General features: G+C 74.5%; 53 protein-coding genes and 2 pseudogenes (2 of these 55 only partly in view). 32 read left to right on the forward strand and 23 right to left on the reverse strand.

Annotated elements, in window-relative coordinates:
- From PH191_RS17830 to PH191_RS17845, 4 genes are all read right to left on the reverse strand, one after another.
- Positions 1–560, reverse strand: partial view of an NAD(P)-dependent oxidoreductase gene (locus PH191_RS17830; protein ID WP_274195966.1) — the 5' portion only. It extends 124 nt beyond the left edge of the window; the window shows 560 of its 684 coding nt (coding positions 1–560); its start codon is at positions 558–560; the stop codon falls past the left edge of the window.
- 4 nt (positions 561–564) lie between these two features.
- Positions 565–1,629, reverse strand: coding sequence for an acyl-CoA dehydrogenase family protein (locus PH191_RS17835; RefSeq protein ID WP_274195967.1), 1,065 nt, complete (start codon positions 1,627–1,629; stop codon positions 565–567).
- A complete protein-coding gene (locus PH191_RS17840; protein WP_274195968.1) occupies positions 1,626–2,765 on the reverse strand; it encodes an acyl-CoA dehydrogenase family protein in 1,140 nt (379 codons plus the stop codon). The genes PH191_RS17835 and PH191_RS17840 overlap by 4 nt, the downstream gene beginning before the upstream one ends.
- Before the next feature lie 77 nt (positions 2,766–2,842).
- Positions 2,843–4,381, reverse strand: a complete 1,539-nt coding sequence (locus tag PH191_RS17845) for an alkaline phosphatase D family protein (RefSeq protein WP_274195969.1) — start codon at positions 4,379–4,381, stop codon at positions 2,843–2,845.
- Positions 4,382–4,578: 197 nt separating this feature from the next.
- On the opposite strand from PH191_RS17845, the pseudogene PH191_RS29970 reads away from it, so the two are divergent.
- From PH191_RS29970 to PH191_RS17855, 3 genes and pseudogenes are all read left to right on the forward strand, one after another.
- Positions 4,579–5,151 (forward strand): annotated as a pseudogene (locus PH191_RS29970) (response regulator); the annotation flags it as partial.
- Entirely contained in the window at positions 5,131–6,276 is a 1,146-nt protein-coding gene (locus PH191_RS17850; protein ID WP_337994076.1) for a sensor histidine kinase, read from the forward strand. The pseudogene PH191_RS29970 and the gene PH191_RS17850, both read left to right, overlap by 21 nt.
- On the forward strand, positions 6,273–7,052 hold the full coding sequence (locus PH191_RS17855; protein WP_274195971.1) for a DUF1707 SHOCT-like domain-containing protein: 780 nt from the start codon (positions 6,273–6,275) through the stop codon (positions 7,050–7,052). Before PH191_RS17850 ends, PH191_RS17855 begins: the two co-directional genes overlap by 4 nt.
- A 99-nt stretch (positions 7,053–7,151) precedes the next feature.
- Here the strand turns inward: PH191_RS17855 and PH191_RS17860 are convergent, their stop codons facing one another.
- Both PH191_RS17860 and PH191_RS17865 read right to left on the reverse strand, forming a co-directional pair.
- Entirely contained in the window at positions 7,152–7,487 is a 336-nt protein-coding gene (locus PH191_RS17860) for a DUF1918 domain-containing protein (RefSeq protein WP_274195972.1), read from the reverse strand.
- A gap of 115 nt (positions 7,488–7,602) precedes the next feature.
- Positions 7,603–10,164, reverse strand: a complete 2,562-nt coding sequence (locus PH191_RS17865; protein WP_274195973.1) for an ATP-dependent Clp protease ATP-binding subunit — start codon at positions 10,162–10,164, stop codon at positions 7,603–7,605.
- Between the two features lie 188 nt (positions 10,165–10,352).
- Here PH191_RS17865 and PH191_RS17870 point away from each other — a divergent pair, with 188 nt between their 5' ends.
- Complete coding sequence (locus tag PH191_RS17870) at positions 10,353–11,387, forward strand: NADP-dependent oxidoreductase (protein ID WP_274195974.1); 1,035 nt, start codon at positions 10,353–10,355, stop codon at positions 11,385–11,387.
- A gap of 52 nt (positions 11,388–11,439) precedes the next feature.
- Here PH191_RS17870 and PH191_RS17875 read toward each other — a convergent pair whose 3' ends face one another.
- The gene (locus tag PH191_RS17875) at positions 11,440–13,458 is read right to left on the reverse strand and encodes a PhoX family protein (RefSeq protein WP_274195975.1); all 2,019 of its coding nucleotides are present in this window, start codon (positions 13,456–13,458) and stop codon (positions 11,440–11,442) included.
- A gap of 149 nt (positions 13,459–13,607) precedes the next feature.
- On the opposite strand from PH191_RS17875, the gene PH191_RS17880 reads away from it, so the two are divergent.
- Together PH191_RS17880 and PH191_RS17885 are read left to right on the forward strand one after the other, a co-directional pair.
- Positions 13,608–14,789 (forward strand): zinc-dependent alcohol dehydrogenase, encoded by a 1,182-nt coding sequence (locus PH191_RS17880; RefSeq protein ID WP_274195976.1) that lies wholly within the window; start codon positions 13,608–13,610, stop codon positions 14,787–14,789.
- On the forward strand, positions 14,786–15,592 hold the full coding sequence (locus PH191_RS17885) for an MBL fold metallo-hydrolase (protein WP_274195977.1): 807 nt from the start codon (positions 14,786–14,788) through the stop codon (positions 15,590–15,592). The genes PH191_RS17880 and PH191_RS17885 overlap by 4 nt, the downstream gene beginning before the upstream one ends.
- Here PH191_RS17885 and PH191_RS17890 read toward each other — a convergent pair.
- A complete protein-coding gene (locus PH191_RS17890; protein WP_274195978.1) occupies positions 15,559–16,041 on the reverse strand; it encodes a winged helix-turn-helix transcriptional regulator in 483 nt (160 codons plus the stop codon). The genes PH191_RS17885 and PH191_RS17890 overlap by 34 nt on opposite strands.
- A gap of 60 nt (positions 16,042–16,101) precedes the next feature.
- Between PH191_RS17890 and PH191_RS17895 the strand changes: the two genes are divergently transcribed.
- Entirely contained in the window at positions 16,102–16,605 is a 504-nt protein-coding gene (locus tag PH191_RS17895) for an SRPBCC family protein (RefSeq protein ID WP_274195979.1), read from the forward strand.
- Positions 16,606–16,769: 164 nt separating this feature from the next.
- On the opposite strand, the gene PH191_RS17900 is transcribed toward PH191_RS17895, so the two are convergent.
- The 3 genes from PH191_RS17900 to PH191_RS17910 are packed head-to-tail and all read right to left on the reverse strand — an operon-like array spanning position 16,770 to position 20,331.
- Positions 16,770–17,624: a MaoC family dehydratase gene (locus PH191_RS17900; RefSeq protein WP_274195980.1), complete on the reverse strand. Its 855-nt coding sequence runs from the start codon at positions 17,622–17,624 to the stop codon at positions 16,770–16,772.
- Positions 17,624–19,000 carry a 3-oxoacyl-ACP reductase gene (locus tag PH191_RS17905; protein ID WP_274195981.1) on the reverse strand — a complete coding sequence of 459 codons (1,377 nt, stop codon included), beginning with the start codon at positions 18,998–19,000 and terminating at the stop codon, positions 17,624–17,626. The genes PH191_RS17900 and PH191_RS17905 overlap by 1 nt, the downstream gene beginning before the upstream one ends.
- 5 nt (positions 19,001–19,005) lie before the next feature.
- Positions 19,006–20,331 carry an acetyl-CoA C-acetyltransferase gene (locus tag PH191_RS17910; protein ID WP_274195982.1) on the reverse strand — a complete coding sequence of 442 codons (1,326 nt, stop codon included), beginning with the start codon at positions 20,329–20,331 and terminating at the stop codon, positions 19,006–19,008.
- A 101-nt stretch (positions 20,332–20,432) separates the two neighbouring features.
- Between PH191_RS17910 and PH191_RS17915 the strand changes: the two genes are divergently transcribed.
- The 3 genes from PH191_RS17915 (at position 20,433) to PH191_RS17925 (ending at position 23,936) form a co-directional block, all read left to right on the forward strand.
- A complete protein-coding gene (locus PH191_RS17915; protein ID WP_274195983.1) occupies positions 20,433–21,152 on the forward strand; it encodes a TetR/AcrR family transcriptional regulator in 720 nt (239 codons plus the stop codon).
- 45 nt (positions 21,153–21,197) lie between these two features.
- A complete protein-coding gene (locus PH191_RS17920) occupies positions 21,198–23,225 on the forward strand; it encodes an acyl-CoA dehydrogenase family protein (protein WP_420791820.1) in 2,028 nt (675 codons plus the stop codon).
- Between the two features lie 168 nt (positions 23,226–23,393).
- A complete protein-coding gene (locus PH191_RS17925; RefSeq protein WP_274195984.1) occupies positions 23,394–23,936 on the forward strand; it encodes a DUF4190 domain-containing protein in 543 nt (180 codons plus the stop codon).
- Positions 23,937–24,289: 353 nt separating this feature from the next.
- On the opposite strand, the gene PH191_RS17930 is transcribed toward PH191_RS17925, so the two are convergent.
- On the reverse strand, positions 24,290–25,501 hold the full coding sequence (locus PH191_RS17930; protein WP_274195985.1) for a phosphodiester glycosidase family protein: 1,212 nt from the start codon (positions 25,499–25,501) through the stop codon (positions 24,290–24,292).
- Positions 25,502–25,740: 239 nt separating this feature from the next.
- On the opposite strand from PH191_RS17930, the gene PH191_RS17935 reads away from it, so the two are divergent.
- The 7 genes and pseudogenes from PH191_RS17935 to PH191_RS17965 form a co-directional block, all read left to right on the forward strand.
- A complete protein-coding gene (locus PH191_RS17935) occupies positions 25,741–26,853 on the forward strand; it encodes a TerC family protein (RefSeq protein ID WP_274195986.1) in 1,113 nt (370 codons plus the stop codon).
- A gap of 10 nt (positions 26,854–26,863) precedes the next feature.
- Positions 26,864–27,325 (forward strand): DUF309 domain-containing protein, encoded by a 462-nt coding sequence (locus PH191_RS17940; protein WP_337994072.1) that lies wholly within the window; start codon positions 26,864–26,866, stop codon positions 27,323–27,325.
- A 75-nt stretch (positions 27,326–27,400) separates the two neighbouring features.
- Complete coding sequence (locus tag PH191_RS17945; RefSeq protein WP_274195987.1) at positions 27,401–27,985, forward strand: type 1 glutamine amidotransferase domain-containing protein; 585 nt, start codon at positions 27,401–27,403, stop codon at positions 27,983–27,985.
- A 7-nt stretch (positions 27,986–27,992) separates the two neighbouring features.
- Positions 27,993–29,390, forward strand: a complete 1,398-nt coding sequence (locus PH191_RS17950; RefSeq protein ID WP_274195988.1) for a lyase family protein — start codon at positions 27,993–27,995, stop codon at positions 29,388–29,390.
- Positions 29,387–29,785, forward strand: coding sequence for a 4-carboxymuconolactone decarboxylase (gene pcaC / locus PH191_RS17955; protein ID WP_274195989.1), 399 nt, complete (start codon positions 29,387–29,389; stop codon positions 29,783–29,785). The genes PH191_RS17950 and pcaC overlap by 4 nt, the downstream gene beginning before the upstream one ends.
- Positions 29,786–29,890: 105 nt before the next feature.
- Positions 29,891–30,598 (forward strand): hypothetical protein, encoded by a 708-nt coding sequence (locus PH191_RS17960; protein ID WP_274195990.1) that lies wholly within the window; start codon positions 29,891–29,893, stop codon positions 30,596–30,598.
- A gap of 16 nt (positions 30,599–30,614) precedes the next feature.
- Positions 30,615–30,716 (forward strand): annotated as a pseudogene (locus tag PH191_RS17965) (TetR family transcriptional regulator); the annotation flags it as partial.
- A 10-nt stretch (positions 30,717–30,726) separates the two neighbouring features.
- Here PH191_RS17965 and PH191_RS17970 read toward each other — a convergent pair.
- On the reverse strand, positions 30,727–31,230 hold the full coding sequence (locus PH191_RS17970; RefSeq protein ID WP_274195991.1) for an FBP domain-containing protein: 504 nt from the start codon (positions 31,228–31,230) through the stop codon (positions 30,727–30,729).
- Positions 31,231–31,351: 121 nt separating this feature from the next.
- Here PH191_RS17970 and PH191_RS17975 point away from each other — a divergent pair, with 121 nt between their 5' ends.
- A complete protein-coding gene (locus PH191_RS17975) occupies positions 31,352–33,397 on the forward strand; it encodes an MFS transporter (RefSeq protein ID WP_274195992.1) in 2,046 nt (681 codons plus the stop codon).
- 147 nt (positions 33,398–33,544) lie between these two features.
- The gene (locus tag PH191_RS17980; RefSeq protein ID WP_274196186.1) at positions 33,545–34,585 is read left to right on the forward strand and encodes a YoaK family protein; all 1,041 of its coding nucleotides are present in this window, start codon (positions 33,545–33,547) and stop codon (positions 34,583–34,585) included.
- 33 nt (positions 34,586–34,618) lie between these two features.
- Here PH191_RS17980 and PH191_RS17985 read toward each other — a convergent pair whose 3' ends face one another.
- Positions 34,619–35,461, reverse strand: coding sequence for a YceI family protein (locus PH191_RS17985; RefSeq protein WP_274195993.1), 843 nt, complete (start codon positions 35,459–35,461; stop codon positions 34,619–34,621).
- Complete coding sequence (locus PH191_RS17990) at positions 35,458–36,420, reverse strand: MSCRAMM family protein (RefSeq protein WP_274195994.1); 963 nt, start codon at positions 36,418–36,420, stop codon at positions 35,458–35,460. Before PH191_RS17990 ends, PH191_RS17985 begins: the two co-directional genes overlap by 4 nt.
- 179 nt (positions 36,421–36,599) lie before the next feature.
- Here PH191_RS17990 and PH191_RS17995 point away from each other — a divergent pair, with 179 nt between their 5' ends.
- Both PH191_RS17995 and PH191_RS18000 read left to right on the forward strand, forming a co-directional pair.
- Positions 36,600–37,844 carry an acyl-CoA dehydrogenase family protein gene (locus PH191_RS17995; RefSeq protein ID WP_274195995.1) on the forward strand — a complete coding sequence of 415 codons (1,245 nt, stop codon included), beginning with the start codon at positions 36,600–36,602 and terminating at the stop codon, positions 37,842–37,844.
- Positions 37,845–37,926: 82 nt separating this feature from the next.
- Positions 37,927–38,835: a DMT family transporter gene (locus PH191_RS18000; protein WP_274195996.1), complete on the forward strand. Its 909-nt coding sequence runs from the start codon at positions 37,927–37,929 to the stop codon at positions 38,833–38,835.
- Here the strand turns inward: PH191_RS18000 and PH191_RS18005 are convergent.
- The 4 genes from PH191_RS18005 to PH191_RS18020 form a co-directional block, all read right to left on the reverse strand.
- Positions 38,807–39,127, reverse strand: coding sequence for a DUF202 domain-containing protein (locus PH191_RS18005; protein WP_274195997.1), 321 nt, complete (start codon positions 39,125–39,127; stop codon positions 38,807–38,809). The genes PH191_RS18000 and PH191_RS18005 overlap by 29 nt on opposite strands.
- Entirely contained in the window at positions 39,124–39,501 is a 378-nt protein-coding gene (locus PH191_RS18010; protein WP_274195998.1) for a YidH family protein, read from the reverse strand. The genes PH191_RS18005 and PH191_RS18010 overlap by 4 nt, the downstream gene beginning before the upstream one ends.
- A 67-nt stretch (positions 39,502–39,568) precedes the next feature.
- Positions 39,569–39,751: a hypothetical protein gene (locus PH191_RS18015; protein ID WP_274195999.1), complete on the reverse strand. Its 183-nt coding sequence runs from the start codon at positions 39,749–39,751 to the stop codon at positions 39,569–39,571.
- Between the two features lie 79 nt (positions 39,752–39,830).
- Positions 39,831–40,907, reverse strand: coding sequence for a sulfite oxidase (locus PH191_RS18020; RefSeq protein WP_274196000.1), 1,077 nt, complete (start codon positions 40,905–40,907; stop codon positions 39,831–39,833).
- A 229-nt stretch (positions 40,908–41,136) separates the two neighbouring features.
- On the opposite strand from PH191_RS18020, the gene PH191_RS18025 reads away from it, so the two are divergent.
- From PH191_RS18025 to PH191_RS18035, 3 genes are all read left to right on the forward strand, one after another.
- Positions 41,137–41,307, forward strand: a complete 171-nt coding sequence (locus tag PH191_RS18025; RefSeq protein ID WP_274196001.1) for a hypothetical protein — start codon at positions 41,137–41,139, stop codon at positions 41,305–41,307.
- A gap of 123 nt (positions 41,308–41,430) precedes the next feature.
- Entirely contained in the window at positions 41,431–42,921 is a 1,491-nt protein-coding gene (locus tag PH191_RS18030) for a hypothetical protein (RefSeq protein WP_274196002.1), read from the forward strand.
- 5 nt (positions 42,922–42,926) lie between these two features.
- Entirely contained in the window at positions 42,927–43,568 is a 642-nt protein-coding gene (locus tag PH191_RS18035; protein ID WP_274196003.1) for a flavin reductase family protein, read from the forward strand.
- Here the strand turns inward: PH191_RS18035 and PH191_RS18040 are convergent.
- Complete coding sequence (locus PH191_RS18040; RefSeq protein ID WP_274196004.1) at positions 43,526–43,969, reverse strand: acyl-CoA thioesterase; 444 nt, start codon at positions 43,967–43,969, stop codon at positions 43,526–43,528. The genes PH191_RS18035 and PH191_RS18040 overlap by 43 nt on opposite strands.
- Before the next feature lie 99 nt (positions 43,970–44,068).
- Between PH191_RS18040 and PH191_RS18045 the strand changes: the two genes are divergently transcribed.
- Genes PH191_RS18045 through PH191_RS18055 form a run of 3 tightly spaced genes read left to right on the forward strand, consistent with a single transcriptional unit; the run spans position 44,069 to position 46,823 of the window.
- Entirely contained in the window at positions 44,069–45,124 is a 1,056-nt protein-coding gene (locus PH191_RS18045; protein ID WP_274196005.1) for an LLM class F420-dependent oxidoreductase, read from the forward strand.
- 23 nt (positions 45,125–45,147) lie between these two features.
- Positions 45,148–45,600: a MaoC family dehydratase gene (locus tag PH191_RS18050; RefSeq protein WP_274196006.1), complete on the forward strand. Its 453-nt coding sequence runs from the start codon at positions 45,148–45,150 to the stop codon at positions 45,598–45,600.
- Between the two features lie 11 nt (positions 45,601–45,611).
- Positions 45,612–46,823 (forward strand): acetyl-CoA C-acetyltransferase, encoded by a 1,212-nt coding sequence (locus tag PH191_RS18055; protein WP_274196007.1) that lies wholly within the window; start codon positions 45,612–45,614, stop codon positions 46,821–46,823.
- 43 nt (positions 46,824–46,866) lie between these two features.
- Here PH191_RS18055 and PH191_RS18060 read toward each other — a convergent pair whose 3' ends face one another.
- Positions 46,867–47,814: a hypothetical protein gene (locus PH191_RS18060; RefSeq protein ID WP_274196008.1), complete on the reverse strand. Its 948-nt coding sequence runs from the start codon at positions 47,812–47,814 to the stop codon at positions 46,867–46,869.
- 110 nt (positions 47,815–47,924) lie between these two features.
- The gene (locus PH191_RS18065) at positions 47,925–48,704 is read right to left on the reverse strand and encodes an enoyl-CoA hydratase/isomerase family protein (protein ID WP_274196009.1); all 780 of its coding nucleotides are present in this window, start codon (positions 48,702–48,704) and stop codon (positions 47,925–47,927) included.
- 195 nt (positions 48,705–48,899) lie between these two features.
- Here PH191_RS18065 and PH191_RS18070 point away from each other — a divergent pair, with 195 nt between their 5' ends.
- Together PH191_RS18070 and PH191_RS18075 are read left to right on the forward strand one after the other, a co-directional pair.
- Positions 48,900–49,421, forward strand: a complete 522-nt coding sequence (locus PH191_RS18070; RefSeq protein WP_274196010.1) for a MarR family winged helix-turn-helix transcriptional regulator — start codon at positions 48,900–48,902, stop codon at positions 49,419–49,421.
- A complete protein-coding gene (locus PH191_RS18075; protein ID WP_274196011.1) occupies positions 49,418–52,129 on the forward strand; it encodes an MFS transporter in 2,712 nt (903 codons plus the stop codon). Before PH191_RS18070 ends, PH191_RS18075 begins: the two co-directional genes overlap by 4 nt.
- 45 nt (positions 52,130–52,174) lie before the next feature.
- On the opposite strand, the gene PH191_RS18080 is transcribed toward PH191_RS18075, so the two are convergent.
- Positions 52,175–52,666: an inorganic diphosphatase gene (locus PH191_RS18080; RefSeq protein ID WP_274196187.1), complete on the reverse strand. Its 492-nt coding sequence runs from the start codon at positions 52,664–52,666 to the stop codon at positions 52,175–52,177.
- A 177-nt stretch (positions 52,667–52,843) separates the two neighbouring features.
- On the opposite strand from PH191_RS18080, the gene dacB reads away from it, so the two are divergent.
- The 3 genes in view from dacB to tilS are tightly spaced (at most 41 nt apart) and all read left to right on the forward strand, a layout consistent with a single transcriptional unit that may run on beyond the window.
- Complete coding sequence (dacB, locus tag PH191_RS18085) at positions 52,844–54,310, forward strand: D-alanyl-D-alanine carboxypeptidase/D-alanyl-D-alanine endopeptidase (RefSeq protein WP_274196012.1); 1,467 nt, start codon at positions 52,844–52,846, stop codon at positions 54,308–54,310.
- A gap of 41 nt (positions 54,311–54,351) precedes the next feature.
- The gene (locus PH191_RS18090) at positions 54,352–55,425 is read left to right on the forward strand and encodes a zinc-dependent metalloprotease (protein ID WP_274196013.1); all 1,074 of its coding nucleotides are present in this window, start codon (positions 54,352–54,354) and stop codon (positions 55,423–55,425) included.
- Positions 55,426–55,435: 10 nt separating this feature from the next.
- A protein-coding gene (gene tilS / locus PH191_RS18095) for a tRNA lysidine(34) synthetase TilS (RefSeq protein ID WP_420791821.1) crosses the window boundary here: on the forward strand, positions 55,436–56,393 show its 5' portion. 80 nt of this gene lie beyond the right edge of the window; 958 of the gene's 1,038 nt are visible here — the first part of the coding sequence; the start codon lies at positions 55,436–55,438; its stop codon lies off the right edge, out of view.

Here is a 56,393-nt window from a genome sequence, read left to right on the forward strand (position 1 = left end):
AGGGTGCCGTTGGTCGGGATGTCGATCGGCGCGGTGATCCGGGCGAGCGTCCAGTCCAGCTCGGAGGTGGTGACGACCTCGCTGATCCCCTGGATCTCGCGCAGCGCGCCGGGGATGAGCAGGCCGATCCCGACGGGTACGAGCCGGTCGATCAGGCCCGGACGGTCGCGGGGGTCGGGGACGCTGACGGTCGCGAGGGCGATGAGGCGCCGGACGCCGCTCTCGTGCATCGCGGCCACGATCGTCCGCGTCGCCTCGGTGAGCGGGCCACTGCGCAGGAAGGGGTCGATGGCCGGGCCGAGGGCGCTGATCACCGCGTCGGCGCCGTCGACGGCCTTGCGGATCGCGGGGGCGTCGTCCAGCTCGGCGACGATCACCTCGAGGTGCTCGTCCTCCACCGTGAGTTTCCCGGGCGAGCGCACCAGCGCACGGACGTGGTGACCGGCCTCGAGCAGCTGCTCCACGACGAGGTGGCCGATCTTGCCGGTCGCGCCGAACACCGTGACGTCCATGCCGGCGGGTACCCGCGCTCCGCCGGCCCGGGCCGTGGGCGCGCTCACACGATCAGCCGGAGGTGCCGACCCCGCGCGAGAGCGTCGGCCACAGCGCGTCCGGGCCCCCGGCCGCCAGCGTGCGGCCCAGGCGGGTCGCCCAGGCCCGCTCGCCACCCCACTCGTCGCGCCACGACCACAGCCGCCGGGTGAGGACGCCGAGGGCGAACTCGCGGGTCACGCCCATGGCGCCGGTCGCCTGGTGGGCCGCGGCGGCCACGAGCCCGGCGGCCTCCGACGCGACGGCGGACGCGGCGGCCGCGTCCAGCGCGGCGGGCTCCCCGTGCTCGCCGGCGCCCACCGCGGCCGCGCGGGCGGCCATCGCCGCCATCTCGGCCTGCTCGGCGAGGCGGACGAGGTGGTCGGCGACGGCCGGGAACCGCGACACCGGGCGCCCGAACTGCACGCGCTCGCCGGTGTAGGCGACGGTCAGGTCGCGGACGCGGTGCGCCGCGCCGGCGATCAGGGCCGCGCGCGCCAGCGCCCCGCGGCGGGCGAGCGCCTCACGGGCGTCGGGCGGGGCCGGCGCGAGGGTCTCGGGGACGACGCCGTCGAGACCCACGGCGTCGCGGGGCTCGCCCGCGAGGTTGCGTCCCGGCGTGATCGACGCCCCGGCCGGGTCGACGACGGCGACGACGAGACCGCTGCCGGGGTCGTCGGCGAGCAGGACGATCCGGCGGGCCCGCCGCGCCCACGCCACCCGCTCCAGGCGCCCCACCAGCGCCCCGTGCCGCAGGGCGACGGGGCCGGCGCCCGTGGTCAGCGGCCCGTCGGGCAGCGCGAGGTCCGCGTGCGCGAGCAGGCGGCCGGCGAGCAGGCCGGTCTCGGCCAGCGGCACGGGGGCGGCGGCCGCGCCGACCTCCTCGAGGATCGCGCACGCCTCGGCCACCGACCCGCCGGCGCCGCCCGCGTCCTCGGGCACGCCGACGGTGGTGAAGCCGCCGGCGTGCAGGGGGTCCCACACCCCGGGGGCCCAGCCGTCGCGCTCGGCGTCCTCGAGCACGGCAGGGGTGCACCGGTCGGCGAGCACGTCGGCGACGGCCTCGCGCACGGCCGTGACGTCGGGCAGCGCCGTCATCGCGTGAGCGCCTTGGCCGCGATCCCGCGCAGCACCTCGGTGGTGCCGCCGCGCAGCGTCCACGTCGGGGCGTTGAGCACGCACTCGGCCAGCAGGCGCTCGAACATCGTCGGGCCCTCCGGATCGATCTCCCCGCCCGCGGCGTCGCGCAGGGTCTCGACCACCTGCTGCTCAAACGTGGTGCCGACGTCCTTGACCAGCGCGGCCTCCACCGCCGGCGCCTCGCCCTGCTCGAGCGAGCGGGCGACGGCGAGTGAGAGCTGGCGGATCGTCCACATCTGCGCGCCGATCCGCCCGATCGCGGCGGCCCTCGTGTCGTCGACGTCCTCGCCGTGGGTCTCGAGGAACGCCCGGTACAGGCCCAGCACCGACAGGTAGCGATCGGGGCCGGAGCGCTCGTGGGCGAGCTCGGCGGTCACCTGGGCCCAGCCCTTCCCGACCTCGCCGAGGACGCGCTCGTCGGGGACGAACACGCCGTCGAGCACCACCTCGTTGACGTGCTCCTCGCCGTCGATCAGCGGGATCGGCGAGACGCGGACGCCGTCGGCGCCGAGGTCGACGATCAGCTGCGAGAGGCCCGCGTGGCGGTCGCCGGCCTCCGCCTCCGGGGTCGTGCGGCAGAGCACCACCGCGAAGTGGTTGAGGTGCGCGTTGGTGGTCCAGACCTTGGTGCCCGTGACCCGCCAGCCTCCCTCGACGCGCGTCGCCGTCGTGCGCACCGACGCGAGGTCCGAGCCCGCGTCGGGCTCGCTCATGCCGAGGGAGAACCAGCACTCGCCGGCGGCGATGCGGGGGAGGAACCAGCGGCGCTGCTCCTCGGTGCCGAAGCGCAGCAGGGCGGGCGCGGTCTGGCGCTCGGCGATCCAGTGCGCGGCGATCGGCGCGCCCGCCGCCAGCAGCTCCTCGACCACCACGAAGCGCCGCACGGTGCTCGCGCCGGCGCCGCCGTACTCGACGGGGATGGACATGCCGACCCATCCCCGCTCCGCCAGCGCCCGCGTGAACTCCGGGTCGTGGCGGCCGCCGAGACCCAGACCGGGGCGGAAGTCGGCGGGCAGGATCCCGGCGAGGAAGCCGCGCACCTCCTCGCGCAGCCCCTCCTCCTCCGGCGACAGCGCGGACGGAGCGAAGATCATCGTTCGGCCTCCCGGGGTGGCGCGCGGTCGCGCTGTCACCGTGCCGCACCGGGCGACCCGGGGCCAGCCGCAGGTGATCAGGCCCGGGCGCCGGGGTCGCCGTCGGGGATGACGACGCTCGTCGCCGTGCGGGCCGGGGCGCCACGGGTGGACACGGTGTCGACCACCTGGAAGTCGGCCCGCCACTCGCGGGGCGTGACGACGTTGCGCACGTAGCCCCGCCGGCGGTCGACGAAGCGGATGTGGGGGTTCTCGGCGAGCAGCGGGGCGTCGCCCGCCCCGCGCGCGCTGCCGTTCCCGCCGGAGCTGATCGAGGTGGTGACGAGCTCGGTGGCCACGACGCGCGACGACGGGTCGGTGAAGTCCGCCCGCACGTCGCAGGCGAGGGCGGCGTGGACGTCGCCGGTGAGGATCACGGGGTTGGGCGTGCGGGCAGCGACGAGGTGGTCGCGCAGGGCGTCGCGCTCGGCGGCGCAGTCGTCCCAGGAGTCCTCGTCGAGCCCGGTCGCCGGGCCGGCGGTGAGGTCGCGCGGGGAGAAGAAGACCTGCTGGCCCAGCGCGTTCCAGCGCGCGGTCGGGCCGGCGAGGGCCGTCGTCAGCCACGCGCGCTGGTCGGTGCCGAGCATCGTGCGGGCCCGGTCGCGGGGCCGCTCCGGGTCCTGGTCGCTGCGGTAGCGGCGGGTGTCGAGCAGGTGCAGGTCGAGGAGGTCGCCGAAGGTCAGCCGCCGGTGCATCCGCATGTCCGGGCCCTGCGGGCGCTGGGCCCGGCGCAACGGCATGTGCTCCCAGAAGGCCCGGTAGGCGTCGGCGCGCCGGGCCCGGAACACCGCCGGGTCGTCGTCGGGCTCGTCGTCGACCTGCGAGGCGTCGCCGGCCCAGTTGTTCTCCACGTCGTGGTCGTCGATCGTCACGGCCCACGCGGCGGCGGCGTGGGCGGCCTGCAGGTCGGGGTCGGTCCGGTACTGCCCGTGGCGCAGGCGGTAGTCGGCGAGGGAGACGGCCTCGCGGGCCGGGAGGTGGGCGCGGCCGGGGACGCCGGCCGCGGCGCTCTCGTAGATGTAGTCGCCGAGCCAGGCGACGAGGTCGAGGTCGTCGCGCGCGATCGCCGCGTGGGCGTTGTAGTAGCCGTCGGGGCGGCTCTGGCAGCTCGCGATCGCGAACGCGAAGCGGTCGACCCGTGCGCCGGGCGCGGGAGCGGTCCGCGCCCGTCCGGCCGGGCTGACCTCGGTACCGACCCGGAACCGGTAGAAGTGCTCGGCGGCAGGGCGCAGCCCGGCGACCTCGACGTGCACGGCGTGGGCGTCCTCCGCGCGCGCCACCGTACTGCCGCGGGCGAGCGGCGCCCGGAAGCCCGCGTCCGCCGCGACCTCCCACTCCACGAGCACCGGCCGCGACGGCATGCCGCCGAGGCCGTCGGGGGCGAGCGGGTCGGGGGCGAGGCGCGTCCAGAGCACGACCCCGTCGGGCGTCGGGTCACCGGACGCCACACCGAGCGCGAAGGGGGACGCGGTGGCCGCCGGTGCCGTCGCGTCGGCGACCCACGGGGCGCGGAGCGCGACCGCCGCGCCCGTGAGCGCGACCGCGCCGCCGAGCAGTGTCCGGCGCGACACCCCCATGCCGCGTCCCCCTGCAGCTCGACCGTCCGGACGGACCGGGGGAGCGCCGATGGGTCAGGCCCGTCCCCTGCCCACACCAACGGATGACCACCACCGAGCGGTTCGGACGTTCCGTCACCGGACTTTCGCGCTGTGTGACGCCTCGCACAGCTCGCGCACAGGAAGCACCCAGCCGGGGCCGACGGCCGGCTGACCGGGTGCGTGTCGTGAACGCCGCGACCCGTGCCGACCTGCGCCGACCCGACGGCACGCCGGTCCGGGCGCTCGTCGTCGACGACGAGCCGACGCTGGCCGAGCTGCTGTCGATGGCCCTGCGCTACGAGGGCTGGGACGTCCGCAGCGCCGGCGACGGGCTGGGCGCCGTGCGGCAGGGACGGGAGTTCCGTCCCGACGTCGTCGTCCTCGACGTGATGCTCCCCGACATCGACGGCTTCGAGGTGCTGCGCCGCCTGCGTGCCGACAGCCCCGACGTGCCGGTGCTCTTCCTGACCGCCCGCGACGCGGTGGAGGACCGGGTCGCGGGCCTCACCGCCGGCGGCGACGACTACGTGACCAAGCCGTTCAGCCTCGAGGAGGTCGTCGCCCGGCTGCGCGGCCTGCTGCGCCGCGCGGCGGTCGCGACCGCCGTCCGCGGCGACGCGACGCTGGCCGTCGGCGACCTGACCCTCGACGAGGACAGCCACGAGGTCACCCGCAGCGGCGAGCCGGTCGAGCTCACGGCCACCGAGTTCGAGCTCCTGCGCTTCCTGATGCGCAACCCGCGCCGCGTCCGGCTGGCCGCCGCCGCGGGCGAGGACGGCACCGTCACCGTCGTCGGCCTGTCCACCGACGCGCTGGAGGACACCGTCGGCGAGCTGGTGGTCCGCGAGGCGATCATCTTCGGGATCGGCGTCGTGGTCGCCGGCGTGGCCGCCGCCGTCGCCACCCGGCTGACCCTGCGCCCGCTGCACCGCGTCTCGGCCACCGCACGCCGGGTCTCGGAGCTGCCGCTGTCCTCGGGCGAGGTCGAGCTCGCCGACCGGGTGCCCGACGTCGACGCCGACCCCCGCTCCGAGGTCGGCCAAGTCGGCGCGGCGCTCAACCGGATGCTCGGCCACGTGGGCGCCGCCCTCGCCGCCCGGCAGGAGAGCGAGACCCGGCTGCGGCGCTTCGTCGCCGACGCCGGCCACGAGCTGCGCACCCCGCTGGCCGCGATCCGCGGGTACAACGAGCTCGCCGCGCGCCACGCCGACGAGCTGCCGGGCGAGGTCGCGGGCCTGCTCGAGCGGATGGGGTCGCAGACGGTGCGGATGACCGCGCTGGTCGAGGACCTGCTGCTGCTCGCCCGCCTCGACGCCGGCCGGCCCCTGGCGCGCGAGCGCGTCGACCTCGCGCGGGTCGTCGTCGAGGCCGTCACCGACGCCCACGCCGCGGCCCGCGAGCACCGCTGGGCGCTGGACCTCGGCGGCGGGGACGAGGACGAGGACGCCGTCCTGCCCGAGGTCGTCGGCGACCCCGAGCGGCTGCACCAGGTCGTCGCCAACCTGCTCGCCAACGCCCGCACGCACACCCCGCCGGGCACGCACGTCACCGTCGGCTTGCACCCCTCGATCGGCGACGACGGGCGCGCCGTGGTGCGGCTCTCGGTCGCCGACGACGGGCCCGGCATCCCGGCCGACCTGGTGCCCCACGTCGCCGAGCGCTTCGCCCGCGGCGAGTCGGGACGGGCGCGCACCACCGGCAGCACGGGCCTCGGCCTGTCGATCGTCGCCGCCGTGGTGGCCGAGCACGGCGGCACCCTGCGGATCACCAGCCGCCCGGGCGAGACGCGGTTCGTCGTCGACCTGCCCGCGGCAGACGGGACGCCGGACGGTGCTCCCGCCGACCCCGGCGCCCGCCTATCCTCCCGGCCATGACCGAGCCGGCGTCCGACGACCAGACGCCCGACGAGCAGGGCGCGAACGCACCCTCCCGTCCCCCGGCCGTGCCCGCGGAGCCGCCGCCGATCCGCGCGTCCGACGCCGAGCGGGAGCAGGTCGCGGAGGTCGTGCGGACCGCGGTCGCCGACGGGCGGCTGACGATGGTCGAGGGCGACGAGCGCCTGCGCGACACCTACGCCGCGACCTTCCGGCGGGACCTCGCGCCGATCACGGCCGACCTCCGGCCCGTCGACCGCCCGGCCGATCCGGTGCCGGGCACCGACACCTCGATGCGGCGGCCGCTCGGGCGGCTCGACCGGCCCTCGTCGACGACCTCGGTGGGCGTGCTCTCGGGCGCGCAGAAGCGCGGCGAGTGGACCCCGGGTCTCACCCACCGGGTGTTCGCGTTCTGGGGCGGCGCCGAGCTGTCCTTCCGCGACGCGCGCCTCGACGACGCCGGGCTCGCCATCGGCGCCATCGCGATCATGGGCGGCATCACCCTCGACCTGCGCGGCGTCCCGGCCGGCGTCGAGGTGACGATCCAGGCCGTCGCGATCATGGGCGGCATCGACGTCACCGTCGACCCGGACACCACGGTGATCGAGGACGGCGTCGGCTTCCTCGGCGGGTTCGAGGACGGCTCGGGCGTATCGCGACGCCCGGACGGCCCCCGCGTGCGCGTGTCCGGCCTCGCGCTGATGGGCGGGGTGTCGGTGACCCGCAAGCCGCCGTCCCTCGAGGGCGGCAGCGACCGGTCCGCGCTCGAGCGCTGAGCCGCGCTACTCGTCCGGCACTGCCGTGCCAGCCCTGCGTCCACGCTTGCGTTGGACGTCAGGATCGCCACATCCTCGCCGGCGCGACACGCCGAGCACCTAGCGCTGGAAGCGCTGGGCGACCTGGTCGGCGACGTCGGCCACGGCGCGCGCCGCGGTCCCGGTGGCGTCGCTCGCGGCCTGGCCCGCCTTCCCGGCGAGCTCCCCGGCCTTCTCCTCCGCCTTCTCGGCGGCCAGGCCCGCCTTGTCCGCGAGGGACCCGGCCTCGAACGTCGCGTCCGGACCCGGGGTCACGATCGTCTCCTCCCCGGAGTCGAACCGGACGCGGTAGGGCGGGCCGTCCTCACCGAGCACCCCGACCACGGTGCCGACCCTGTCGGGGACGTCGGTGTGGTTGGAGTGCATGCGGATGCGGTCGCCCACGGACGCGCTCACGGGGTCCTCCTCGTCAGGTCGCTGTCTCCCCGCCGGGTACCCCGTGACACGCGAAGGGCACCTCCAGCCGCCTGGAGCGGCCGAAGGTGCCCTTCGCGCAGGACTACTACGAGCGTCAGCCGGCGGTCACCGGGGAGGCGGCGACCGGGTCGTCCGACACCGCGAACGTCAGCTCGCCGTCGGCCACGTCTACCGTGACCGTCTGCCCGCCGTGCAGCTCCTCGGAGAGCAGCATCGCCGAGAGCCGGTTGCCGACCTGGCGCTGGATGGTCCGGCGCAGCGGCCGGGCCCCGAACTCGGGCTGGAAGCCCAGCTCGGCCAGGCGGTCGACGGCGGCCTCGGTGACCGCGATGCCGATGTCCATGGCGGACAGGCGCTCGCGGGTCTCGTCGAGCAGCAGGTCGGTGATCCGGCGCAGCTGCGCGGCGTCGAGGCGCTTGAAGACGATGACCTCGTCGATCCGGTTGAGGAACTCGGGCCGGAACGACTCCCGCAGCCGCGGCATGAGCCGCTCCTGCAGGGACTGGTCCGGGTTCACCGAGGACGGGGCGAACCCGAGCGCCTGCGTGTTCGTGGTGATCAGCTCCGAGCCCACGTTGCTGGTCATGATCAGCACCGTGTTCCGGAAGTCGACCGTACGGCCCTGCGAGTCGGTCAGCCGCCCGTCGTCCAGCACCTGCAGCAGCGTGTTGAAGACGTCGGGGTGGGCCTTCTCCATCTCGTCGAGCAGCACCACCGAGTACGGCCGACGGCGGACCTCCTCGGTGAGCTGGCCGGCCTCGCCGTACCCGACGTAGCCGGGGGGCGATCCGACGAGCCGCGAGACGGTGTGCCGCTCGGAGAACTCGCTCATGTCGACGCGGACCATGCGGTCCTCGTCGCCGAACATCTGCGCGGCCAGGGCCTTGGCCAGCTCGGTCTTGCCGACGCCGGTCGGGCCGAGGAACAGGAAGCTGCCGATCGGACGGTCCGGGTCACCCAGACCCGCCCGCGAGCGGCGCACGGCCTCGGCGATCGCCGCGACGGCGTCGTCCTGGCCGACCACACGCTCGTGTAGCTGCTCCTCGAGCGCGAGCAGGCGGTCCCGCTCGGTCTCGGTGAGCTGGCTGACCGGGATGCCGGTCGAGCGCGAGACGACCTCGGCGATGTCCTCGACGGTCACCTCGAGCACGCCGGTCTGACCGGAACGACGGTCGGAACGGGCCTCTTCGAGCTGCGACTGGGCCTGCGCGATCTCGTCGCGCAGGGCGCCGGCCCGCTCGTAGTCCTCGTCCGCGACGGCCTGGTCCTTGTCGCGCTGCAGCGACTCGAGCTTGCGCTCGAGCTCGCGGGAGTCGGTGTGCGGACCCTTGGCCCGCAGCCGCTTCCGCGCGCCGGACTGGTCGACGAGGTCGATCGCCTTGTCGGGCAGGAACCGGTCGGTGACGTAGCGCTCGGACAGCTCGGCGGCCGCCGTGAGCGCCTCGTCGGTGAACCGCACCTGGTGGTGCGCCTCGTACCGGTCGCGCAGCCCGTGCAGGATCGCGATCGTGTCCGCGACCGAGGGCTCGGGGACCATCACCGGCTGGAAACGACGCTCGAGCGCCGCGTCCTTCTCGATGGACTGGCGGTACTCGTCGAGCGTGGTGGCGCCGACGATGTGGAGCTCGCCGCGGGCCAGGGCCGGCTTGAGGATGTTGCCGGCGTCCATGCCGCCCTCGGACGAGCCGCCCGCGCCGACGACCCCGTGGATCTCGTCGATGAAGACGATCAGCTCGTCGGAGTGCTCGCGGATCTCGGTGACCACCTTGGTCATCCGCTCCTCGAAATCACCGCGGTAGCGCGTCCCGGCGACCATGCCCGACAGGTCGAGCTGGACGATCCGCTTGCCCTCGAGCTGCTCGGGGACGGCGCCGGCGACGATGCGCTGGGCGATGCCCTCGACCACCGCGGTCTTGCCGACGCCCGCCTCGCCGATGAGCACGGGGTTGTTCTTGGTGCGGCGCGACAGCACCTCGAGGGTCTGGTCGACCTCGTCCTCGCGGCCCACCACCGGGTCCAGCTCGCCAGCGCGCGCCTTCGCGGTCAGGTCGACGCCGAACTGGTCGAGGGTCGGGGTGCTGGAGTCGGCGTTGTCGCCGCCACCGGGGCCACCCTGGCCGGCGCTCGGGCGCTGACCACCGGACGCGGCGGAGCGCTGCAGCGACTGCGGGGTGACGCCCTGGGCGCCGAGCGCGCGGCCCACGGGGCTGTCGTTGTTCGCGGCCAGCGCGAGCACGATGTGCTCGGGGCCGATGTAGCTGGAGCCGAGCGCGCGGGAGATCTGGTGCGCGTCGAGCAGGGTGCGCTTGGCCGTCGGCGTCAGCGACGGCGGCTCGGTGCGTGCCTCGCCGCGCGGCAGCTGCTCGTCGGCGGTGCGGGCCAGGGCCTCGGGGTCGGCGCCCGCGCCCGAGAGCAGCTGGCGCAGCGGCGGCACCTGGGTGACGACGAGCAGCAGGTGCCACGCGTCGAGGTCGGTGTTGCCCCGCTCGGCGGCCTGCTGCGCGGCCGCGCCGACGAGCTGGCGAGCCGGCTCGGTCATGAGCTGGGTGATGTCGATGCGCTGGACGCCTCGGGGGGACGACCCGCCCAGGAAGGAGGCGAGGAAGTCGTCGAACGGGCCGGACCCGGCGCCACCGGGCCCGAAGGCGCTGGTCATGAAGCTCCTCAGTGGGGGTCCACGCCGGCTGGGGCGCCGGCACTGTCCCTGTCAGCGATCGCAGGGATCGATTCATTCCTGAGTCGGGTCGACTCATGTCACACCCTGGAGGGTGAGCGGACTCGGCTCAAGCCCGGGGCTACCCGCGTCACGGCATCGACACGCGTCGGACGGGCACCCTGACCTTCATGAGCCGCTCGACCACTGCAGGGACCGTGACCGCCCGCGAGGTCCACCTCGTCCGCCGCCCCTCCGGGTTCCCCGAGCCCGACGACTTCGCCTTCGTCGACCGCGAGCTCCCCGAGCCGGGCGAGGGCGAGGTCCTCGTCGCCAACCACGACTTCTCCGTCGACCCCTACATGCGCGGTCGCATGAACGACGTCCCCTCGTACGTGGCGCCGTTCCGGCTGGACGAGGCGATGGACGGGCGCTCCGTGGGCGAGGTCGTCGCGAGCCGCAGCGACGACGTCGTGGTCGGCGACCTCGTGACGGCCAACCTCGCGTGGCGCACGCACGGCGTGGTGCCGGCGAAGCAGGTGCAGAAGGTGTCGGCGCCCGAGGGCGTGAGCCCGTCGGCGTTCCTCGGCGTGCTCGGGGCGCCCGGCCTCACCGCCTGGGTCGGCCTCCTGGACAAGGCCGCGTTCCGCGAGGGCGACGCGGTGTTCGTCTCCGGCGCCGCCGGCGCGGTCGGCAGCCTCGTCGGGCAGTTGGCGAAGCTCAAGGGCGCCTCGCGCGTCGTGGGCAGCGCCGGCAGCGCCGACAAGGTGGCCTGGCTCACCGGCGAGCTGGGCTACGACGCGGCGTTCAACTACAAGGACGGCTCGGTCACCGACCAGCTCCGGGAGGCCATGCCCGACGGCGTCGACGTGTACTTCGACAACGTGGGCGCCGACCACCTCGAGGCCGCCATCGCGTGCGCCAACGACTTCGCCCGCGTCGCCGCCTGCGGCGCGATCGCGCACTACAACGACACGGAGGAGAACCCGACCCCCGGGCCGGCCAACCTCTTCCAGATCGTCAAGAAGCGCCTGTCGATCCAGGGCTTCATCGTCACCGACTCGATCGACCGCATGCGCCCGTTCCTCGAGGAGGTCACCCCGTGGGTGGCCGAGGGCCGCGTGAAGTTCGCGGAGACCACCGTCGAGGGCATCGACCGGGCCGTCGAGGCCTTCCGCGGCATGCTCCGCGGCGAGAACACCGGGAAGATGATCGTCAAGGTGTGAGGGGCCGGAGGCCCACGTGAGGGATCTGGGTCGTCGGGACGACCCGGATCCCTCACGTGCGCGTCAGCGCCTCCCCGTCGGCGCGCCACACGGTGACGACGGCGGGGCGGGCGATGCTCGTCCCGCCGTCGGGCCAGTGCGACGTCGGGTTGGCGAGGCTGCCGTCGTCGGACTCGCCGGGGTGCTGCACCGACACCATCGCGAGCCGCTCCTCGAGCACCGGCCCGCAGGTCTCGGCGCCGCGCGGCACGGTGAGGAACTGCTGGACCCGCCCGCGCTGCGGGCCCTCGAGCGGCACCGCGAACAGCCCGTCGTTGGACCCCAGCGCGTTGCCGTCGGTGGCGATCCAGAGGTTGCCGGCCGCGTCGAACGCGATGTTGTCGGGGCACGAGATCGGGCTGACCTGCTCCTTCGGGAACCCGCCGAAGTAGGTGTCCGCCGCCGCGGGGTCGCCGCACACCAATAGCAGTGACCAGGAGAAGGTCCGCGCACCCGCGTCGTCGCCGGTCTCGACGAGCTCGAGGACCTGGCCGTTCGTGTTCTCGTTCCGCGGGTTCACGGCGTCGACGCCGAGCTTGCCGGGCGTGCCGCGCTCGTCGTTGTTGGTCAGCGCGGCGTAGACGCGCCCGGTCGTCGGGTGCGGCTGGACGTCCTCGGGCCGGTCCATCGGCGTCGGGCCGACGGTGTCGGCGGCGAGGCGGGTGTGGACGAGCACCTGCGCCGCGGTCATACCCGGGACGAACGAGCGCCCGGTGCCGTCGGCGAGCGACTCCACCAGCGGCAACCACTCGCCGCCGCCGTCGGGACCCGGCGCCGGCGCGTCGGCGCCGAACCGTGCGACGTAGAGCGTGCCCTCGTCGAGCAGGCGGGCGTTCGACTCCCGGTCGGCCGCGGTGGCGCCCGGGCGGTGGGTGCGGGACGAGACGAACTTGTAGAGGTACTCGAACCGCTCGTCGTCACCCATGTACACCGCGACGGTGCCGGTGGGCCCGACCCGCACGTTGGCGCCCTCGTGCTTGAAGCGGCCGAGCGCGGTGTGCTTGCGCGGTGTCGACGCCGGGTCGAACGGGTCGACCTCGACGATCCAGCCGAAGCGGTTGGGCTCGGTGGGCTCGCGGGTCAGGTCGAAGCGGGGGTCGACGCGCTCCCACTTGCGGTCGGTGGCGCCCCCGTCCATGCCGTAGCGCGCGAGGGCCGGATCCCCGACGACCTCGCCGTTCGCGAAGTACTGGTCGATGTTCTCCTCGCCGGTGAGCACCGTGCGCCACGGCGTGACCCCGCCCGCGCAGTTGTTGAGCGTGCCGAGCACCGTGCGGCCCTCGGGGTCGGCGCTCGTGCGGACGAGGGCGTCGCCGGCCGCGGGGCCGGTGAGGGTCATCGGGGTGGTCGCCGTGATCCGCCGGTTCGCGGCGCCCATCACCGGGGTGAGCCGGCCCGACGCGGGATCGCGCTCCACCGTCACCACCGACATGCCGTGGGCCGCCATGCCGATGGCGACCTGCTCCGGGGTGGGCGCCTCCGGGTCGTACCCCGGGATCATGAACGGCTCGGTCGAGTACTCGTGGTTGGCGACGAGCAGGGCCCGCCCCGGGCTGCCCGGCACGTCGAGCAGGGCGAGGAAGTCGTTGTTGAACCCGAACTGCCGGGCCTGCGCCGCCGCGGTCTGCGCGTCCGGGTCGAAGGCGGGCGCGCCGGGCAGCACCGGGTCGCCCCAGCGGATGACGACCTGCTGCGCGAACCCGTCCGGCACCACGACCGCGTCCTGCGTGTTCGGCGCCACCGCGGCGAAGCCGAACGGGGAGGGGAGCGGGGCCGGTGCGCGGCCCGCCGCGGGTGCCGGCGAGGCGGAGCCGCCGACGCCGCACGCGGCCAGCGTCCCGGTCATCCCCGCGACCAGGCCCGCCTGCAGGATGCGGCGGCGGCTCAGTGCCGCGCCCGCGACCTCGCGGAACGGCGTGTGGTCCGTCGGGTTGGGCGCCGGTCGCGAGCAGGCGTCGCCGCACCGGTACCGGCAGGCGAGGGCCGGCCTGCCGTGCGGGCGGCGGTGCACGTGGAGGGGGAGCAGGCCCACGGAATCTCCCGTGTGTCCGGATGTGGTGGCCGCGACGACGCTAGGTCCGCGGTGCGTCCGCGCGGGACCGGGAGGGTGAACGGCGGCCGAACAGGTCCGCGACCGGCGCCCCGTTTCGAGCCGGAACGTCGTCGGGCAGCCCCGGTCCCATGCGTGCATTGACATGGCAGGGTCAGGGCGACGTGCGGGTCGAGACGGTCCCCGACCCCACGATCCAGGCACCGACGGACGCGATCATCAAGGTCACGAGCACCGCGATCTGTGGCTCGGACCTGCACCTCTACGAGGTCCTCGGACCGTTCCTCGATCCCGGTGACATCCTCGGCCACGAGCCGATGGGTGTCGTCGAGGAGGTCGGCTCCGAGACCGGCGACCTGAAGGTCGGCGACCGCGTCGTCGTCCCCTTCAACATCTCCTGCGGGCACTGCTGGATGTGCGAGCGCCAGTGGTTCGCCGCCTGCGAGACCACCCAGAACCGCGACCAGGGCATGGGCGCCTCGCTCTTCGGCTACACGAAGCTCTACGGGCAGGTCCCGGGCGGCCAGGCCGAGTACCTGCGCGTGCCGCAGGCGCAGTTCGGTCCCATCAAGGTCCCGGACGGCCCGGCCGACGAGCGCTTCCTCTACCTCTCCGACGTGCTGCCCACCGCGTGGCAGGCCGTCGAGTACGCGCGCATCCCCGAGGGCGGGAGCGTCGCGGTGTTCGGCCTCGGCCCGATCGGGCAGATGTCGGCGCGGATCGCCCGCCACCGGGGCGCCCGGGTCATCGCCGTCGACAGCGTCCCGGAGCGCAACGCCATGGCGCGCCGGCACGGCATCGAGGTGGTCGACTCGAGCGTCGTCGACGACGTCACCACCGCGATCCGTGACCTCACCGACGGCCGGGGCACCGACTCCGCGATCGACGCGGTGGGCATGGAGGCCCACGGCGGCTCGGCGATCCCGCAGCTGGCGCAGAAGATGGTGAACAAGCTCCCGGACGCCATCTCCGCGCCGCTGATGCAGGTCGCGGGCGTGGACCGCACCGCCGCGCTCGTCGGGTGCGTCGACGCCGTGCGCCGGGCCGGTGTCGTGTCGCTCTCGGGCGTCTACGGCGGCACCGCCGACCCGATCAACATGCTGAAGATCTTCGACAAGGGCATCAGCCTGCAGATGGGCCAGGCCCACGTGAAGCGCTGGACCCCCGAGATCCTGCCGCTGCTGACCGACGACGACCCGCTCGGCGTCCACGACCTCGAGACCCACCGGCTGCCGCTCGAGTCGGCCGCCCACGGGTACGAGATCTTCCAGAAGAAGCAGGACGAGTGCATCAAGGTCGTCCTGGCGCCGTGACCGACTCCGAGGAGCCGTCCCTGTACTTCATCGGGACGGCCACCACGCTGCTGCGGTGCGGGGGGTTCACGATCCTCACGGATCCGAACTTCCTGCACCGCGGCCAGCGGGCCTACCTGGGCAAGGGGCTCACGTCGAAGCGCCTGACCGAGCCCGCCTGCACCCCGGCCGAGCTGCCCGCGCTCGACGGCATCGTCCTGTCGCACCTGCACGGCGACCACTGGGACCGTGTGGCCCGGCGGTCGCTCGACCGGTCGCTGCCGGTGGTGACGACGCCCGCCGCGTCCCGCACGCTGCAGTCGCGCCAGGGCTTCCGGCGGGCGCTCGGGCTGCGGACGTGGGAGTCGCACACGCTCGTCCGGCCCGACGGGGCGACGCTCGAGGTGACCGCCCTGCCCGGCCAGCACGCGCCGGGCCCGCTCCAGCGGGTGCTCCCGCCGGTGATGGGGAGCCTGCTGGAGTTCCGGTCGCCGGCGGGCGAGACCCTGCGCCGCGTCTACCTCTCGGGCGACACGCTGCCCTTCGACGGCATCCGGCAGATCCGCGAGCACATCGGTGAGGTCGACCGCGCCGTCCTGCACCTCGGCGGGACGACGCTGCCCGGCGGCATCGTCGTCACGATGGACGGGCGGATGGGCGCCGACGTCCTGGAGACGGTCGCACCGCGACGGGCGACCCCGATCCACGTCGACGACTACGACCGCTTCCGCTCGCCGCTCTCGGCGTTCACCGCCGAGGTCGAGCGGCGCGGCTGGGGCGACCGCGTCGACTACGTGGCGCGCGGCGGGACGATCTCGCTCTGAGCCATGCGCGCCGCGATCTCGGCGGGCATGCCCGGTCCGGGACGCGCGTGCACCTCGCCGGCGTCGTGGAGGACGCCGCAGGTGTCGCAGACCAGGCGCGGGGCGACGTCGCCGCCGCACCCGGTGTGCGTGTAGTGGACGGGCGGTCCGTCGGGGGCGAGCCAGCGATCGCCCCACGCGGTGAGGGCGACGACGACGGTGGCGAGCTCACGGCCCTGCTCGGTGAGCACGTACTCCGGGCCGTCGGTCTCCATGATCCCCGCCTCGACGAACCCCTCGAGCCGGCTGGCGAGGACGTTCGTCGCGATCCCCAGCGAGCGGAAGTCGCCGAAGCGCCGGGCGCCGGCGTAGAGCGCCTTGCGCACGATCAGCAGGCTCCAGCGCTCGCCGACGAGCTCCAGCGCCCGCGCGGCCGAGCACACCTCGCGGTCGTACGTCTTCCCGAGCACGGCAGGAGCCTACGGATTCGCGCTTGCTTCACGCAACCGCAGTCCTCTAGCGTCGCTTGCATGACACAAGCTGCTCAGGACTTCAGCACCACGATCCGGGTGGACCGCCCCCCGCAGGAGGTCTTCGACGCCGTCGCCGACGTGCGTGGGTGGTGGTCCGAGGGCGTGCAGGGGCCCACGCGCGAGCTCGGGGACGTGTTCCTGTTCGAGGTCGAGGGGATCCACCGCAGCACGATGCGGCTGACCGAGGTCGTGCCCGGCGAGAAGATCGTGTGGCACGTCGACGAGGCCTGGATGTCGTTCGTCGCCGACACGGACGAGTGGACGGGCACCGACGTCCGCTTCGAGATCGCGCCGGCCGACGGCGGCGCCGAGCTGCGCTTCACCCACGCCGGCCTGACCCCGGACGTCGAGTGCTACGAGGTGTGCGCCGGCGCGTGGGGCATGTACGTCGCCGAGAGCCTGCGCCGACGCATCGAGACCGGCCGGGGGACGCCGCACGTGCCGGACGCCGGGATCACGGAGTTCGAGGAGGACCTCCTCACGGAGCACGCGGCCGGCTGAGGTCGCCGCCCGGCTGAGGTCGCCGCCCGGTGCAGCGAACGGGTATCTCGCTGCTTCTAGGCGCCGGAACTCCCCGCTCGCGGCGACCTCGCAGTCGGAGGTCCCGGCGCGAACGGGGAGTTCGTGCGCGTAGAAGCAGCGAACAGCGCGTTCGCTGCAGGACCTCAGGCGTCGCGCAGCGTCAGCAGCAGGTGGTCCTTGCCCTTCGGGCTCACGAGCTTCGCGTCCCAGCCCCCGTCGGCCTCCGCGGTGTGGAGGTAGACCTTCGAGGGCGCACGCACCGGTGCCTTGAACACCACGTCGACCGTGAACGCCGGGCCGTGGCGGCCGGCGAGCGCGGCGAGGACGCGGGCCTTGGTCCACATCCCGTGGGCGATGGTGCCGGGCATCCCGAACGCCTTGGCCGCGAGGCCGTTGACGTGGATCGGGTTCACGTCGCCCGAGACGGCGGCGTAGCGCCGCCCGATGTCGCCGGGGATCCGCCAGACCGCGTGCGGGAGCCGGCCCACCTGCGGGTCGGGCTCCGGAGCCGCGGAGGGCTCGTCGTCGGGCGCGGGCGCCCCGCGCACGAAGTACGTGCTCCGCGAGCCCCAGATCTCGACGTCGTCGGCGTCGGTGACCGCGGTGACGAGGTCGACCTGCGCGCCCTTGGGGTGCGCGGCCAGGTGGTCGGCGTGCACGGCGACGCGCAGGGGCTCGCCGACCTCCGGCGGACGCTGCTGGGTGATCACGTTGCGCAGGTGCACCATGCCCGGGGCGGGCAGGGGGAACTCGCGGTCGGTCATCAGCCGCATCTGCAGCGGGAACGCCAGCATGTGCGGGTAGGTCGGCGGCACGACGCCGCCGACGGAGAACCCGCAGACGTGGTCGTAGTCGGCGACCAGCGAGGCGTCGATGCGCACCCCGGGCAGGTCCAGGCGACGGTCGGGCAGCGTGGAGCCGCCCGAGCGCGCCGTCAGCAGCGCCCGCCCGTAGAGCACGCCCAGGGTCGGCGGCCCGTCCAGTGTCTCGACGGTCATCAGGCCCCCAGGAAGTTCTGGCCGTCGACGCGCAGGACCTGCCCGTTGACGGCGTACGAGGCGCCCTGGGCGAACCAGGCGATCGTCTCGGCGACGTCCACCGGCAGCCCGCCCTGGGTCATCGACGACAGGCGCCGCCCGGCCTCGCGCGTGCCGACGGGCATGGCCTTGGTCATCGCGGTCTCGATGAACCCGGGCGCGACGGCGTTGATGGTCGCGTCCTTCTCGACGAGCAGCGGGGCGGTCGCGTCGACCATCCCGATGACGCCGGCCTTCGAGGCGCCGTAGCTGGTCTGGCCGCGGTTGCCGGCGATCCCCGCCATCGACGAGACCGTGACGATGCGCCCGCCGCGGTGGAACACCTCGGAGCCGAGCAGCGCGTCGTTGATCGCGAGCTGCGCGTTGAGGTTGACGTCGATGACCGAGTTCCAGCGGTCGCGGTCCTGGTTGGCCAGCAGCTTGTCGCGGGTGATGCCGGCGTTGTGCACGACGATGTCCAGCCCGCCGTGGCGCTGGGCGTGATCGAGCAGTGTGGCCGGGGCGTGGTCCGCGGTGATGTCGAGCTGCAGCGCGCTCCCGCCGATGTCGTTGGCCGTGCGCGCCAGGGCGTCGCCGGCCGACGGCACGTCGACGCAGATGACGGTGGCGCCGTCGCGGCGCAGGGTCGACGCGACGGTGGCGCCGATGCCGCGGGCCGCCCCGGTGACCACCGCCGTCCGCCCGGCGAGGGGCCTGTCCCAGTCGACGCCCTGACTCGAGCCCGAGAAGCCCGGGACCGTGCCGACGTCGAGGCGCTGCCCGTGCACGAACGCCGAGCGCGACGACAGGAAGAAGCGCAGCGTCGACTCGAGGTCCGCACCGACAGCGTCATCAGCGACGTGCACGAGGTTCACCGTCGCGCCGTAGCGGGCCTCCTTGCCGGCCGAGCGTACGAGGCCCTCGAGCGCGCGGCGCGCGGCCCGGACCGCAGGCGACGTGGCCTCGGCGGGCACGTCACCGATCACGAGGATGCGACCCGAGGGGCCGATCCGGCGCATGACCGGGGTGAGGAAGGCCTGGACCTCGGCGAGGTCGGCGGGCCCGGACAGGCCGGTCGCGTCGATGATGCCGGCCGCGACCTTCGACGACGACGAGCCGCCGCCGACCGCGGCGTTCGGGTCGTCGTGGACCTCGATGCCCAGGTCGGTCAGCAGCGAGCGCACGACCTTCGCGACGCGGCCGTCGGCCGTCGCGGTGCCCAGCAGCGCCGGGCCCGACAGCAGCGGCTGCCCGGGCTCGTAGCGGCGCAGCTGCGGCACCGGCGGCAGGCCGACCTGGCCGGCGATCGCCTTGCCGAAGCCGGAGTTGACGAAGTCGGAGTACCAGTCGTTGCTCATCTTCCTCAGGCCTCCAGGATCGCGACGACACCCTGACCGCCGGCCGCGCAGATCGAGATCAGGCCCCGGCCCGACCCCTTCTCGTGCAGCAGCTTCGCCAGGGTCGGGACGATGCGGGCGCCGGTGGCCGCGAACGGGTGTCCGGTCGCCAGCGACGAGCCCACGACGTTGAGCTTGGCGCGGTCGAAGCTGCCCAGCGGCTCGTCGAGCCCCAGGCGCTCCTTGCAGAAGATCGGGTCCTCCCACGCGGCGAACGTGGCGAGGATCGTCGAGGCGAACGCCTCGTGGAACTCGTAGAAGTCGAAGTCCTGCAGCGTGAGGCCGTTGCGCTCGAGCATCCGCGGCACCGCGTAGGCCGGGGCCATGAGCAGGCCCTCGTCGCCGTGCACGTAGTCGACCGCGGCGGTCTCGGCGTCGACGACGTGCGCGAGCACCGGCAGGTTGCGCTCGGCGGCCCACTCGTCGCTGGCCAGCAGCACCGTGGCGGCGCCGTCGGTGAGCGGGGTGGAGTTGGCCGCGGTCATCGTGGCCTCGGTGTCCGGGTAGCCCGCGGGCTTGAACACCGGCTTGAGCTTGGCGAGGCCCTCGAGCGTCGAGTCGGCGCGCAGGTTGTTGTCGCGCGTGAGCCCGAGGTAGGGGGTCATGAGGTCGTCGAAGAACCCGCGCTCGTAGGCGGCGGCCAGGTTCTGGTGGCTCGCGACCGTGATCTCGTCCTGCGCCGTGCGGCTGATGCCCCACGCGGCGGCGGTCTGGGCGGCGTGCTCGCCCATGGCCATGCCGGTGCGCGGCTCACGGTTCGCCGGGATCTCGGGGACGATCTGGCCGGGACGCAGCCCGGCGAGCGCCTTGAGCACACCCGCGGTCGACTTCGCGCGGTTCGCGGCCAGCAGGACGCGGCGCAGCTCGTCGTTGACCTCGATCGGGGCGTCGCTCGTGGTGTCGACGCCCGCGGCGATGCCGCTCTCGATCTGCCCGAGGGCGATCTTGTTGGCGACGAGCACCGCCGTCTGCAGGCTCGTGCCGCAGGCCTGCTGGACGTCGTAGGTCGGCGTGGCGGCCGAGAGGCGGCTGCCGAGCACGGACTCGCGGGTGAGGTTGAAGTCCCGGCTGTGCTTCAGGACGGCACCGGCGGCGACCTCGCCGAGGCGCTCGCCGGCGAGACCGAACCGGGCCACGAGGCCGTCGAGGGCCGAGGTGAGCATGTCCTGGTTGGAGGCCCGCGCGTAGGCGCCGTTGGACCGGGCGAAGGGGATGCGGTTGGCGCCGACGATCGCCGCACGGCGGGGGAGCGTCGGTCGGGACGATGCGGCCGAGGACGATGTCGGGGGCACGGTTCCTCCCAGTTCGGCTGGAGTCTGCGGGGGCGGTCACGGCAGCGTGACGTGCGCCGTGCCGACGGAGTTACCCGAAAGTATCAGGTACCGTCGGTAACGTGAGCCGTCGTTCCACGCATCACTCCGACGCGGACGTCGGTGGCGCGCGCGACAGCGAGCGCGAGTCCGGCGCCCGGCCTCGCCGTGACCGCCGGTCCAGCCGGTGGGACGAGCACCGCCGCGCCCGGCGTCACGAGCTCACCGCCGCCACGATCGTGGCCATCCGCGCGCACGGCGCCGAGGTGGGCATGAGCCAGGTGGCCGCGCAGGCGCGCACCAGCAAGACCGTCGTCTACCGGCACTTCGCCGACAAGAACGACCTCTACCTCGCGGTCTGCGACCGCGTGGCGGCCACGCTGGTCGGGCAGCTCCAGACGGCCATGCGCGAGGCGTCGGACGACCCCCGCCGCACGCTGGTCTCCGGCATCGACGCCTACCTGGGGCTCATCGCCGCCGACCCCGAGGTCTACCGCTACGTCATGCGCCCTCCGAAGCTCGACCGGCCGGAGAGCGAAGACCCCGTCAGCGACCTCTGCACGGTCATCGGCGACCACATCGCAGAGATCATCTCCACCGAACTGCGCCGTCAGAACCGCGATCCCTCGCCCGCCCAGACGTGGGGCCACGCCCTCGTGGGCATGGTCCGCGCCGCGGGCGACCAGTGGCTGGCCACCCGCCCCGACCTCGAGCGCGAGGAACTGGCCGGGCAGCTGGCGGACCTCGCCTGGTCGGGTCTCTCGCGCACTGTGACGCCCGCTGCGGCGTCGTCCGCCTCCTGACGGGGCACACCCGAGATCACGAACCCGCTCCCCCGGAGGGACCCCGTGAGTAGCCCGTCCAGCCGTCTCTCTCCCGACGACGTCACCGCAGCCACCGTCGCCTCCGTCCAGCGCACCCTCGACGGGCGCTGGCACACCGTGCGCGACGAGATCCGCGACCGGCCCGACTTCGCCGAGCTGCGCGTGGACCCCGGCCTCGACGTCGAGAGCTACCGCGCGGAGATCTGGGAGATGCTCCGGCGCCTCGCCGACGACGGCCACGCGGTGCACGGCTTCCCCACCGCCGTCGGCGGGCGCGGGGACATCGGCGCCTCGGTCGTCTCCTTCGAGATGCTGGCCTTCGCCGACCTGTCGCTGCAGGTCAAGAGCGGGGTGCAGTGGGGCCTGTTCGGGGGCGCGATCCAGGCGCTCGGCAACGCCGAGCAGCACGCGCGCTTCCTGCCCGGCGTCATGGACCTCTCGCTCCCGGGCTGCTTCGCGATGACCGAGACCGGCCACGGCTCGGACGTCCAGTCGGTGCACACCACGGCGACCTACGACGCCGACACCGGCGAGTTCGTCGTCGACACCCCCACCGAGTCGGCGCGCAAGGACTACATCGGCAACGCCGCCCGCGACGGGCGGATGGCGGCGGTGTTCGTGCAGCTCTACACCGGTAGGCCAGGAGAGGAGGCACAGCGGCACGGCGTGCACGCCGTCCTCGTCCCCCTGCGCGACGACGACGGCACGGTGCTCCCCGGCGTCGAGATCACCGACGACGGGCACAAGGAGGGGCTCAACGGCGTCGACAACGGCCGGCTGGCGTTCCACGGCGTGCGCGTGCCGCGCGAGAACCTCCTCGACCGCTACGGCGCCGTCGCCGAGGACGGCACGTACTCGAGCTCGATCGAGAGCGAGAACCGCCGCTTCTTCACGATGCTCGGCGCGCTCGTCCGCGGCCGCGTGAGCGTCTCGGGCAGCGCGGTCGGCGCCGCGTCGCTGGCCCAGACCATCGCCGTGCGCTACGGCGAGGCGCGCCGGCAGTTCGCCGCGCCGGGCAGCGAGGAGGAGATCACCGTCCTCGACTACCTCGCCCACCAGCGCAAGCTGCTGCCGGGCCTCGCGCGCACCTACGCGCTGCGGTTCGCGCAGAACGAGCTCGTCGAGATGCTCCACGACATCCAGACCACCCGGGAGGCGGGCGGGGACGTCGACGAGAAGCGTCAGCGCGAGCTCGAGTCGCGCGCCGCGGGCACGAAGGCGCTCACCACCTGGCACGCCACGGCCACCATCCAGGCCTGCCGCGAGGCGTGCGGCGGGCAGGGCTACCTGTCGGAGAACCGGCTGGGCGCGCTGCGCGCCGACACCGACGTCTTCACGACGTTCGAGGGCGACAACACCGTCCTGCTCCAGCTCGTCGCCAAGGGCCTCATCTCGGGCTACGCCGACGACTTCGGCAACCTCGACACCCTGGGCACCGTGCGCTTCGTCGCCGACCAGGTGCTCGACACCGTCGCCGAGCGCACCTCGCTGCGCCAGCTCGCCGAGCGCCTGCGCGCCGTCGCGCCGGGCCGCGACGAGGACGACGTGCTCGACCGGTCCTGGCAGGTCAAGCTGCTCGACGACCGCGAGGAGCACACGCTCGACGGCCTCGTGCGCCGCCTGCGTCCCGCGCGCGACAAGAGCCTGTCGGCCGAGCGCCAGTTCGCGATCTTCAACAACGCGCAGGACCACCTGCTGCGCGCCGCGCGCAGCCACCTCGACGGCCTGGTGCTCGACGCCTTCGTGCGCGGCGTCGAGGCCGCCGTCGACCCGTCCGCGCGGGCCCTGCTGGGCAAGGTCTGCGACCTCTACGCCCTGTCGGTCATCGAGGAGGACAAGGGCTGGTTCCTCGAGCACGGGCGCATCTCGGCCGCGCGGGCCAAGACCGTGACCGCTGAGGTCAACCGCCTGTGCCAGGAGCTGCGGCCCCACGCCCGCGCGCTCGTCGACGCGTTCGGCATCCCGGAGACCTGGATCGGGGCGCCCATCGCGACCGGCGCCGAGCAGCGCCGCCAGGACGAGGCCCGCGCCCACGCGGCGTCGTTGCACTGACCGAGGGCACCGTCCCGGTGCAAGCCCTGCGTCCTCGCTTGCACTGGGTGCCAGAAAAGCCGCTTCGTCGGATTGCCCCATCGGTGGACTCCGAGTGGAACGGGTACCGGTGGCACGATGACCGCCCGGCCGTCGGCCGGAGCTTCGAGGCGCGAGAGGACTTTCGACGTGACCACTCCGGGCGACGGCTACGGCCAGCAGGGGCAACAGGGCTGGCAGCAGTCCTACGGAGACCAGGGCGGCAACCCGCCGGGCTGGGGCCAGCCGGCCACGCCCCCCAAGCCCCGCAACGGCATGGGCACCGCGGCGCTGGTGTTCGGCATCCTGGCGCTGCTGTCGATCGTCATCGTCTGGGTGCCGTTCCTGGGCATCGTCACGATCATCCTGGCGCTCCTGGCCGTCATCCTCGGCTCCGTCGGGCGGGGCCGGGTCAAGTCGCTGCAGGCCACGAACGGCGGCGCGGCCACGACGGGCCTGGTGCTCGGCGTGATCATGCTGATCCTCGGCGTCATCACCCAGATCCTGGTGATCTTCTTCGCCGTCGCGTTCCTCAACTTCGGCGGCGCCAACTCGCTGCAGCAGCTGCAGGACTGCGTCAACAACGCCAACAACCAGCCGAACCCGGCCGCGGTCCAGCAGGCCTACGAGCAGTGCGGCCAGCAGTTCGGCCAGCAGCTCCCGGGCAGCCAGCCGGAGGGCGAGGGCGGCTGATCCCGCCCCCCCGCGACGACGACGGCCCCCGCACCCTGATGGGTGCGGGGGCCGTCTTGTGTCGGGTGTCCGGACCGGGCGATGAGCCGCCTCGCGGCGCGCGGCACAGCAGGGCTTCAGCCGAACGATCGTCCCTGGAGGCCTTCTTAAATGAGACCCGGGGGCACATGGCGCCCGGCCCGGACGTCTCATTGAACCGCATGAGGGGGCCGCGTGTTCCCGGGTGGGGGCGGAAATCGTCGGTGCCCGGTCGGACCGACGCGACACGCCAGGGCCGGTGCGCGACCGACGATGTGGCGATCCTGGCGTCCAACGCAAGCGAAGCCGCAGGGCTTGCACGCGGAGCGTGCAGGTCAGCGGGGGAGGACGGCGAGGGCGTCGGTGACGGCGCGCAGGGGGTCGGCGGAGGGCCTGTTGACGACGGTGAGGTCCTCGTCACGCCCGCGTCGGACCATGGTCGTCGAGCCCCCGCCGTCGAGGGACGCGGCGACGGGCGCGCCGAGGTCGGTGAGCAGGCGCCCGAGCTCGGCGAGGGTGGTGCCGATGCTCGCGTCCTGGCGCCCGTCGACCGTGACGAGCCACAGCCGCCGCCCGTCCGCCGACAGCCCGACCGCGGTCCGGGGCGCGCGCTCGGTCGCCTGCAGTCCCGGCAGGGGACGCCCGGCGCGCGCGAGCGGCAGGGCCCCGACGGCGACGCGCAGCGGCGGGGAGTCGACGGCGTCGAAGCGGTAGTCGACGGCGACCCGGGTGCCGACGGGCAGGGCGCGCAACGACGCCGCGCCCTGGTCGCGCCCGACGAGGGCGAGCGTCCCGGCGGGCAGGCGGCCCTCGCCGGGCGGGCCCACCGCGGTGACCCGCCCGCCGGCTACCCGGACCTCGAGCGTGTCGGTGCTGCACCCGGCGCGCGGGTCGGTGTCGGAGCCGCAGGTCGCCGCCTCGCGGGACGCGTCGCCCCACGCCGGGTCGAACACCCCGACGCCGCCCACCGGCACGGCGTAGCCGTCGAGGCCCGCCAGCGGCACCGTGCGGCGTCCCGCGACGAGCCGGCCCCGGAACTGGACGCGGGCGAGGTGCGCGCGCCCGGCACGGTCGATGCCGACCACCGTGTCGGCGTCCTCCCCGGGCGGCACCGGCGGGGCGGGACGCCGGCCCACGGGCACCCCGGAGCTGCGCGGCGCCCCGGCGACGATCTCCGCGCCGACCGGGGCACCGCTGCCGCCCTCGTCGAAGAAGCCGCCGTTGATCGCCGCGACCGCCCCCGCGCGCCCGGCGAGCTCGGGCACGGTCGCCACGGCCGCCACCGTCGGCGGGGTGAGCAGGTCGACGCGGACGGCGGGCGAGGTCAGGTCCACCTCCACGACGTCGCCCCGGAGCGGACCGCCCCGCGGGTCGGGCAGGGTCGTCGTGAACTCGCGGTACGACGTGCCGGGGAGGTCCGGCGCGCCGCGCGGGGCGAGGAGCTGGTCGAGCACCCGCCCGTCCGGGGGCGGTGGCGCGGGCGCGGCGGCCCCGAGGGCGAGCACCCCGGCCAGGGCGAGGGCGAGCGCGGACCGGCGAGGGCCCACACGCACCTCCGGGTCCGTCGGTCGACCCTGGTGACCCTGCTGGGACGGACGATCATGCGAGGCCCGACACCCCGACCCGTCGCGTTCTCCGCCCGTCCGTGTGAGACGGCAGGAATTCGGACAACCACGTCGTTACCGCTCGCGGGTCGGTATCGTCACACCGGGGAACCGACCGACCACCGCGTCCGTTGGCGAACGCGACACCCCGAGCACGACGACGGCGATGGCGAGGAGCAGGCGTGACGGTCCCGTTCTGGGCATGGGCAGCCACGATCGGCGGGATCATCGTGCTCGTCGGTATCGACATCTGGCACGCGCGATCCCCGCACGAGGTGAGCTTCCGCGAGGCCACGCTGTGGTCGGTCATCTACGTCGCGGTGGCCGTCGCCTTCGGCGTGATCCTGCTGTTCACCATGGGCACCCAGTCGGGCACCGAGTACTTCGCCGGCTATCTGGTCGAGAAGAGCCTCTCGGTCGACAACCTGTTCATCTTCGCGGTGATCCTCGGGCAGTTCGCCGTGCCCAAGCGTCACCAGCAGAAGGTGCTGCTCTGGGGCGTCATCGGCGCGCTGGTGATGCGCGCGATCTTCATCGCCATCGGCGCCGCGGTGATCTCCGCGTTCGCGTTCGTCTTCGTCATCTTCGGCCTGTTCCTGATGTACACGGCGTGGACGCTGATCAGGCAGCACGGTCAGGAACCGAAGGACATGCACGACAACCGTGCGGTCAAGGTGGTCCGCCGGTTCGTCACCGTGCACGAGGACCAGGGCGACCACGAGGGCGAGTCCGACGACGGCCGGCTCACCGCCCGCGTCAACGGCAAGTGGGGCGTCACGCCGCTGTTCATCGTCGTCGCGGTGATCCTCTCGGTGGACCTCGTGTTCGCGCTCGACTCGATCCCCGCGATCTTCGGGATCACCCAGAACTCGTACATCGTCTTCACGGCGAACGCGTTCGCGCTGCTGGGCCTGCGGGCGCTGTACTTCCTGCTGGTCGGCCTGCTCGACCGCCTCGTGCACCTGAGCTACGGGCTGGCGTTCATCCTGGCCTTCATCGGCGTCAAGCTGATCCTGCTGTACCTGCACGAGGACGTGAACCCGGCGATCCCGGAGATCCCGACCTGGCTGTCGCTGGTGGTCATCGTCGCCACGCTGGCCGTCGTCACGGTCACCAGCCTGATGTCGACGCGGAACGCGACGAGGGAGACGTCCGACGACGGCGGGGACGACGACACCCCGGCCGTCAGCGAGGACGGGACGTCGGCGGGCTCTGCCGGCCAGCACGGCCAGCACGGCCAGGAGACCGCGACGACGACCGACGCCGAGCAGACGGGCTCGCGCTCGCAGTCCTAGGATCTCCGGCGTGGTGGCGGATCGGGACCGGGACGAGGCGGGACGCGCGAAGAACTCGCGGCCCCGCGACGCCAGCGGCCGTCCGCTGCCCCGTGGCGCGACGGGCGTGCCCCGGCCCGACGAGGAGGAGGATCTCCCGCCGGACGAGGTGTTCGCCCGCGCGCAGGACCTCCTCGACCGGGACCGGCCGTTCGACGCCCACGACGTGCTCGAGGGCGCCTGGAAGGCCGCACCAGCCGACGAACGGATGCTCTGGAAGGGCCTGGCCCAGCTCGCCGTGGGCCTGACCCACGAGCAGCGCGGCAATCCGCGCGGGGCGTCGTCGTTGCTCCGGCGCGGCGCGGAGACCGTCGCGGAGGCCCCGGCGGCGGCCGCCCGCCACGGCGTCGACCCCACCGCCCTCGCAGGGTGGGCCGCCGCCCGCGAGGTCTCCGGCCCCCTCGCCCCGGGGCTCGTGCTGCGGCAGCGCTGACCGTTTCGGGCCGCCCGCCGATCGGGGACCCGAAGGGTGAGCACGCAACAGCCACCCTCGAGGAGGACACCCGGAATGGCCGGCGCACTGGACGGACTGCGGGTCGCGATCATCGCGACGAACGGCGTGGAGCAGGTGGAGCTCGAGCAGCCCCGCGCTGCGGTCGACGAGGCGGGCGCGCGCAGCACGCTGGTCTCGCTCTCCACCGACGCGATCCAGGCGATGAACTCGGACATCAACAAGGGCGACACGTTCACCCCGGACGCGGCGATCTCCGACGTCTCGGCCGACGACTTCGACGCGCTCGTCCTGCCCGGCGGGACGATCAACGCCGACCAGCTGCGGCAGAGCGGCGACGTCGTGTCGTTCGTGCAGGCGATCTTCGCGGCCGGCAAGCCGGTGGGCGTGATCTGTCACGGGCCCTGGACCCTGGTCGAGGCCGACCTCGTGCGCGGCCGCACGCTGACGTCGTACCCGAGCCTGCGCACCGACATCCGCAACGCCGGCGGGAACGCCGTCGACGAGGAGGTCGTGGTCGACAAGGGCCTGGTCTCGAGCCGGAACCCCAACGACCTCGACGCGTTCTGCGCGAAGATCGTGGAGGAGTTCGGCGAGGGCACCCACAGCGTCCACGACGAGGGCGCCACCGCCCAGGCATGATGCCCGCGTGACCGACCGCCCCGGGCTCTTCGACCCCGTCCTCGCACGTGGGTCGGCCCGGGCGGCGGTCGGCGACGACGCGTGGGTCGCCGCCCTGCTCGAGGTCGAGGCGGCCCTCGCCGCGGCGGCGGCCGACGTCGGCACGCTCGACCGCGACGACGCCGACGCCATCGCCGAGGCGTGCCGTCGCCCCGTGGACGCCACCGTCCTCGGCGAGCAGGCCGCCGCGTCCGGGAATCCGGTGGTACCGCTGGTCGCCCATCTGCGAGGGGCGTTGAGCGGCTCGGCGGCCTCCGGGGTCCACCGTGGCGCCACCAGCCAGGACGTCATGGACACCGCGGCGATGCTGGTGGCGCGCGCAGCGATCGGTGCCGTCACGGCCGATCTGCGCACCGCCGCCGACGCGGCCGCCGGCCTCGCCGCGGCACACCGCGACCGCCCCGCCGCCGGGCGCACCCTGCTGCAGCAGGCGGCTCCCATCACGGTCGGGCTCCGGGCCGCGGGATGGTGCTCGGGACTGGACGCCGCCGCCGCCGCGCTCGCCGCCTGGCGGCCCGCGGTCCAGCTCGGCGGCGCCGTCGGCACCCTCGCGGCGTTCGACGGCCACGGCCGGGCCGTGCGCGCCGCGTTGGCCCGGCGGCTCGACCTCGTCGATCCCCCTCTCGCGTGGCACACCGAGCGCGGACGGATCGCCGAGCTCGCGGGCCTGCTCGGGCGCGCCGGCGCGGCGGTCGGCTCCGTGGCCACCGACCTGGTGCTGCTGGCCCAGACCGAGGTCGGCGAGGTGCGCGAGGACGTCCCCGGTCGCGGCGGGTCCTCGACGCTGCCGCACAAGCGCAACCCCGTCGCCGCCGTCTCCGCACGGGCCGCCGCCGTCGCCGCGCCGGGCCTGGTCGCCTCGGTGCTCACCGCCGCGTCGCTGCACGAGCACGAGCGCGCCGCCGGGCCCTGGCACGCCGAGTGGCGGCCGCTCGCCGAGCTGCTGCGCACCGTCGGCTCCGGGGCGGCCTGGCTCGCCGACGCGACCACGCACCTCGCCGTCGACCCGGACCGCGTGGCCGCCTCCCTGGACGTCACCGGCGGTCTCCTGCTGGCCGAGCAGGCCACCACCGGGCTGCGCGAGCGGCTCGGGCACGCCGCCGCCAAGGACCTCGTCACCACCGCGGCGAGCACCGCCCAGGACGAGCACCGGCCCTTCGCCGACGTGCTGGCCGAGGCCCTCGCCGGTCTCGGGGACCCGCCCGCCGACCCCGCCGCCGAGGCGCGCGCGCTGCTCGACCCGGCCCGCGCCGTCGGCGAGGCCGCGGCGCTCGTCGACGACCTGCTCCGATCACGGGGGACGCAGCATCCGGACGAGCACGCCGATAGGGGAGCTCGACCCTGGAACACCGAGGAGAACCCGTGAGCCCGCACCCCTCCACCGAGCACTGGGACCCCGCCGGCGAGGAGGTGCGCCGCGCGGTCCTCGGTGACGCCCACGTCGACCGGGCCGCCGCGAACACCGATGACGTCACCGCCGACTTCCAGGACTTCATCACCCGGTACGCCTGGGGCGGCATCTGGACGCGGCCCGGGCTCGCCCGCCGCGAGCGCAGCATCGTCACGCTCTCGGTGCTCGCGGCCCTGCACCACGACGGCGAGCTCGCGATGCACGTGCGGGCGGCCCGCCGCAACGGCCTGACCCGCGAGGAGATCCAGGAGGTCCTCCTGCAGGTCGGCGTGTACGCCGGCGTCCCCGCGGCCAACCGGGCGTTCGGGGTCGCGCAGCAGGTGCTGGCGGAGGAGGAGCCGGACGGCTGAGGTGCGCCGCGCCCGGACCCGGTGACCGCTACTACCGTGGTCGGCGCAGTACCGTCACGGGCGCCTGCGGCGAGGACGGGCGACGGCGACGACGAGCGGGGGCCGATGGAGCGCGCGGGAGCGGGTCCGGCGACGTGTCCGGCGACGGGGCCGGCGCGGCGGAGGACCCGACGCGGCCGTGTCGCGCTCGCGGGCGCGGCCACGGGGCTGGCCCTGCTGCTGAGCGCCTGCTCGTCGAGCCTGCCCAGCGGCACCCCGCCGATCCCCACGTTCCCGGGCCCCGGCGCGGCGCCGGCGACGAGCGCGCCGCCGCCCCGCAACAGCATCCTGCCGACCGACTGCGACCAGGTGCTGCCGTCCGACCAGGTGCCGAACTACCTCGGCCTGCCCCTCGGCACCGTGCGCGTCACCGACCTCCGCGACGTCCCCGCGCCCTCGGTCGGGCGCCTCGAGCGGGTGACGTGCAACTACACCTCGCTCGGCGGCCCCGGCGCACCGCCGGCGGACACCCTCATCCTCAAGGTGCTGACCAGCGGGTACACGACCCCGGAGGCCGCGAGCGCGCAGTCGCGGGTCAACCGGGACGCCCAGGCCAGCTCCGGCGTGCCGGCCCAGCCCGTGCCCTTCGGCGCCGCCGAGGCGGTGTTCTACCCCGACCCCGAGGGCCCGGTGCTGGTGGTCGTCTACGGCCGGGTGACGGCCAGCTTCACGCTGACGCCCGACCGCCCGGTCCCGGAGGAGCAGGCCCAGCCGGTGCTCGTCGACCTCGCGCTGCGCGCCCTGCCCGTCCTCGTGCCGCAGGCCGGGTCCTAGGCGCGGACGCGCCGGGGCCCTCGAGCTCGTGCGCGGCGTCGGGAACCTGCGCATCGGGGCGGACGACCCCCGCGACGACGCGCGGCGGCTCGTCGCCCTCCTCGTCGCCGGTCTCCGCCCGTCCTGGGTCACACCGCGTCGACCGTGCCGCGGATCGAGGCGAGGAAGGTGTCGAGCCGGACGCGCAGCCCGGCCACGCGCTCGTCCAGCGGGTGGCTGAGGTCGGGCATGATGCTCGGGGTCGCCTTCTCGAGGCGCGTCGTCGCGGGGCAGGCGAGGTCGTCGCAGATGTAGGTGCCGACGGTGTTGCCGTCGCGCCCGACGGCGCCCGCGCGCGGCGCGGTGAAGAGCGTGACATCACCGCCCGAGCGGGTGGTGCGGCACAGCGCGCACATCGCCGTCCGCCGGGGACCGTCGCCCGCGGCGGGACGCAGGAGCACACCGGTGACCGCGCCCTCGTGGAGGCTCACGAGGTACGCCCGCTGCGGCATGCGCGGATCGCGCCAGCCGACGAACTCGACCTCCTCGAGGTCGGTGCCGACGACGTCGTCGGCGAGCGTCATCCGCTTCGCGTCGCCCTTCGAGCAGTTGATCATCGAGCGGCGCACGGCATCGGCGGTCAGGACGGTCACGGGCGGGCTCCCGGGGTGGACGTGCGGCGTACCCCGGCACGGTACGAGGACGTCACACCGCGGGGCTCGACGAGGCGTGCCTATAGTTGACCGAACCTAACGGTCTGACGGTGGAGGCCATGTGACGGCGAGGGCGGACGCGGCGGTCGCACCGGCGGTGGCTCACCCGGGGCCCCGCTACAAGTGGATCGCGCTGACCAACACCACGCTCGGCGTGCTGATCGTCACGATCAACATGTCGATCCTGCTCATCGCGCTCCCGGACATCTTCCGCGGCATCGCGCTCGACCCGCTGCGGCCCGAGAACATCAGCTACCTGCTCTGGCTGATCATGGGATACCTGGTGGTGACGGCCGTCCTCGTCGTCACCTTCGGACGCGTCGGCGACATGTTCGGCCGCACCCGGATGTACACCCTCGGGTTCGCGGTGTTCACCGTGTTCTCGATCCTGCTGGCCGTGACGTGGCTCAAGGGCGACGCGGGCGCGATCTGGCTGATCTCCATGCGCGTCCTGCAGGGGATCGGCGGCGCGCTGCTGCTCGCGAACTCCACGGCGATCCTCACCGACGCGTTCCCGACCCACCAGCGCGGCCTCGCGCTCGGCATCAACTCGATCGCCGCCATCGCCGGGTCGTTCCTCGGACTGATCATCGGCGGGGTGCTGGCCCCGGTGGCCTGGCACCTCGTCTTCGTCGTCTCGGTGCCCATCGGCGTCGGCGGCACGATCTGGGCCTGGGCCAAGCTCCGGGAGACCAGCGAGCGCCACGAGGGCCGCATCGACTGGTGGGGCAACGTCACCTTCGCCGTCGGCCTCGTCGCGGTGCTGATGGGCATCACCTACGGCATCCAGCCCTACGGCGGGCACGTCATGGGGTGGACGAGCCCGACGGTCCTCGTCTGTCTCATCGGCGGCGTCGTCGTCCTGGCGGTCTTCGTGGCGATCGAGCGGCGCGTCCCGCACCCGATGTTCCACCTGTCGCTGTTCGGCATCCGGTCGTTCACGGCCGGGAACATCGCGAACCTGCTCTCCGCGCTCGGGCGCGGTGGCCTGCAGTTCATCCTGATCATCTGGCTGCAGGGCATCTGGCTGCCGCGTCACGGCTACGACTACGAGTCGACGCCGCTGTGGGCCGGCATCTACATGGTCCCGCTGACCATCGGCTTCCTGGTCGCGGGACCGCTCTCCGGCGTGCTCTCCGACCGGCACGGCGCCCGCTGGTACGCCGCGGGCGGCATGCTCGTCGCCGCCGTGAGCTTCCTGCTCATGGGGTTCCTGCCGGTCGACTTCCCGTACTACCTGTTCGCGATCCTGCTCGCGGTCAACGGGCTCGCCATGGGCCTGTTCTCGTCGCCGAACCGTGCCTCGATCATGAACAGCGTCCCCGCCCGCCAGCGCGGCGCGGCCGCGGGCATGACGGCGACGTTCCAGAACGGCGCCACCGTCCTCTCGATCGGCATCTTCTTCTCGATGCTGATCCTGGGGCTCGCCTCGACGCTGCCCGCGGCGCTGTTCCACGGGCTGACCGGGCAGGGCGTGCCCGCCGACGTCGCGGGCCGCATCGCCGAGCTCCCGCCGGTGAGCACGCTGTTCGCCGCCCTGCTCGGCTACAACCCGATCGAGACCCTGCTCGGCCCCGGCGTGCTGTCCCAGGTCGGGCCGCAGCAGGCGGGGTTCCTCACCGGTCGCAGCTTCTTCCCGGAGCTGATCTCCGGCCCCTTCGCCGACGGGCTGTTCCTGGCGCTCGGCTTCGCGGCGGTCTGCTGCCTCGTCGCCGCGATCGCGTCGCTGTTCGACAGCGCGAAGCCGTCGGTGCGAGAGGCCGGTGGGGTCGAGATGGCGCCCGGCGAGGCGCTGGGGGAGGACCGGAGCGACCCCGGGCCTGGGGCGCGCCCCGTCGCCGTGGCGGGCCGCATCCTCGCGCCCGACGAGGCGCCCGCCGCGGCCGTGCTGACGCTCGTCGACGCCCACGGATACGAGGCCGACCGCGCGGAGACCGACGACGAGGGCCGCTTCGCGCTCAGTGCCGGCGGGCGCTCCGGGGACTACCTGGTGATCGCGACGCCCCGCGGGCGCGGTGCGGCCGCGCCGTCGGCCACCCGGGTCACGGTCGACGGGTCGCCGGTGCACGTCGACGTCGTGCTGCGGGAGCGTGCGGCCGTGCGCTGAGCCACGCTGGGCCGGTCGTCCGAGCAGCCTCACACGAACGCCGCACGTCAGTCATGAGTTCGTCAAGAACCGCTGACAGCGTCGGTGTGCGTGACCGGCTTCGACGAACCAGAGCGACGGCCCCGGACCCTGAGTGCCGTGACCGTGATGCTCACGGCCGCGGCGGGCGCGATCGACGTCGTGACCTACTTCGCCTTCAACCAGGTCTTCGCCTCGACGATGACCGGCAACCTCGTGATGCTCGGGCTGGGCCTCGGGCAGGGCGACGTCGCCCAGATCGTCGACAACATCTGCGCGATCGGCGGCTACTGCGGCGGCCTGATCGCGGGCACGGTCGTCTGCGGGCTGGCGATGCGTCGCTGGCCGTGGCGCAACGCCGTCGGCGCGACGCTGACGTTCGAGCTCGCGCTACTCCTGCTGCTCGGCGGGTTCTGGTACGGGGTCGACGAGGAGGGCCCGCTCGTCCAGTGGAAGGTCGTCGTCCTGGTCGTCGGCTCCGGGCTGGCGATGGGCGTCCAGGCGGCGGCCGTGCGCTACGTCGGCCCGGCCGGGACCCCGACGAGCTTCATGTCCGGGACGATCACCAACTGGGTCTCGAGCCTCGTCGAGCTGCACAAGCCGTTCACGTGGAACTGGAACTCCCCGCTGCGCCTGCTCGCCGTGATCGCCGCCGCGGGCGGCAACGCCGTGGTCCAGCGCTTCGCCCCCGACTGGTCGTTCGTGGCGCCCGTGGCGCTCGTCCTGGTCGCGATCGTGCTCATGGCCGTCGTGACCCGGGCCAACAGCGGCGGGCTCACCGCCGGCGAGCCGCAGTTCGCCCCGGACCCGCGCGAGGAGGTCCCGGACGCCGACGCCCGCGAGGAGACCGACGAGGAGGCGGGCGTGTCGGCGGGCCCCGTGCACGGCCGCGTCCTCGGGCTCGACGGCGGCGCCCGCCCGGCGGTGCTGACGCTGGTCTCCGACGGCGGCGAGCAGGTGGGGCGCGTGCACACCGAGGTCGACGGCACCTATCAGCTCGACCCGCCGGGGTCCGGTGACTTCATGCTCGTCTGCACCCCGCACCGCATGGGGGGACGGGCCGCCCGGCCCCGCGCCGTGCTGATCTCGGTCGACGGCCGCCCGGTCGTGCACGACCTCGTGCTCGGCGCGGCGCCGGGCGAGAGCGACCACGAGCCGGTGCCGACCTGACCGGGGCGCCGAGCGATCCCCGGTGACCGCAGGTCAGGACGTGCGCACGGCTTCGATGTCGATCTCGATGCGCAGGGTGCGGCCGACGGCGAAGATGCCGGCGATCACCGACTGGTTCCAGCGGATGTCGAAGTCGTCGCGCGAGAGCTGGGTGGTCGCGCTGAAGCCCGCGCGCTCGCCGCCCCCGAGGTCCGGCCCGGAGCCGTGGTAGACGACGTCGAGGGCGACGGTGTTGCGCACGCCCTTGAGCACCAGGTCGCCGGTCATCGTCCAGTGGTCGGGGCTCTGCGCGGTGATCGCGGTCGAGGAGAACTCGATGCGCGGGAACGCGAGGACGTCGAGGAAGTCGCCGGCGCGCAGGTGCTGGTCGCGGGTGTCGTCGTCGGTGTCGACGCTCGCCGGGTCGATGGCGGCGTGCACCCGCGTCCCCGCGAGGTCGGCGCCCATCTCGATCGCCCCGGAGAAGCTCCGCAGGCGCCCGTGGACCTTGGTGATGCCCAGGTGGAACGCCGATGCGGCGATGCGCGAGTGGACGGGGTCGATCTCCCAACGGCCCGGGGCGGGCAGGCTCAGCGCACCCGAGCGCGTCAGGACCACGCGGCCCAGGTCGCCCGGCGCGGACAGCGGACGCGCCGCGGGGGAGTGCCCGACCGCCGAGGTGATCACGGTGGCGGGCCCCTCGGGCAGGCCCTCGACCTCGAACGTGCCGTCCCCGCGCACCGACGTGCCGCCGACCTGGGTACCGGATGCGTCGATCACCGTGACGACGGCGAACGGCACGGGCCACCCGTCGCTCGTCACCGCCAGACCGCGGATCCGCCCGTCGCCCCGGGGTGCGCCGGAGGTCGTCGGGGCCGTGCGCTCCCCGGCGCTCACCGCAGCTCGCCGCCCGACGGGCTGTCGGTCCGCGGAGTCTCGGTGCCGTCGTCGGTCTCGAGGTGGTGGCCGTGGCGCCCGCCGCCGTCGCCGTTGCCCGCGGCCGCCCCGTCGTCACCGAGCGGCGCGTCGGGGCGCGCCGGCGTCCCCTCGACGGCCGGCGGCACGAGGCTGAGCACCACGTCGGAGGGGTGGCCCGGTCCAATCTCGATCTCCGAGGCGACGGGGGCGTAGCCGCTCGCGGTGATCGTGTAGACGCCGTGGGCGACGTCGTCGAAGCGGAACGAGCCGTCCTCGCCGGTGACGCGCGAGCCGACGACGTGGCCGTCCTCGCTGACCAGCGTGGCCAGGGCCTCGGCGACGGGGCGCCCCGCGCCCGCCGAGCGGACGGTGCCGGAGAGCTGGGTGCGGGTGGCCAGCGCGACGTCGTGGGTCACGTGGCCCTCGCCGGGGACGCGGACGGTCTCGGCGACCGGCGCGAGGCGCGGCGCCGCGGCGGTGAGCGTGTAGGTGCCCTCGGTGAGGTCGGAGAAGCGGTAGCCGCCGTCGGTGCCCGAGCGGGTCACGGCGACGACGGTGCCGCGCACGTCGGTGAGAGTGAGCACCACGTCGTCCCAGCCGCTCACGCCGGTGCCGTTGCCGTTGGTCCCCGCCCCGTGCCGCACCCCGACGGTGCCGCCGAGCGAGGCCCCGCCACCGGTCAGCCCGACGTCGTGGCGCAGCGGACGGTCGGCGACGGCGACCAGCGAGGCGTGCGGCTGGTGGGTCGACGACGCGCAGATGACCAGGTAGGTCCCGCCGGTCGGCGGCACGAGCTGGAAGTGCCCGCCCTCGTCCGCGGCGGCGCGGTCGAGCTGGTCACCGGAGAGGTCGCACAGCGTCAGCGCGGCGCCGGGCACCGGGGCACCGTCGCTCCGCGTCACCCGACCGAAGATCATGATCGGTTCCTGTCCGTCCACCGACGTCCACCTCTCTCGACACGGTCCGGCCGCGTCCCATCGTCCACCGGCCGCACCGCGCCCGCCGCGAGCGAGCACGACCGTGGGGTCCATTTGCTTGGATAGTACAAGCATCATCTCGCCACGGCCCGGCAGTGATCAGTGGCGTGGCCCCGGCGGGGCGGGCCACGCTGGAGGGCATGCCCGAGCTCCCGTCCGACTTCCCCGCCCTGCCGCGGCCCGCGCTCGACCTCGCTCCGGACCGGGACGCGGTGGCCGACTTCTTCGACTACGCGGACCTGCTCACCGACGACGAGACCGCGACGCTGCGGCGCCTGCGCTCCTACCTCGGCGAGGACGTCGCTCCGCTGGTCGAGAACGCCTGGGAGCGCGCCGAGTTCCCGATGCCGCTGGTCAAGGGCTTCGCCGACCTCGACCTCGCGGGGCTGCCCTACGGGCTCGGCGCGGGCCGGACCGAGCCCGCCCGTCGCCTGTTCCTCGGCTTCCTGCACGCGGAGATCGCGCGGGTCGACCCGTCGGTGAACAGCTTCTTCGGCATCCACACCGGCCTCGCGATGGGCTCGGTGCACGCCGGCGGCACGGAGGAGCAGCGGCAGCGCTGGCTGCCCTCGATGGCGAGGATGGAGACGATCGGTGCGTTCGGGCTCACCGAGCCGGACGGGGGGTCCGACGTCGCGGGCGGCATGCGGACCACCGCCCGCCGCGACGGGGACGAGTGGGTGCTCGACGGCGACAAGCGCTGGATCGGCAACGCGACCTTCGCCGACATCGTGGTCGTCTGGGCGCGCGACCTCGAGACGAACGAGGTGCGCGGGTTCGTCGTCCCCCGCGACACCGAGGGCATGACGATCGCCAAGATCGAGGGCAAGACGGCGCTGCGCATCGTCCAGAACGCCGACATCGCGCTGCGCGGCGTCCGGGTGCCCGACGACCACCGTCTCTCCGGCGGCACGGGCACGTTCGACGACGCCGGCGGGGTCCTGCGGCTCACCCGCGGCAACGCCTCCTGGGGCGCGGTCGGCACGCAGATGGGGGCCTACGAGCTCGCCCTGTCCTACGCGTTGCAGCGCGAGCAGTTCGGCCGTCCGATCGCGGGGTTCCAGCTCATGCAGGAGCTGCTCGTGCAGATGCTGGGCAACGTCACCGCCTCGCTGGGGATGGCGGTGCGCAACGCCCAGCTCCTCGACGCCGGCCGGGGCTCCGACGCGCACTCGGCGCTGGCCAAGGAGTTCTGCGCGAGCCGGATGCGCGAGACCGTCGCGTGGGCCCGCCAGCTCGTCGGCGGCAACGGGGTGATCCTGGGCAACGGCGTCGGACGCTACTTCGCCGACGCCGAGGCGCTGTACTCGTTCGAGGGCACGCGCGAGATGAACACGTTGATCGTCGGCAAGGCGGTCACCGGCCACAGCGCGTTCGTGCGCTGACCGTCCGGACCGGGTACCTCGCCGCCGTGCCACTCCTCCCCGTGTCACCCCCGTCCGTGTCGCCCACCTGCGGACGCCGCCGGTGACCGCCCACGCGTCCATCGCGGTCGCCCTCGCCTGCTGCTCCGCGCTGGCCTACGCGCTCTCCGCGGCGCTGCAGCGGCGCGAGACCGGTCGCACCGTCGACGGCTCCACCCGCACCGGCACGGGCGTGCCGTTCTTCGGGGCGCTCCTGCGCCGGCCCTGGTGGTGGGGCGGGGTGACCGCGATGGTGCTCGGGGCGCTCATCCACGTCGTCGCCCTCGGCTTCGGCTCGATCACCCTCGTCCAGCCGATCGGCGTGACGTCGCTGATCCTGGCGCTGCCCCTCGACGCCTGGCTCGAGCGTCGCCGCATCCACCGCCGCGAGTGGATCGGCGCCGTGGTGCTCGTCATCGGGCTGGCGGGGCTCTTCGGGCTCGCCGAGCACCAGCCGTCGGACACCCGCCCCGACGCCGGGATCGTGCTCACGACCCTGCTCGTCGTCCCCCTCCTCGCGCTGCTGGTGGCGGGGGCGAGCGGGCGCGCGCCGGCCGTGCCGCGGGCCGTCATGCGCGCGGCGGTCTCGGGTCTGTGCGCCGGGGCGACGTCGGGCCTCGTCCGCCTGACCTTCCGGCTGGTGCAGGACGGCCGGTCGCCGTGGCTCATCGGGGCCGTGCTCGCCGCGGTCGTGGTGCTGCCCGTGGCGTCGATCCTGCTGCTGCAGACCGCCTACCGCGACGGGGGGCTCGACGCCGGGCTGTCCACACAGATCACCGCCGACCAGGTCACGGCGATGGCGATCGGCATCGTCGTGCTCGGCGAGCGCTTCGCGCTCGGGCTGTCGGGCGGGCTCCTCGCCGTGCTGAGCGCGGTGGTCGCCGTCGCGGGGCTCGTCACGCTCATCCGCTCCGGGCCCACCCCGGAGCAGCGCGCGCCCGCGGCTACGGCAGCACGAGCACCACACCCGTGACCAGCGCCAACAGGGCCACCGCGCCCCCGAGCAGCGGGACGGCGCGGTCGGCGGCCAGCGGCGAGGGCAGCGGGGCGCGGCTCAGCAGCCGTGTCCGGTGCCGCCCGTAGACGGCGATCACCACCGCGAGCACGGCCGCGGCCCCGGCCAGCACGAGTGCCTGGCCCGGCTCGTCGTGGGTGAGCTCCCGGGCCGCGAGCAGCACCGCGTTGGCGCCGACGCCGAGCGACGTCCGGCTCCACGACAGCCCGGTGCGCTCGGCCTGCAGGCCCCCGTCCGACGGGGAGGTCACGCCGCGCCCCGCAGGGCGATCAGCACGAGGCCGAACAGGGCGAGGACGACGAGCCCGCCGGCGAGCACCCACGGCATCCGCTGCGTCGGCAGCGGCCGGCCCCGCCGGATCGCGAACTCCACCCCGCGCCAGCGCAGCACCCCGCCCGCGGCGGTGATGACGGCCAGCGCCGCGAGCAGGCCGCCGACGACGAGCCGCGTGCCGGGGACGGCGAACTCGGGCAGGAGCTGGACGACGGCCACGCCCGCGGCCAGCAGCGAGAGCGACGTCCGCAGCCACGCGAGGAAGGTGCGCTCGTTGGCGAGGGTGAAGCGGTAGTCGGGCTCGTGCTCCTCGGTGTCGGTGGCGGTGTCGCTGTCGGGGGCCTGACCCACGGACCCTCCCTCCGGTGCACGGGCGACGACCTGCGCATCGTGCCGGGTCGGGCGCGCGGGCGCGGGATCAGGCGGGTGCGAGGAGCACGACCGGTGCCCCGAGGGAGCCGGTGGTGGTGGAGCCGCTCGAGGGGGCCGTGCTCTGGGCGAGCCAGAACAGCACCCCGGCCAGGACGAGCAGGACCGCCAGCAGGATGGCGACGAGGACACCGATGGATGGGCGGCGGGACGAGCGAGCGCCGGTGCTCATGGGATGACGACCTCCGGGATTCGCACCACGACGGTGCCTTCGCGGATATCCGGTGCGCGCCCGCCCACCCGTGTTCGGGTCAGACAGCGTGCAGCGTCACGCGGGCCCAGGAGTTGTTGACGTAGCCCTTCGGGTTCCAGATCTCGGCCGGGTCGGCGGGCTGCGCCCCGGCCGCCGAGTCCCAGGCGCGGGCGACGACGCGGGTCGTCCCGGGCGGCAGGTCGAGCTCGGCGTGCCACAGCCGCCAGCTCCACCGCGAGGCCTGCGGGTCGAGGTCCGCCTGGCGCCAGGTCCGGCCGTCGTCGGTGGAGACGTCGACGCGCACCACGCTGCGGTCGCCGCCGGCGAGGGCGTAGCCCGTGACCCGCGTGGGGCCGGGCGGGACCTCGGCGCCGTCGGCGGGGGCGAGGACGTCGGCGTTCACCGCGAGCGGGCCGAGCGGGACGCCGCGGCCGCGGGCGGGGGAGGCGTCGGCGGGCAGCAGCCGGTACGCGACGGCCTGGTGGTGCCCGTCGGAGGGCCGGTCGGCGACGGTGACGCGCTCGAGCCACTTCACGCTGCGCGCCCCGATCCAGCCGGGGACGACGACACGCACCGGCGCCCCGTGCGCGACGGGGAGCGGCTCGCCGTTCATCGACCACGCGAGGAGCACCTCGTGCGCCAGGGCCTTCTCCAGCGGCACCGAGACCGCGTACGGCTCGGGGGCGCCGGACTCCTCGGTGACGTCCGCGCCCGTGAACTCGACGTCCGTGGCACCCGGCTCGACCCCGACCTCGCGCAGGAGGTCGGCGAGGCGCACGCCGGACCAGCGCGCCGTGCCGGTGGCCCCCGGGCCCCACGGTGTCTCGCCCGGCAGGTCGGCCACCTCGGCGAGCCCGGCGCGCCGGTTGCCGGCGCACTGGAGCGTCACGACCTCCCGGTGCTCGCGGAACCGCTCACGGAGCGCGCCGAGCGAGAACGTCGCCGGCCGTTCGACCATCCCGTCGACCCGCAGCGTCCACGTCCCGGGATCGGGTGACGGCATCTCGGGGGCGTGGTTGCGGTGGTAGAACGCCTCGAGGGGCGTGAGGTCGCGATCGGCGAGGGCCGTGCGCGGTGGCTCGGCGTTGTACGGCTGCGCCGAGTGGACGGTGAGTTCGACCGGTGGATGGGGCACGGTTCTCCGACGTCGGCGACACGGGGTGAGGGCTGTTCGGGCCCGGTTGATCCGTTGGGGTGGACCTCGTCGGCGGGCTCGTGACCGGTGCTCGCACGATGTCCGGTCATGATCGACGGCAGGGTCCTCCGCGGGGACGTGTCCCCAGCTCAGCGGGGGTGTGAAACCCCGAGCGGGTGTGGTCGGAGTGGCCGTCCGGCGCCGTCGGCGGAGTCGTAGGGTGCCGCGCATGACGCAGACGCCGATCTACGAGGAAGTCCGCCGGGCCCTCGGCCGGTCCGATCGTGGAGCCGAGCGGCGCGCGTTCCGTGAGGACCTCTCCGGAGGGGGCGAGGCCCGGCCGTCCCGGCCGGTCATGCTCCGCGGCACGGGCGGCCGTCACCGGCGCTCCGGCGACTGACCGGACGCTGCCGGTGCGGGGGTGCCGAGGGCCCGGCCCACGGACGGCCCGGGCCGTGGGGCACCCTGGTGACCCGGTCACGTCCGGGCGCGTGACCGGTCGCCGAGGTCAGCGAGGGCAGGGATGAGCGAGCACTCCGGACCCCCGGACGGCTCCGGTCGCGGGCGCCACTCCGCCCCCGGGCCGCACGGGGACGAGGCCGCGCAGGCCGCGCAGGGCTCGTCGGGCTCCGACGCCGTCGAGCCCGCCGCGCCGCAGGGACCCGGCGTACCGCCGGCAGGACCGGGACGGCCCGGACCCGGTGGCCCGCCCGGCCAGCCCTGGCCGCCGGCGCAGCCCGGCCCCACGGGAGGCCGCCACGGCGCGCCCGCCGGCCCGTCCCGGCACGGGCCGCCGCAGGGCATGCCGCCCCAGAGCCCGACCCCGCAGGGGATGCCGCCGCAGGGCCCGCCAGCCGGCCAGTACGGGCCGCCACCCGGAGCGTCGGGACGTCCGGGCCACGGTGGTCACGGAGGTCCCGCGGCCCCGTACGGCGGCGCGCCCGACGACCGCCCGTGGCGCACGCCGGGCGACGACCAGCGCACCTCCGTCACGTCCGGGGTCACGTCCGGGCCGAGCGACGAGCCGACGAGCCACCGCCCGGCGGGCGCGCCGGCGGCGTCCGGGAGCCCGCTGTCGGCGATCAAGGTCTCGGGTCAGGCCTTCGCCGCGGTATTGACCGCCGCGGCCGGCTCCTTCATGGGCGGCGCGGCGGGCACCGTGGCCGGCGCCGGGATCGCCGCGGTCATCACCACCGTCGGGGACGCGGCCTACCAGCGGTCCGTCGAGCGGACCCGCGACCACGTCCGCAGCCGGATGAAGGCACGTCGCGGACCGGGTCGCCCCGACACGGCCGGAGCCGGGAACGGGGTCGAGGAGCGCCGCACGGTCGCCGTCGGGGCCCCGGCCCGGGGCGGCGGTCCGGACGAGCAGCCCACCGTCGTGATCGGCGGCGGTGCGCGCGTCGCGGCGGCGCCCGCCACGATGGCCATGGGCGGCGGACCGGGCGGTCGACCGGGAGGCGGTCCCGGCGGATCCGACGACGACCGGACCCGCGCGATCGGCGACGACGCCACCCAGGCCGTCGACCCCCGCACCCGCGCGATCGGCGACGACGCCACGCAGGCCGTCGGTCCCGGCACCCGCGTGATGGGCGGGGCCGACGACGACCCGACCGTCCTGCACGGTGTCCCCGGCGGGCCGGACGATCCCGGCGACGACGGCGACGGCGACCCGCCGCGCGGGACGCCCTGGAAGCGCTACGGGGTGCTCGCCGCGACGGCGTTGCTGATCTTCCTCATCGCGATGCTCGCCATCACCGGGATCGAGCGGGTCAAGGGCTCGCCGATCTCGGGGGGCGAGTCGGGGACGAGCTTCGGGCAGGTGTTCGGCACCGCCGAGCCGACGACGTCGACGTCCGCGCCGGAGACCACCACCAGCGGCGACGCGCCGGAGGGCACGACCACGTCCGGTGAGGAGACGCCGACCAGCACCACGGGGAGCACCTCCGAGTCGCGGACGACGACCTCGGAGCGCCCGGAGCTGGTGCCGAGCGGTCTGTTGCCGGGTAACTGACCGGCGTGCGCACCGACTTCGACCCCGACGCCCTGGGCGCCGGCCGCTTCTACCAGTTCCTGACCCAGGTGATCGTGCCGCGGCCGATCGCCTGGGTGGTGACGCGGTCGGCCGACGGCGTCGACAACCTCGCCCCGCACTCGTTCTTCACGGTGGCGAGCACCGACCCGCCCATCGTGCAGTTCACGTCGGTGGGGGAGAAGGACTCGCTGCGCAACGCCGAGGCCACCGGCGAGTTCACGGTCTGCCTGACGCCCGAGAAGCTCATCGAGGAGATCAACGCGACGGCGACCGACTTCCCGGCGGACGAGAGCGAGATCGACGCGACGGGGCTGACCCGCGAGCCGTCGTCGCACATCGCGACCCCGCGGATCGCCGAGTCACCGGTGGCGCTGGAGTGCCGGCTGGAACGCACCGTCCCGCTGGGCAACTGCACGATCGTGCTCGGCCGCGTCGTGCACGCCGTCGTCGACTCGGACGCGCTCGTCGACGGACGTCCCGACGCCCGGCGGCTCGCGCCGATCGCGCGTCTCGGCGGCAGCGAGTGGTCCACCCTCGGCGAGGTGCGCAAGACCCCGCGGATCCGCTACGACGAGTGGCCGGGTCACTTCTCGGGCGCTACCTCGGAGGGCCTGCCGAGCAGCTGAGGGCCGGTCTCCGGGTCGGCCAGGGCGAGCATCCGCCCGCGGGGGTCGGCGACGAGCCGGCGGGTGGCGTGGTCGAGCAGCCCCATGACGCCGGTGAGCGTCGCGCACACCTGCTCGCCGCGACGGAGCTCGGTGTCCATCCGGAACGTCTTGCCCTCGCCGAAGCGCACGTCGAGCGCCACCTCGACCTCGTCGCCGACACGGAGCTCGGCCAGGAACCGGACGGTGGACTCGAGGATCACCGGACCGAGGCCTGCGGCCGTCAGGTCCGGCACGTCGAGCCCCGCGACGCGGAGGAACTCCGTGCGCCCGTGCTCGCCGTACTGGTGGTAGACGGCGTGGTTGACGTGCCCGTTCGCGTCGGTCTCGTAGCCGCGCACCGTCACCGTCGTCGTGAACACCCCTGCGCCCTCGCCTCCGCCGGCTCCGTGATCCGGGCGATCGTGGCAGGCTGCCCCGGCGGGACGGCCAGGGCGTCGGACGCGGAGCGAGGAGGCAGCGTGCGGATCGGGATGGGCCTGAACTACAGCGGCGGTTTCGAGGAGACGGTCGCGGAGCTGGCCGAGCACGAGGCGGCCGGGCTCGACATCGTCTTCGTGCCCGAGGCCTACAGCTTCGACGCGGTCAGCCAGCTGGGGTACATCGCCGCGCGCACGAGCACCGTCGAGATCGCCTCGGGCATCCTGCAGATCTACACGCGCACCCCGTCGCTGACGGCCATGACCGCCGCGGGCCTCGACTACGTCTCGAACGGCCGGTTCACCCTCGGCATCGGGGCCTCCGGTCCGCAGGTCATCGAGGGCTTCCACGGTCTGCGCTACGACGCGCCGCTGGGCCGCACCCGCGAGATCGTCGACATCTGCCGGCAGGTGTGGCGCCGCGAGAAGGTGCAGTACTCGGGCAAGCACTACTCGATCCCGCTGCCGGCCGACCAGGGCACGGGCCTCGGCAAGCCACTGAAGATCATCAACCACCCGGTCCGCGACCGGATCCCGATCGTCCTCGCCGCGATCGGGCCGAAGAACGTCGCGCTGACCGCCGAGGTCGCCGAGGGCTGGCTGCCGATCTTCTTCGTCCCCGAGCGGGCGCACGAGATCTGGGGCGAGTCCCTGGAGGCCGGGAAGGCGAAGCGCGACCCCGCCCTCGGCGACCTCCAGGTCTACCTGCAGGCCTCGCTGTGCATCACCGAGGACGAGGCCACCGCGCAGGCGATGCTCGACGGCATGCGCCCGTTCGTCGCGCTCTACGTCGGCGGCATGGGCGCGAAGGGCAAGAACTTCTACAACGACGTCGCCCGCCGCTACGGCTACGAGCAGGAGGCGGACACGATCCAGGACCTCTACCTCGACGGCAAGAAGGACGACGCCGCGGCGGCGGTGCCCGAGGAGCTCGTGCGCGCGATGTCGCTGATCGGGCCACGCTCCTACGTCGCCGAGCGGCTGCAGGCCTTCGCCGCCGCCGGCATCACCACGATCAACGTCACGCCGCTCGCCGGCACACCCGCCGAGCGGGTGTCGCTGGTGGGGCAGGCCAAGGAACTCTGCGCCAATCTGTAGGGCCGAACCTCTAGGAGCTCCCCATGCGCGTGTTCGCCGATGTCGAGGAACTGCGCGGCGCGGTGGGCGAGGACCTGGGCACCAGCCCGTGGGTCACCGTCGACCAGAAGCGCGTCGACACCTTCGCCGACGCCACCGATGACCACCAGTGGATCCACGTCGACCCGGAGGCCGCCGCCGAAGGGCCGTTCGGGAAGACCGTGGCGCACGGCTTCCTCACCGTCGCCCTCATGCCGAAGTTCGGGTGGGACACCTTCAAGGTCGAGGGTGTCTCCATGACCGTGAACTACGGGCTGAACAAGGTCCGGTTCCCGGCGCCCGTGCCCGTCGGCTCCCGTGTGCGAGGTCACTGCCGCCTGGTGGACGTCACCGACGTCCCGAACGGTGTGCAGGCCACCATCGGGGGGACCGTCGAGATCGAGGGATGGCCCAAGCCGGCGTGCGTCGCCGAGGTCATCCTGCGCTACGCGTACTAGGGAGGTCGGCCGTGGCCGATGCGGTGATCTGTGAGCCCCTGCGGACCCCGGTGGGGGGCTTCGGCGGGGCGCTGCGGGACGTGGCGGCCCAGGAGCTGGCGGCCACGGTGATCCGTGAGCTGGTGGCACGGACGGGGATCACGGCCGACCAGGTCGAGGACGTGGCGTTCGGGCACTGCTACCCGACGATGGACGCCCCGGCGATCGGGCGGGTGGCGGCGCTGGACGCCGGGCTCGAGGTGACGGTGCCGGGCATCCAGGTCGACCGTCGCTGCGGGTCGGGGCTGCAGGCGGTGCTGTACGCGGCGATGGCGGTGCAGACCGGGGGCGCGTCGCTGGTGCTCGCCGGCGGTGCGGAGTCGATGTCGGGGGCGACGTACTACAGCCAGGCGCCGCGCTGGGGCACCAAGGCGGGCGGCTTCCAGATGAAGGACGCGCTGGCCGAGGGCCGCGTGCACGCCGGCGGCAAGGACCACCCGGTGTGGGGCGGGATGATCGAGACCGCCGAGAACGTCCGGAAGCGGTACTCGATCGGCCGCGAGGAGCAGGACCGGCTCGCGGTGCGCTCGCACGAGAAGGCGACCGCGGCGGTCAAGGACGGGCGGTTCGCCGACGAGCTGGTGCCGGTGACGGTGCCCGGGCGCAAGTCCGACACGGTCGTCGACGCCGACGAGCACATCCGCCCCGACGCGGCGCTCGATTCGCTGGCCAAGCTGCGCCCGATCATGGGCAAGCAGGACCCGGAGGCGACGGTGACGGCCGGGAACGCCTCGGGGCAGAACGACGGCGCGGCGGTGTGCATCGTGACGACGCCGGAGAAGGCCGAGGAGCTGGGGCTCCGGCCGCTGGCGCGGCTGGTGTCCTGGGGTGTGGCGGGCGTGGGTCCCGAGGTGATGGGCATCGGGCCGGTGCCGGCGACCGAGGCGGCGCTGGGCCGGGCGGGGCTCTCTCTGTCCGACCTCGACGTGATCGAGCTGAACGAGGCGTTCGCCGCCCAGGCCCTCGGGGTCGGGCGGGAGTGGGGCATCGACCTGATCACCGACGAGCGCGTGAACCCCAACGGCTCGGGCATCTCGCTGGGCCACCCCGTCGGCGCCACCGGCGTGCGGATCCTGGCGACCATGCTGCGCGAGATGGAGCGCCGCGAGGCCCGCTACGGCCTCGAGACCATGTGCATCGGCGGCGGCCAGGGTCTCGCGGCGGTGTTCGAGCGAGTGCGCTGACGCGCATGTGAGCACTTCGGAGTGCTGGAGCACTCCGAAGTGCTCACATGCACGAAGTGCACCTCTGAGGCTCGTCCTCCCAGCCGAGCTCCCGGAGCCGGAGGCCGACGAGGGCTGCGGCCTCGCACGGCTCGTGGTGCACCTCTTCCCATCCGAAGGTCATCCGTGCGCGGTGGGCGAGCTCGGCGGCGTTGTCCCGCGCTCGATCGCTGCGTGCCGTCGTCTTGTCGGCGTGATAGCGCCAACCGTCGAGGCGGACGATGAGCTCGCCCCGCGCCATGACATAGAGCAGGTCCTCCGCGCGCCGGCGTCCCTCGACGACGACGGAGAACTGGCGGGTCGGCGCGGGCAGGCCATGCGCTCGCTCGACGTCGAGCGCCCAATCGGCCTCGAGGACGGAGCAGACGCCGTCGCGGAGGAGCGTCACGGTGTCGCGGAGGGGACGCAGGTAGCGCCGTGGTCGACGGAGCTCGATCGCCTCCTCGAGGAGCTGCGCCGGCACACGCGCCGCGGCCGCCAGGGAGGTGAAGACCCGCATGGCCTCTCGCGCGTCTCCTGCGTCGACCGCCAGGTCGAGGATGGTGTGCGCCTTCCCGACATGAGGCGGGTCGTCATCGACCGTGATGTGGGCGAACGCGCGCGATCGGTGCAGGACGACGTCGCAGCAGCCGCGCGCGGACGAGCCGTAGGGGACCGTGACGTGGACGGGGCCGCGTTCGTCCTCGCGGCGCAGTCCCAGCAGCGCGGCAGCCGAGGCATGGCTGAGTGCCGCCGGTCCTCGCACGAACAGCAACGCCGCACGACGACGCGCCTCCGGCGTCAGCGGCCCGGTGAACGTCGCCAGAACGCCACGCTTGCGCAGCGTCCACCGACCGCCTTCGATCTGGGCGGCGATCGCGTCGGGCGTCCAGCCGTGCGCAAGCGCCTGCCGCCGGGTCACCAGCCCGTCCTGGGCGCTGACGAGGCGCCGCCACTGCTCAGAGTTCTCCACACGGTGTTCGACGCAGGTCGTCTCTCACCGGATCCGTGTGCGCTTCGCGCATGTGAGCACTTTGGGGTGCTCCAGCACTCCGAAGTGCTCACATGCGCCGGAGGCGCACCTCAGCGACCCTGCCAGCGGGGCTCGCGCTTCTCGCGCGCCGCGGTCATGCCCTCGACGGCGTCCTCGGTCGTGCCCGCGACGCGCCGCATGGTCTCGCCGAAGCGGATGGCGTCGGTCTCGCCCAGGTACGGCGCCCGGCGGGCCATCTCCTTGATCGCCCGCTGGGCGAGGGGCGCGCCGGCGAGCAGCCGGTCGGCGAGGGCACGGGCCTCGGTGAGCAGGTCGTCGTGCGGGACGACGCGCGAGACGAGCCCCATCTCCCGGGCGCGCTCGGCGTCGACGCGCTCGCCGGTGAGCAGCAGCTCCATCGCCGGCTGCCAGCCGATGCGCTGGGGCAGGCGGATCGCGCCGACGATCGTGGGGATGCCGAGCCGGACCTCGGGGAAGCCGAACGTCGCCCGCTCGCTGGCGATCACGAGGTCGCACCAGGTGACGAGCGTCAGCCCGTAGCCCAGGCAGTGGCCGTTCACCGCGGCGATGACCGGCTTGTAGATCTCCCAGCCGCTCTCGAACGAGTTGACCGTCGGGCGCTCCCAGAACGAGCCGGGGAAGTCGCCGGCCGGGTTGCCCTCGCCGCTCGCGTCCGCCCCGACGCAGAACGCGCGGCCCTCGCCGGTCACGATGCCCACCCACGCCTCGTCGTCGGCGCGGAAGCGGTCGAACGCCTCGTTGAGCCCGTCGCGCATCGCGCCGTCGATCGCGTTGAGCTTCTCGGGCCGGGAGTAGGTGATCGTCGCGACGTGCCCGTCGCGCTCGTAGGTGACGCGCTCGCTGCTCACGGTTCGACACCGTAGGGCGAGGCGCGTCCCGGTGAAGGGCGCCGGTCGCCGCTCTAGCCGGCTGGAGGTGCCCTCCGCGCGGAAACCCGCCGGCCCCGGACCGCCGAGGTGACGTACTCGACCGGGGCCCGGCTGGCGGGAACACGAGGGCGGGGTGCATGCTTGTAGACAGCAACCGATTGTACGGAGCATGCAATGGATTCCACGCGGCTCCCGGCGCCGCCGGGGGTGGACGACCGCTGGCTGGTCTCGGACCGCCTCGGCCACCAGATGATCCGTCTGATGCGGGCGGTCGAGCGGGCCAAGGCCGGCAAGGCCGTCGGCCCGGACGGTGTCGAGCGGGCGGCCTACGTCCTGCTCGCCCGCCTCGTGCTCGAGGGACCGCGACGGTCCAACGCGCTCGCCGAGTCGGTGCACTCCGACCCGTCCACCGTCAGCCGGCAGGTCGCCGGCCTCGTCCGGGCCGGTCTCGTGGAGCGGCGCCCCGACCCCGACGACGGACGGGCCACCCTCCTCGCCGCCACCGACGAGGGTCTGCGCGTCTTCCAGGCCAACCGCGACCGTCGCAACCGCGAGATCGGGGCGCTCACCGCGCACTGGGACGAGGCCGACCGCGTGCGGCTCGTCGAGCTCCTCGACCGGCTGACCACCGACTTCGAGCACCACCACCTCACCACCACGAGCGTGCCCGCCGTCGCTCCCCCGGAGGCCTCATGAGCACCACCGCTGCCCCGGCGGCTCCGCCGGCAGCCGACACCGCGGCGAGCAGCACCGGCTTCACCCACCGGCAGATCCTCGCCATCCTCTCCGGGCTGATGCTCGGGATGTTCCTGGCCGCGCTCGACCAGAACATCGTCGCGACCTCGATCCGGACGATCGCCGACGACCTGCAGGGCCTCAACCTGCAGGCCTGGGCGACGACGGCCTACCTGCTCACGGCCACGATCTCGACGCCGCTCTACGGCAAGCTCTCCGACCTCTACGGACGCAAGCCGTTCTTCCTCTCCGCCATCGGGATCTTCGTCGTCGGCTCGGTGCTGTGCACCATCGCGACCTCGATGTACGAGCTCGCCGCGTACCGCGCGGTCCAGGGGCTCGGCGCGGGCGGCCTCATGAGCCTCGCGCTCACGATCATCGGTGACATCGTCCCGCCGCGGGAGCGCGCCCGGTACCAGGGCTTCTTCCTCGCGGTGTTCGGGACGTCGAGCGTGCTCGGTCCCGTCATCGGCGGGTTCCTCGCCGGCCAGTCCACGATCTTCGGCATCACCGGCTGGCGCTGGGTCTTCCTCGTCAACGTGCCCATCGGGATCATCGCGTTCCTGGTGGTGTTCCGGGTGCTCAACCTGCCGCACACCCGTCGCGACCACCGCATCGACTTCCCCGGCGCGATCGCGCTGGCGGTCACGCTCGTGCCGATCCTCGTCGTCGCGGAGCAGGGCCGGGAGTGGGGCTGGACCTCGACGTCGGCGATCGTCTGCTACGTCGTCGCGGCGGTCGGACTGGTCTCGTTCCTCCTCGCCGAGCGCGCCTACGGCGACGACGCCGTGCTCCCGCTGCGGCTGTTCCAGAACTCGGTGTTCAGCCTGACCTCGATCATCGCGATCATCACCGGCATCGGTCTCTTCGGCGGCATCGCGCTGGTCCCGCAGTACCTCCAGATCGTCACCGGCTCCTCGCCGACGCAGGCGGGCCTGGAGATGCTGCCGCTGGTCGGCGGCCTGATGGTGTCCTCGATCCTCTCGGGCCAGCTCACCTCGCGGACGGGTCGCTACAAGATCTTCCCGGTGATCGGCCTCGGCCTCATGACGGTCGGTCTGGTGCTGTTCCACCTCCGGTTGCACGCGGACACGCCCTACGGCGAGGTCGCCGTCCTCATGGCGATCTTCGGGCTGGGCGTCGGTCTGTGCATGCAGACCCTCGTGCTCGCGGTGCAGAACGCGGTGCCGGCCAAGGACATGGGCGTCGCGACCGCGTCGGCCACCTTCTTCCGGCAGATGGGCGGCACGCTCGGTGTCGCGGTCTTCCTATCGATCCTGTTCTCCACCGTCGGCGACAACATCCGGACGGCGTTCGCCGCCGCGGTCGGCACCCCGGCGTTCCAGGCCGCGGCCGCCGACCCCGTGGTGGCGGCCAACCCGGCCAACGCCGTCGCGCTGGACCCGGTGACGGGCGCGGCGCAGGTGGTGCAGGACTCCTCGGTCCTGCAGCGCATGGACCCCCGCCTCGCCGAGCCGTTCCTCGTCGGGTTCGCGGACTCGATGGACCTCGTGTTCCTCGTCGCCGCGTGCGTGGTGGCGATCGGCTTCGTGCTCATCTGGTTCATGCGGGAGCTGCCGCTGCGCACGGTCTCGGGCATCCAGGCCCGCGACGCCGAGCAGGCGGCCACCCCCACCACGACCGCCGCGGCCGTCGGCGGCCCGACCGCCGGAGCGGCCCTGGACACCACGGCCTCCGCGCCACCCGTGCCCGCGGGGGCGGCCGCCGGGCCGTCCCGGCACGACGCCGAGCCCGCCTGGGGGCCGCCGAGCGCGGCCGTCACGCCGAGCCCCGCGCCGCGCCGTTCCTCGGGGCCGACCGTCCACGGCCACGTCACCGGCACCACCGGCGACCCGGTCGAGGCGCAGGACGAGGTGACCGTCTCGCTGCACGGCCTGGACGGCGCCCCGGTGGAACGCACGGACCTCGACCCCGCCGGCGGCTTCGTCCTGCGGGCGCCCGCGTCCGGGACGTACGTGCTCATCGCGAGCTCGCCGCGGCGCCGGCCGTTCGCCGAGCTCGTCACCGTCGACGGCGTCCCCGTGCGCCGCGATGTGGCCCTGGCCCGCGCGGCGACCCTGGGCGGGCGCGTCACCGAGCCCGACGGCGCGGGCGTCGCGGGCGCCACCGTGACCGTCACCGACCCCACGGGCGGTGTCGTCGGCGTGCACCGCAGCGGCGCCGACGGCCACTGGGAGGGCGGCGAGGTCGCGGCCGGCATCTACACGGTCACCGTCCTCGCCCCCGGACGCGCGCCGCGGGCCACGCGGGTCGAGGTCGGCGACGGGGGCGGCAGGGCGGACGTCACGGTGCCGGTGGCGCGCTACACGCTCGCCGGGGCCGTGCGGGCCTCGGGCGGGGCGCCCGTGCCCGAGTCGCTGGTCGTCCTCGTCGGTCGCGACGGCGGCGTGGTGGCCTCGGCGGTCACCGGTGCCGACGGCCGTTTCCGGCTCGACGACCTCGCGCCCGGCCGGCACATGCTCACCGCCAGCGGCTTCGCGCCGGTGACCGAGGAGGTCGTCGTCGACGGCGCCGCCGGCCCGGTGGACGTCACGCTCACGGTGGCCCCGCCGCGTCCCGCGACCCCCGGCCCCGAGGGCGGGCGTCACGAGGCGCCGGACACGCCGGCACCGCAGGACCGCGACGACCTCACACGGTCGGCCCGGTAGACGCGTCGGCCGCCCGGACTCCTGGTCCCGGCGGCCGCGTGGCGTCTAGTGCGAGCCCTGCTCCTCGGCCCGCTCGCGCGAGGCCTTGATCTCCAGCTCGGCGTCCGAGCGGCCGACCCACGAGGCGCCCTCGACGCTCTTGCCGGGCTCGAGGTCCTTGTAGACCTCGAAGAAGTGCTGGATCTCGAGGCGGTCGTACTCCGAGAGGTGGTGGATGTCGCGCAGGTGCTCCTGGCGGGGGTCGTTCGCCGGCACGCACAGCAGCTTGTCGTCGCCGCCGGCCTCGTCGGTCATGCGGAACATGCCGATCGCGCGCGCGAGCACCAGGCAGCCCGGAAACGTCGGCTCCTGGACGAGGACCAGCGCGTCGAGCGGATCGCCGTCCATGCCGAGGGTGTGCTCGACGTATCCGTAGTCGGCCGGGTACTGAGTGGCCGTGAAGAGCGTCCGGTCCAGCCGCAGCCGGCCGCTCTCGTGGTCCATCTCGTACTTGTTGCGGACCCCCTTGGGGATCTCGATCAGTACGTCGAACTGCACGGTGCCGCTCACCGCTCCCTGTGCTCGTCCTCGTCGTGGCCTGGTCGGCGGCGTGGCCGGAGGCCACGACCCGGCCTCTAGTGTGGGGTACCGACCGGGGTGCACCGTCACCCCGTCGAGGTGACCTCCCCCTCGTCCGGGGTGGGGTGAACTGCAGGTGAGGAGGGGTCCGGGGGCGTGAGCGGCGACGGTCACCGCGCGAATCCCGCGACGTCATCCGCCGGTCGCCGGTGGATCCCGGCGCTCCTCGCGCTCGCGGTCGTCGTCGTCCTGCTCGCCGGTCTCGGCGTCGGCACGGCGCTGCAGGCGCCCTCGTTCGCGCGGTCGGTCGGTCTGCCCGTCTCGCTGCTCGGCGGGGAGGCCGCCGAGCCGCCGGACCCCTCGACACCCCGGTTGCGCCTGGCCGCCGCCGGCGCCGAGGCCCCGGTGCCGACCGAGGCCGGACTCGCGACGGCGCTCGACACCCGGGCCGCCGCGCTCGGCGACCTCACCGGCGCCGTCGTCGACCCCGCGACCGGCACCACCCTCTGGAACCGGCGCTCCTCCGAGCCCCAGGTCCCGGCCTCGGTGACGAAGCTGCTCACGGGCGCGGCCGCCCTGCTGCGGCTCGACCCGACGATGCGCTGGACGACGACGGTCGTCGCCGGGCCCACCCCCGACTCCGTCGTGCTCGTCGGCGGCGGCGACCCGACGCTGTCGTCGCTGCCGGCCGGGCAACGGACCGTGTACCCGGATGCGGCGCGTCTCGACGACCTCGTCACCGCCGTGACCGCCGCCCGCGCCGGGCAGCCGGCGGTCAAGCGGGTCTACGTCGACGTCTCCCGCTACGAGAACGGCGGGGGCAACGGCGTCGCGCCCGGCTGGGACCCCACCGACGTCGCCGGCGGCTTCGTCGCGCCGATCGTGCCGGTGATGCTCGACGGCGGCCGCTCGGACCCGACCCAGCTCGACATCCCGCGCACCTCGACGCCGGCCACCGACGCCGCCCGCGAGCTGGGCCGTCGCCTGGCCGCCGGCGGGACCGCCCCGACCGCGACGGTCGGCACCGCGCCCCCCGCCGCGCCGGTGCTCGGGCAGGTCGTCTCGCCGCCCGCCACCGAGCTCGTGCGCACGGCGCTGCAGAACTCCGACAACGTGCTCGCCGAGGCCCTCGGCCGCGAGGTCGCCCGCACGGTCGGCCTGCCCACGACGTTCGACGGCGCGGCCCGCGCGGTGACGCAGGTGCTCGGCGAGGCGCAGATCGACATGGCCGGGGTGACGCTCGCGGACACCAGCGGGCTCTCGGTGAACGACCGCGTGCCGGCGACCGCCCTGTCCGGGGTGCTCGCGCCCGCGGCGGCCCCCGTCGGCGCCGACCCGCGCACCGCCGCCCTGCGGCCGCTGCTCGACGGGCTGCCCGTGGCCGGGGGCGGGGGCACGCTCGCCGACCGCTACACGCCCGGCACGCCGTCGGCGGACGGCCGCGGCTGGGTCCGGGCGAAGACCGGCACGCTGACCGCCGCCAACGCGCTCGCCGGCGTCGTCGGCACCGCCGACGGGCGGGTGCTCGTCTTCTCCTTCATGAGCAACGGCGTCGACCCGGGCAGCGCCCGGCCGCGCCTCGACGCGCTGGCCGCGGCGCTGCACGACTGCGGCTGCCGCTGAGTGAGCCGCTGCCGGGGGAGGGCGCGACGTACGGTGGAGCCGTGACCGCCGAGCTGACCTCCGCGCCCCCGACGGGGCTGCCCGTCGACTGGGACCTCGCCGCCGCCACCGGGGCGCGCCTGGTCTCCGCGGGGCCGTCGGTGACGCCCGAGGAGGCGGCCGTCGAGGTCACGCGGCTGCGTGACGGCGCCAGGGTCGGCGAGGGCCACGTGCGGGCGCTCACCGGGCTCGGCGCCGGCCTGCCGGTGCCCGAGGCCGACGTCGTCGACCGGCCGGGATGGATCCGCTCCGCGGTCGACGGCATCGCCACGCTGCTCGAGGACACCCCCGGGCCCCGGGCGCCGGAGGGCCTCGTCGGCGACGCGTTCGGCCGTGTCACGCGCTCGGCGGCCGGGCTGCAGATGGGCACGCTGCTGGCGTTCCTCGGCAGCCGGGTGCTGGGTCAGTACGACCCGTTCGGCGGCCCCGAGAAGGCCGGGCGCCTGCTGCTCGTCGCGCCCAACGTCGTCGCCGCGCGCCGCGCCCTCGACGTGGACGCCGAGGACTTCGCCCTGTGGGTCTGCCTGCACGAGGCCACCCACCGGCTGCAGTTCACGGCCGTCGACTGGCTGCGCGACCACTTCCGCTCCGAGGTCGCGGCGTTCGCGGGCGGGTTCGACCGCACCGCGTCGGGCGCCGTCGACCGCCTGCCCGAGATCGTCAAGGCCGTGCGCCGCGACCCTCCGAAGGACGGGCTCGCCCTGGTCGAGATGTTCCAGGGGCCCGAGCAGCGCGAGGTGCTCGACCGGCTGCTCGCCCTCACCACGCTGCTCGAGGGCCACGCCGAGCACGTGATGGACGCCGTCGGCCCCGAGGTCGTCGGGTCGGTGTCCACGATCCGGGCGCGCTTCACCACCCGCCGCCGGGGCGGCAGCCTCGTCGACCGGCTCCTGCGCACGCTGCTGGGCGTCGACGCCAAGATCAAGCAGTACGAGCAGGGCCGGGTGTTCGTCGACCACGTCGTCGACGTCGTCGGGCTCGACGGTCTCAACGCCGTCTGGACCTCGCCGGACACCCTGCCCCGGCGCGCGGAGATCACCGACCCCGCCGCCTGGCTCGCCCGCGTCCACGGCTGACGTCCCGCTCGTGCGCGTCCCGGAGCCGGTGGCCGAGGTCCGCCGGGCGGTGCGCGAGGCCCTCCCTGCCGCCTTGCCTGACGCAACGAACGGCCCGTTCGCTGCTTCTACGCGCACGAACTCCCCGTTCGCGGTGATCGTCGCCTGCTCGGGTGGCGCGGACTCGCTCGCGCTCGCCGCCGCGGCGGTCCACGTGGCGCCGGGCCCGGTGCTCGGGGTCGTCGTCGACCACGGCCTGCAGGACGGTTCGGACGAGCACGCGGCGCGGACGGCGGCGCAGCTCCGGGCCGTGGGGACGCGCGCCGACGTCGTCGCCGTCGAGGTCGGCACCGCCGGCGGGCCCGAGGCCGCTGCCCGCACAGCTCGGTACGCGGCGCTGCGCTCGATCTCACAGCAGCAGGGGGACGCGCCCGTGCTCCTCGGTCACACGCTCGACGACCAGGCCGAGACGGTGCTCCTGGGACTCGGCCGCGGGTCGGGCGCGCGCTCGCTCGCGGGCATGGCCGCGTGGGACCCGCCGTGGTGCCGCCCGCTGCTGCGCGTGCGGCGCGCGACCACCCGGGCGGCGTGCGCCGCCGCCGGCCTCGCGGTGTGGGACGACCCCCACAACGCCGACCCGCGCTACACCCGCGTCCGGCTGCGCCACGAGGTCCTTCCCCTGCTCGAGGACGTGCTGGCCGGCGGCGTGGCGCCCGCGCTCGCCCGCACCGCCGCCCAGCTCGCCGACGACGACGCCGCGCTCACCGCACTCGCCGACGGGCGTCGTCACGAGCTCGTCGACGACGACGGCGCCCTCAACGCGGCCGCCCTCGCGGCCGACCCGCCCGCGATCCGGCGCCGGGTGCTGCGGGCGTGGCTGCACGACGCCGGGGTCGCGGAGCTCAGTGACGCGCATCTCCGCGCCGTCGACGCGCTCGTCGCCGCGTGGCGCGGACAGGGCGCACCTCCCCTCCCGGGCGGGTTGGAGG

Origin of the sequence: Actinomycetospora callitridis (assembly GCF_028737265.1) — a bacterium.
In the GTDB taxonomy this organism is placed as follows: domain Bacteria; phylum Actinomycetota; class Actinomycetes; order Mycobacteriales; family Pseudonocardiaceae; genus Actinomycetospora; species Actinomycetospora callitridis.

What these genes read in the sequence shown, in the direction of transcription:
- PH191_RS17835 (WP_274195967.1), bottom strand. Translation starts at nt 1,629, where the DNA reads ATGACGGCGCTGCCCGACGTCACGGCCGTGCGCGAGGCCGTCGCCGAC.
- PH191_RS17840 (WP_274195968.1), bottom strand. Translation starts at nt 2,765, where the DNA reads ATGATCTTCGCTCCGTCCGCGCTGTCGCCGGAGGAGGAGGGGCTGCGC.
- PH191_RS17845 (WP_274195969.1), bottom strand. Translation starts at nt 4,381, where the DNA reads ATGGGGGTGTCGCGCCGGACACTGCTCGGCGGCGCGGTCGCGCTCACG.
- PH191_RS17850 (WP_337994076.1), top strand. Translation starts at nt 5,131, where the DNA reads ATGCGCAACCCGCGCCGCGTCCGGCTGGCCGCCGCCGCGGGCGAGGAC.
- PH191_RS17855 (WP_274195971.1), top strand. Translation starts at nt 6,273, where the DNA reads ATGACCGAGCCGGCGTCCGACGACCAGACGCCCGACGAGCAGGGCGCG.
- PH191_RS17865 (WP_274195973.1), bottom strand. Translation starts at nt 10,164, where the DNA reads ATGACCAGCGCCTTCGGGCCCGGTGGCGCCGGGTCCGGCCCGTTCGAC.
- PH191_RS17870 (WP_274195974.1), top strand. Translation starts at nt 10,353, where the DNA reads ATGAGCCGCTCGACCACTGCAGGGACCGTGACCGCCCGCGAGGTCCAC.
- PH191_RS17880 (WP_274195976.1), top strand. Translation starts at nt 13,608, where the DNA reads ATGCGTGCATTGACATGGCAGGGTCAGGGCGACGTGCGGGTCGAGACG.
- PH191_RS17895 (WP_274195979.1), top strand. Translation starts at nt 16,102, where the DNA reads ATGACACAAGCTGCTCAGGACTTCAGCACCACGATCCGGGTGGACCGC.
- PH191_RS17900 (WP_274195980.1), bottom strand. Translation starts at nt 17,624, where the DNA reads ATGACCGTCGAGACACTGGACGGGCCGCCGACCCTGGGCGTGCTCTAC.
- PH191_RS17905 (WP_274195981.1), bottom strand. Translation starts at nt 19,000, where the DNA reads ATGAGCAACGACTGGTACTCCGACTTCGTCAACTCCGGCTTCGGCAAG.
- PH191_RS17945 (WP_274195987.1), top strand. Translation starts at nt 27,401, where the DNA reads ATGGCCGGCGCACTGGACGGACTGCGGGTCGCGATCATCGCGACGAAC.
- PH191_RS17960 (WP_274195990.1), top strand. Translation starts at nt 29,891, where the DNA reads ATGGAGCGCGCGGGAGCGGGTCCGGCGACGTGTCCGGCGACGGGGCCG.
- PH191_RS17980 (WP_274196186.1), top strand. Translation starts at nt 33,545, where the DNA reads ATGCTCACGGCCGCGGCGGGCGCGATCGACGTCGTGACCTACTTCGCC.
- PH191_RS17995 (WP_274195995.1), top strand. Translation starts at nt 36,600, where the DNA reads ATGCCCGAGCTCCCGTCCGACTTCCCCGCCCTGCCGCGGCCCGCGCTC.
- PH191_RS18015 (WP_274195999.1), bottom strand. Translation starts at nt 39,751, where the DNA reads ATGAGCACCGGCGCTCGCTCGTCCCGCCGCCCATCCATCGGTGTCCTC.
- PH191_RS18025 (WP_274196001.1), top strand. Translation starts at nt 41,137, where the DNA reads ATGACGCAGACGCCGATCTACGAGGAAGTCCGCCGGGCCCTCGGCCGG.
- PH191_RS18030 (WP_274196002.1), top strand. Translation starts at nt 41,431, where the DNA reads ATGAGCGAGCACTCCGGACCCCCGGACGGCTCCGGTCGCGGGCGCCAC.
- PH191_RS18050 (WP_274196006.1), top strand. Translation starts at nt 45,148, where the DNA reads ATGCGCGTGTTCGCCGATGTCGAGGAACTGCGCGGCGCGGTGGGCGAG.
- PH191_RS18070 (WP_274196010.1), top strand. Translation starts at nt 48,900, where the DNA reads ATGGATTCCACGCGGCTCCCGGCGCCGCCGGGGGTGGACGACCGCTGG.
- PH191_RS18075 (WP_274196011.1), top strand. Translation starts at nt 49,418, where the DNA reads ATGAGCACCACCGCTGCCCCGGCGGCTCCGCCGGCAGCCGACACCGCG.